The 50131-nt window shown below is 59.7% G+C and carries 46 protein-coding genes; 30 read left to right on the plus strand and 16 right to left on the minus strand.

All coding sequences use genetic code 11. The features are described 5' to 3' along the window. Positions 1-1082 (minus strand): inverse autotransporter beta domain-containing protein (locus VMH34_05185; protein ID HTT08166.1); only part of this gene is annotated, 1082 nt, incomplete at its 3' end. Between the two features lie 324 nt (positions 1083-1406). Then, entirely contained in the window at positions 1407-2714 is a 1308-nt protein-coding gene (locus VMH34_05190; protein HTT08167.1) for an AMP-binding protein, read from the minus strand. Positions 2715-2935: 221 nt separating this feature from the next. Here VMH34_05190 and VMH34_05195 point away from each other — a divergent pair, with 221 nt between their 5' ends. Further along, positions 2936-3331, plus strand: coding sequence for a hypothetical protein (locus VMH34_05195; protein ID HTT08168.1), 396 nt, complete (start codon positions 2936-2938; stop codon positions 3329-3331). 406 nt (positions 3332-3737) lie between these two features. Further along, positions 3738-4154, plus strand: a complete 417-nt coding sequence (locus VMH34_05200; GenBank protein HTT08169.1) for a hypothetical protein — start codon at positions 3738-3740, stop codon at positions 4152-4154. Between the two features lie 7 nt (positions 4155-4161). Here the strand turns inward: VMH34_05200 and VMH34_05205 are convergent, their stop codons facing one another. Next, on the minus strand, positions 4162-4671 hold the full coding sequence (locus VMH34_05205; protein ID HTT08170.1) for an RNA pyrophosphohydrolase: 510 nt from the start codon (positions 4669-4671) through the stop codon (positions 4162-4164). An 85-nt stretch (positions 4672-4756) separates the two neighbouring features. Between VMH34_05205 and VMH34_05210 the strand changes: the two genes are divergently transcribed. The 5 genes from VMH34_05210 to VMH34_05230 all read left to right on the plus strand — a co-directional run bounded on the left by VMH34_05210 (position 4757) and on the right by VMH34_05230 (position 10203). After that, the gene (locus tag VMH34_05210) at positions 4757-5410 is read left to right on the plus strand and encodes an HAD family hydrolase (GenBank protein ID HTT08171.1); all 654 of its coding nucleotides are present in this window, start codon (positions 4757-4759) and stop codon (positions 5408-5410) included. A gap of 146 nt (positions 5411-5556) precedes the next feature. Continuing rightward, positions 5557-6306, plus strand: coding sequence for a glucose 1-dehydrogenase (locus VMH34_05215; protein ID HTT08172.1), 750 nt, complete (start codon positions 5557-5559; stop codon positions 6304-6306). A 57-nt stretch (positions 6307-6363) separates the two neighbouring features. Then, complete coding sequence (locus VMH34_05220) at positions 6364-7101, plus strand: acetoacetate decarboxylase (protein HTT08173.1); 738 nt, start codon at positions 6364-6366, stop codon at positions 7099-7101. A 29-nt stretch (positions 7102-7130) separates the two neighbouring features. After that, positions 7131-7913 (plus strand): 3-hydroxybutyrate dehydrogenase, encoded by a 783-nt coding sequence (locus VMH34_05225; protein ID HTT08174.1) that lies wholly within the window; start codon positions 7131-7133, stop codon positions 7911-7913. A gap of 31 nt (positions 7914-7944) precedes the next feature. Further along, positions 7945-10203, plus strand: a complete 2259-nt coding sequence (locus VMH34_05230; protein HTT08175.1) for an FAD-dependent oxidoreductase — start codon at positions 7945-7947, stop codon at positions 10201-10203. A gap of 18 nt (positions 10204-10221) precedes the next feature. On the opposite strand, the gene VMH34_05235 is transcribed toward VMH34_05230, so the two are convergent. Both VMH34_05235 and VMH34_05240 read right to left on the minus strand, forming a co-directional pair. Then, entirely contained in the window at positions 10222-11202 is a 981-nt protein-coding gene (locus VMH34_05235; protein ID HTT08176.1) for a malate dehydrogenase, read from the minus strand. A gap of 5 nt (positions 11203-11207) precedes the next feature. Then, entirely contained in the window at positions 11208-12509 is a 1302-nt protein-coding gene (locus tag VMH34_05240) for a citrate synthase (protein HTT08177.1), read from the minus strand. A 250-nt stretch (positions 12510-12759) separates the two neighbouring features. On the opposite strand from VMH34_05240, the gene VMH34_05245 reads away from it, so the two are divergent. The 3 genes from VMH34_05245 to lpdA all read left to right on the plus strand — a co-directional run bounded on the left by VMH34_05245 (position 12760) and on the right by lpdA (position 18283). Continuing rightward, positions 12760-15603, plus strand: a complete 2844-nt coding sequence (locus VMH34_05245; protein HTT08178.1) for a 2-oxoglutarate dehydrogenase E1 component — start codon at positions 12760-12762, stop codon at positions 15601-15603. 67 nt (positions 15604-15670) lie between these two features. Then, a complete protein-coding gene (gene odhB, locus VMH34_05250) occupies positions 15671-16852 on the plus strand; it encodes a 2-oxoglutarate dehydrogenase complex dihydrolipoyllysine-residue succinyltransferase (GenBank protein ID HTT08179.1) in 1182 nt (393 codons plus the stop codon). A gap of 9 nt (positions 16853-16861) precedes the next feature. Next, entirely contained in the window at positions 16862-18283 is a 1422-nt protein-coding gene (lpdA, locus tag VMH34_05255) for a dihydrolipoyl dehydrogenase (GenBank protein ID HTT08180.1), read from the plus strand. Between the two features lie 27 nt (positions 18284-18310). On the opposite strand, the gene VMH34_05260 is transcribed toward lpdA, so the two are convergent. After that, on the minus strand, positions 18311-18712 hold the full coding sequence (locus VMH34_05260) for a phasin family protein (protein ID HTT08181.1): 402 nt from the start codon (positions 18710-18712) through the stop codon (positions 18311-18313). A 265-nt stretch (positions 18713-18977) separates the two neighbouring features. On the opposite strand from VMH34_05260, the gene VMH34_05265 reads away from it, so the two are divergent. Then, the gene (locus VMH34_05265; GenBank protein ID HTT08182.1) at positions 18978-19283 is read left to right on the plus strand and encodes a hypothetical protein; all 306 of its coding nucleotides are present in this window, start codon (positions 18978-18980) and stop codon (positions 19281-19283) included. Positions 19284-19321: 38 nt separating this feature from the next. Here VMH34_05265 and VMH34_05270 read toward each other — a convergent pair whose 3' ends face one another. Next, a complete protein-coding gene (locus VMH34_05270; GenBank protein HTT08183.1) occupies positions 19322-20971 on the minus strand; it encodes a diguanylate cyclase in 1650 nt (549 codons plus the stop codon). Positions 20972-21250: 279 nt separating this feature from the next. On the opposite strand from VMH34_05270, the gene VMH34_05275 reads away from it, so the two are divergent. The 4 genes from VMH34_05275 (at position 21251) to VMH34_05290 (ending at position 24086) form a co-directional block, all read left to right on the plus strand. Further along, positions 21251-22429 carry an acetyl-CoA C-acetyltransferase gene (locus VMH34_05275; GenBank protein HTT08184.1) on the plus strand — a complete coding sequence of 393 codons (1179 nt, stop codon included), beginning with the start codon at positions 21251-21253 and terminating at the stop codon, positions 22427-22429. A 3-nt stretch (positions 22430-22432) separates the two neighbouring features. Then, a complete protein-coding gene (phbB, locus tag VMH34_05280; protein ID HTT08185.1) occupies positions 22433-23176 on the plus strand; it encodes an acetoacetyl-CoA reductase in 744 nt (247 codons plus the stop codon). A 16-nt stretch (positions 23177-23192) separates the two neighbouring features. Next, complete coding sequence (gene phaR / locus VMH34_05285) at positions 23193-23708, plus strand: polyhydroxyalkanoate synthesis repressor PhaR (protein HTT08186.1); 516 nt, start codon at positions 23193-23195, stop codon at positions 23706-23708. A 72-nt stretch (positions 23709-23780) separates the two neighbouring features. Beyond that, positions 23781-24086, plus strand: a complete 306-nt coding sequence (locus VMH34_05290) for a hypothetical protein (protein ID HTT08187.1) — start codon at positions 23781-23783, stop codon at positions 24084-24086. 54 nt (positions 24087-24140) lie between these two features. Here VMH34_05290 and VMH34_05295 read toward each other — a convergent pair whose 3' ends face one another. Then, entirely contained in the window at positions 24141-25988 is a 1848-nt protein-coding gene (locus tag VMH34_05295; GenBank protein HTT08188.1) for a phosphoenolpyruvate carboxykinase (GTP), read from the minus strand. A gap of 315 nt (positions 25989-26303) precedes the next feature. On the opposite strand from VMH34_05295, the gene VMH34_05300 reads away from it, so the two are divergent. Then, a complete protein-coding gene (locus VMH34_05300; protein ID HTT08189.1) occupies positions 26304-26666 on the plus strand; it encodes a phasin family protein in 363 nt (120 codons plus the stop codon). Positions 26667-26789: 123 nt separating this feature from the next. Next, positions 26790-27044, plus strand: coding sequence for a hypothetical protein (locus tag VMH34_05305; protein HTT08190.1), 255 nt, complete (start codon positions 26790-26792; stop codon positions 27042-27044). Positions 27045-27052: 8 nt separating this feature from the next. Here VMH34_05305 and phaC read toward each other — a convergent pair whose 3' ends face one another. Both phaC and phaE read right to left on the minus strand, forming a co-directional pair. Beyond that, complete coding sequence (phaC, locus tag VMH34_05310) at positions 27053-28132, minus strand: class III poly(R)-hydroxyalkanoic acid synthase subunit PhaC (GenBank protein HTT08191.1); 1080 nt, start codon at positions 28130-28132, stop codon at positions 27053-27055. 9 nt (positions 28133-28141) lie between these two features. Next, entirely contained in the window at positions 28142-29329 is a 1188-nt protein-coding gene (phaE, locus tag VMH34_05315) for a class III poly(R)-hydroxyalkanoic acid synthase subunit PhaE (GenBank protein ID HTT08192.1), read from the minus strand. Positions 29330-29503: 174 nt separating this feature from the next. Here phaE and VMH34_05320 point away from each other — a divergent pair, with 174 nt between their 5' ends. Further along, positions 29504-30490, plus strand: a complete 987-nt coding sequence (locus tag VMH34_05320) for a 3'(2'),5'-bisphosphate nucleotidase (protein HTT08193.1) — start codon at positions 29504-29506, stop codon at positions 30488-30490. A gap of 6 nt (positions 30491-30496) precedes the next feature. Here the strand turns inward: VMH34_05320 and VMH34_05325 are convergent, their stop codons facing one another. Both VMH34_05325 and VMH34_05330 read right to left on the minus strand, forming a co-directional pair. Beyond that, complete coding sequence (locus VMH34_05325) at positions 30497-31303, minus strand: ABC transporter permease (protein HTT08194.1); 807 nt, start codon at positions 31301-31303, stop codon at positions 30497-30499. Further along, positions 31296-32072, minus strand: coding sequence for an ABC transporter ATP-binding protein (locus VMH34_05330; protein ID HTT08195.1), 777 nt, complete (start codon positions 32070-32072; stop codon positions 31296-31298). The genes VMH34_05325 and VMH34_05330 overlap by 8 nt, the downstream gene beginning before the upstream one ends. Before the next feature lie 91 nt (positions 32073-32163). Here VMH34_05330 and VMH34_05335 point away from each other — a divergent pair, with 91 nt between their 5' ends. Beyond that, positions 32164-32688, plus strand: a complete 525-nt coding sequence (locus tag VMH34_05335; protein HTT08196.1) for a hypothetical protein — start codon at positions 32164-32166, stop codon at positions 32686-32688. A 12-nt stretch (positions 32689-32700) separates the two neighbouring features. Here the strand turns inward: VMH34_05335 and ffh are convergent, their stop codons facing one another. After that, positions 32701-34059 carry a signal recognition particle protein gene (gene ffh / locus VMH34_05340; protein HTT08197.1) on the minus strand — a complete coding sequence of 453 codons (1359 nt, stop codon included), beginning with the start codon at positions 34057-34059 and terminating at the stop codon, positions 32701-32703. A gap of 90 nt (positions 34060-34149) precedes the next feature. Here ffh and ccsA point away from each other — a divergent pair, with 90 nt between their 5' ends. From ccsA to VMH34_05360, 4 genes are read left to right on the plus strand one after another with little or no spacing between them, the layout of a single operon-like run. Continuing rightward, positions 34150-34929 carry a cytochrome c biogenesis protein CcsA gene (gene ccsA / locus VMH34_05345; protein ID HTT08198.1) on the plus strand — a complete coding sequence of 260 codons (780 nt, stop codon included), beginning with the start codon at positions 34150-34152 and terminating at the stop codon, positions 34927-34929. Positions 34930-34982: 53 nt separating this feature from the next. Beyond that, the gene (locus VMH34_05350; GenBank protein ID HTT08199.1) at positions 34983-36302 is read left to right on the plus strand and encodes an HlyC/CorC family transporter; all 1320 of its coding nucleotides are present in this window, start codon (positions 34983-34985) and stop codon (positions 36300-36302) included. 18 nt (positions 36303-36320) lie between these two features. Beyond that, positions 36321-36998, plus strand: a complete 678-nt coding sequence (locus tag VMH34_05355; GenBank protein ID HTT08200.1) for a response regulator transcription factor — start codon at positions 36321-36323, stop codon at positions 36996-36998. Continuing rightward, a complete protein-coding gene (locus tag VMH34_05360) occupies positions 36985-38355 on the plus strand; it encodes an ATP-binding protein (GenBank protein HTT08201.1) in 1371 nt (456 codons plus the stop codon). The genes VMH34_05355 and VMH34_05360 overlap by 14 nt, the downstream gene beginning before the upstream one ends. Before the next feature lie 23 nt (positions 38356-38378). Here VMH34_05360 and VMH34_05365 read toward each other — a convergent pair whose 3' ends face one another. Together VMH34_05365 and radA are read right to left on the minus strand one after the other, a co-directional pair. Further along, positions 38379-38684: a hypothetical protein gene (locus tag VMH34_05365; GenBank protein ID HTT08202.1), complete on the minus strand. Its 306-nt coding sequence runs from the start codon at positions 38682-38684 to the stop codon at positions 38379-38381. 132 nt (positions 38685-38816) lie between these two features. Further along, on the minus strand, positions 38817-40175 hold the full coding sequence (gene radA / locus VMH34_05370; GenBank protein ID HTT08203.1) for a DNA repair protein RadA: 1359 nt from the start codon (positions 40173-40175) through the stop codon (positions 38817-38819). Between the two features lie 80 nt (positions 40176-40255). On the opposite strand from radA, the gene VMH34_05375 reads away from it, so the two are divergent. The 3 genes from VMH34_05375 to VMH34_05385 all read left to right on the plus strand — a co-directional run bounded on the left by VMH34_05375 (position 40256) and on the right by VMH34_05385 (position 42574). Further along, on the plus strand, positions 40256-41302 hold the full coding sequence (locus VMH34_05375; protein ID HTT08204.1) for a GGDEF domain-containing protein: 1047 nt from the start codon (positions 40256-40258) through the stop codon (positions 41300-41302). Between the two features lie 19 nt (positions 41303-41321). Beyond that, positions 41322-42065 (plus strand): SDR family oxidoreductase, encoded by a 744-nt coding sequence (locus tag VMH34_05380; GenBank protein ID HTT08205.1) that lies wholly within the window; start codon positions 41322-41324, stop codon positions 42063-42065. Between the two features lie 152 nt (positions 42066-42217). Further along, the gene (locus VMH34_05385) at positions 42218-42574 is read left to right on the plus strand and encodes an isoprenylcysteine carboxylmethyltransferase family protein (GenBank protein ID HTT08206.1); all 357 of its coding nucleotides are present in this window, start codon (positions 42218-42220) and stop codon (positions 42572-42574) included. Positions 42575-42596: 22 nt separating this feature from the next. Here VMH34_05385 and VMH34_05390 read toward each other — a convergent pair whose 3' ends face one another. Then, positions 42597-44084 (minus strand): leucyl aminopeptidase family protein, encoded by a 1488-nt coding sequence (locus VMH34_05390; GenBank protein ID HTT08207.1) that lies wholly within the window; start codon positions 44082-44084, stop codon positions 42597-42599. Positions 44085-44154: 70 nt separating this feature from the next. Here VMH34_05390 and aceE point away from each other — a divergent pair, with 70 nt between their 5' ends. The 4 genes from aceE to VMH34_05410 all read left to right on the plus strand — a co-directional run. Continuing rightward, complete coding sequence (gene aceE / locus VMH34_05395) at positions 44155-46809, plus strand: pyruvate dehydrogenase (acetyl-transferring), homodimeric type (GenBank protein ID HTT08208.1); 2655 nt, start codon at positions 44155-44157, stop codon at positions 46807-46809. 10 nt (positions 46810-46819) lie between these two features. Further along, positions 46820-48121, plus strand: a complete 1302-nt coding sequence (locus VMH34_05400; protein ID HTT08209.1) for a 2-oxo acid dehydrogenase subunit E2 — start codon at positions 46820-46822, stop codon at positions 48119-48121. A 19-nt stretch (positions 48122-48140) separates the two neighbouring features. Further along, positions 48141-48929 (plus strand): alpha/beta fold hydrolase, encoded by a 789-nt coding sequence (locus VMH34_05405; GenBank protein HTT08210.1) that lies wholly within the window; start codon positions 48141-48143, stop codon positions 48927-48929. 70 nt (positions 48930-48999) lie between these two features. Next, a partial coding sequence (locus VMH34_05410) for an argininosuccinate synthase (GenBank protein HTT08211.1) occupies positions 49000-50131 on the plus strand: 1132 nt, incomplete at its 3' end.

Genomic DNA, 50131 nt, shown 5'->3' on the forward strand with positions numbered 1-50131 from the left:
ACGTACACGAAGGTGCTGGGCATGGCGCAGCCGCCCGCCAGACAGCTGGTGATGGTGTTGTAGGGGTGCTCGAAGCTGCCATCCCCGCCCGCCGCGGCGGTGTTGTCGATGTGGAAGACGGAGGTGGAGACGGTGACCTTGTGCCCCATGTCGTCGTTGCCGGATTCGACGCCGTGGAAGCTGCCGTGCAGGCCATCGACGCTCCCCAGCCGGTCGGTGGCCTTGATGTCGATGTCGCGCTCGACAAACTGGATCATGCGCTCGGGCACGGTGCGCTTGCGGTTGACGTTGGGGTAGCCAAACGAGTAGCGCAGCTGCAGCATGGTCTCGCCGCCAAACAGGTCGTCGGACTGCGCACTGACGCCCACGGAGATGTCCTGCATGAGCCGCATTTCGATGCGTCCCTTGACGCCGTCGGCTGCCTTCGGGGTCACGCTGCCGTCGAAGTGGTAGCCACCGAGGTAAACACGGGTCTCGGCAAAGTCGATCCAGGGGATGCGCACGCCGACCTCGCCATCGAAGCCCTGCAGGGCTTCTTCATAAATGCCGTTGGCAAACAGGGTATGGGCCTGGAACAGGCCGCCGTCCAGCGCCGTGTCCAGCCGCTTTTCGTCGGTGATGGGGGCGTAGTAGTTGAAGCGGGCGTCGTACATGTCGCCCAGCGCTTCCACGCCGAAGGTAAACTGGTTGAAGCGGTTGTCGTTGAGCGTGTCGCGGGTGTCAAAGGCGGCGTAGCCGCCCAGGATCCAGTCCCGCTGCGGCGTCAGCCAGCGATAGCCCAAGCCGAAATTGAATTCGGTGTCCTTGCCGTCGGTCTGGGTGATGGTGCCGCGCAGGTCGCCGTAGAGGAGTGATTGGTTGTCCTGCCAGATGGGTTGCAGTAAAGCGCCGCCGTAGAGCAGCCGGCCTTGCGTCGAGGGCATCAAATAGACTTCGATGTTGCGGTTCCACTCGGTGGCCGGCACCGCCATCGGCGTGAGCGCCGCGGTGATGGCCAAGGCCAGGGCTGCGCGCTTGAAGTGCGGGGGATTCCGAAGAGGACATGGAAATATACCGCTCAGCATGATCTGATGCGATTTCATTGCCATCCCCCGTATGAATTATTGATTTTTTGTAGCATCAACAATACAACTTTCCCGCTTTTTGAGTATAGGTGGCTTGGGGTTCAGGATCAATCAGTAACAGCTCAAATTTAAGTGGCCAGAAGGGAAATAAATTCCTCGATCTTTCCACCCGCCCCCGCGGGATTTCATTGCAAAAATACGTCAGGGTCAGCCGGGACGGCTGGCCCAGGATTCGAGGATGATTTCGCGCAAGCGCGCCTCCCGTGCCGCGGTCAGGGGAACATCGACCCGCAGGCTTGCCTCAATCTCATGCAGCGAGTGCTGGATGAATCGAGGGCTTGATTATGCGGCGATATGCGATACAAACTTCTCAAACTTTCCACCCGGCCCGCGCGGTATCTCGTCTTTAAAATACGTCAGACTCAGCCGGAAGGGGTAACCCAACTCCTCCAGAATAATTTCACGCAAGAGTGTTTCCTGTGATGCAGTCAAGGGGACATCAACCACCAATCGCGCTTCGATGTCCTGTGGAGTGTGCTGTACGAGCTGATGCTGCCGCACCATCATGATTTCAGGATACCGATCAAAGCTTACATTGGCCCATCGCCTCTGGCCGGTGGGCAGGATCAGCAGATTACGAGTGCGTCCGGGAATGCTTGTTATGGTCGGCAGGCCCCGCCCGCATCGGCAGGGAGGACCCGCTTCGACATAGTCGCCCAGTTCGTATCGGATCAACGGCGTGGCGAAATTATGCAGAGAGGTCGCCACCATCCGGCCAATCTCTCCCGGAGCACAACTTCCGCCTTTTTCATCAAGGATTTCCACCAATACGGACTCCGCCATGACATGATAATGCCCATCGTTCTGCGGACACTGCAGGGCCAGATAACCAAGCTCAGTGCAGCTGTACATATCGTGAAGCGGCACTCCCCACACCTGTCGGCATGACTCGCGCAAATCCGGAGCGACTGTTTCACCCAGGGTTCTTACACCGCGCAGATTGGGCAGCCGTTCGCTCGTGGCGGCGAAATACTCCGCAAGCGCCTTGAGTATCGTCGGATAAGTCAGCAAATAGTCGGGGTTGAATCTGATCAGCCAGCGCGCCTGGGTCTCGATATCCGAGGACTTCAAAACACCGGCGGCGCCGGTGACCGCCACCTCGCAGACGGGCGTACCCCAATTGTTGATGATCGCGCCGTCCGGTGGTGCCCCCAAGCCCGGGTCAATGCTCTCGCGGATTACGGCGAGCCTGCCGCTGAAATCGCGTTGATGCCAGACATGGTCACGTAATGTCAGCGCCTCCCATAGAAGCTGGTCAATTTCAGTGCGCCTCACGGTGACCGGTTCGCCGGTGGTGCCGGAAGTCTGTACAGTCGTGATACATCCGAACCTGGCGGGCACTTTGCTGCTGTGCAGGGTGTCGCCGGCGTGCTGGATTTCGCGGCGCGTAAGCAGCGACAACCGCCGCCACATGGTCCAGTCCAGCGTCAGGTCCGTCATATAGCCAGCCACTGTCAGCCGTTCCCGATAAAACGGCGAGGTATGCCAGGCGTGTTGAAACAATAGCTGCATCTGATTCAATTGATATTCCAGCAACTGTTCCGCCGGCCACCATTGAGACTCTTCCAATTGTTGGAGTTGCTTAAGCAATAGTTCGCCGCGCGCGGTGGGCAAACGTGGACGGGGAGCAGGTGTCTCAGCCATCAGAATGAAGTAAGGTGTGATAATTACTCGTGCACGCAGTATATGAATGATGCAATATCAGGTAAATCCACGGTGTGTGGGGCGGCCTTGGAAACGACCACGCTCACTTTGCCGCCGCCATGTTAACCGTTATGCTTACGGCATCTAGGGTTTGGGAGGACGGCATCATGACCAGACATCTGGCTGTTCTGATCACCGCAGTAATGTTGGGGCTTTCTGGGGAGACTTTCGCCCTGGGGCTCGGCAAAATAGAAGTGCTGTCCAAGTTGAATCAGCCCTTTGAGGCCAGGATCCCCTTGATTGGCGTGCAGGAAGGTGACGCGGACAACTTGAAAGTCTCGCTGGCCGGTCAGGAACGCTTCAAACAGGCCGGCGTGGAGTACACCCCCTATTTGACCGGCCTGCGCTTCGAGGTCATGACCAAGGCGGGGGCGGCTTATGTGCGCGTTCACAACCATGACTTGCTGCAGGAACCGTATTTGAGCTTTCTTCTGGAGGTGCGTTCGGCCTCGGGCAATGTGGTGCAGCAATATAATGCGCTTTTCGATCCGCCGAAGCCCTAGTTAAAGTGTCTATACAAACAGAAGGTGCGCCGCTTACGCGTTGCTGTTTATGCACCGTGCCATCAGGCCCGCGAATTCTCCAGTCAATGTCCTCCCCACATCCTTGGAAACGCAATGGAATTGTTGTAACTTATTATTTTATATAGCTATATTTTATGGTAATAATTTGACCGTTTTGTTACCGAGGCCGGTATTCATTGCCATGATATGTCCTTCGCGACGCTTTACACACAAAGTTATAAACAGCTTTTGTGGGTAAATTCTTTAATAAAAATCGTGCCATCGCGATATAGAGTAATGCCGATAGGCAGTTACTGAAATATTCAAAGAATTTTTGGAACAAAATTGGAATGTCTGCGCCGACTCAACAGTTGTGCAAGGCTCTCACTGAATATGGACACCGCAAATGAAAAGTAAAAAATTCCATCTCCCCGCCCTCCTGATGGCCGGCATGTTGGGTGACAATGTGCTCGCCGCCCAGGAGGCGGGGACAAATGATATCAGCGATCAGGCGCGGGAGATGATGATGAGCGGCGCTCAGAAATACGATCAGTGTCTGCAAGAACAGGCGCAGGCGATGTTCAACGAATACGAGGACGTGCGCCAGTTGGCTGATCAAGCCATGGTCAAATGCCGCCCGACGCTGGCTGAATTGGAGCAGAATCTGAAAGATCAAAAGCTCGACCCCGGCCTGACCGCCGGCTACGTCCGGCATGCCCGCGATTCAGCCGTGCGCCACCTGCTGCCGCGCCTGATGGCCGCCAAGGCGCAGGCCGGTAACGCGGCGGGTGCGGCAGCTACTGGCCCGAAGTCCCGGAATTAGACTCGGATTATATTTTCGACTTGAGCACCAACGGTGCCAGTTCACGCAGGGCCTGCCGATAGACCCCGCGCTTGAATGCCACGACTTCGCGCAGCGGCCGCCAGTAATACACCCAGCGCCAGGCGTCGAATTCAGGCGGATCGGCGCAATCCAGCCGCACCCGGCTTTCATCGCTGGTCAGCCGCAGCACGTACCACACCTGCTTCTGGCCGATGCACAACGGCAGACGTCCGCGCCGGATCAGCCGTTTGGGAAGGCGGTAGGACAGCCAGTCGCGCGTGCAACCAATGACGTCCACATCGACGGCCTCCAGCCCCACCTCCTCGCGCAGCTCGCGATACATCGCCTCTTCCGGTGTTTCATCGGGCCTGATGCCACCCTGCGGAAACTGCCAGGCATTCATGCCGGAACGCCGCGCCCACAATACGCGCCCGCGACAGTTGGTGAGGATGATGCCGACGTTCAGGCGGAAACCCTCGCCGTCGATGACATCAGCACGTTCGGTAACCGGGCCCATGGGGGAATTTTTTCATAAACACGGGCGCCCCGGCAACCTGGTTTCAGGTAGACTGCGCGCCTTGCAACGGATGGGAATGATCACCTTGGCGCTCGCCATTTTTGACTTGGACAACACCCTCATCGCCGGTGACAGCGACGTATTGTGGGGCCAGTTTCTGGGCGAACATGGCCACGTGGATTACACCTCCCACGAACGCGAGAATCAGCGCCATTTCGCCGCCTACAAGGCGGGGGGGCTGGACATCATGGCCTTTCTGCGTTTCCAGTTGCGCATCCTGAGCGAGCATGACGTTGAAACGCTGCACCGCTGGCGCGACGCCTTTGTGAAGGAGAAAATCGAACCGGTCCTGTTGCCGAAAGCGCGGGCATTGATCGAAAAACACCGCGATCAGGATGATGTCCCCGTCATCATTACCGCCACCAACCGCTTCATCACGGCGCCCATTGCCGGCCTGTTCGGCGTCGAACATCTGATTGCCAGTGAACCGGAATTCAAGGATGGCTGCTACACCGGCGGCGTCAGCGGTGTGCCCTCGTACGCTGCAGGCAAGGTGACGCGAATGCGGGACTGGATGCAGGCACATGGCTGTGATTTGAATGGTGGCTGGTTTTACAGCGATTCGCACAACGACCTGCCGCTGCTGCGCGAAGTGCCTCATCCGGTGGCGGTCGATCCCGACCCTCAGTTGACCGCCGAGGCCCGCAAGCGGGGCTGGCCCATCATCAGCCTGCGTTGACACGATAATGAGCGGTGCCACAAACGCCGCCTTCCAGTCAATTTCGTAATAAAACCTTCTGCGAGAAGCGGTACATTAGATTTTCACGATCCGGAACTATTGGACGGCGCGGCGTCTCTATCTGATTACCGACAGGAGTTCACAGCATGGGCAGGCTCGCGGGCAAAATTGCAGTCATCACTGGGGGCAATAGCGGCATGGGTTTGGAGACCGCGAGGCGTTTTGTGGCGGAAGGCGCCAATGTGGTCATCACCGGCCGCAGACGGAAGGAACTGGATGAGGCGGTGAAATCCATGGGCAAAAATGTCACCGGCATCCAGGGGGACGTATCCAATCTCAAGGATTTGGATCGTCTTTATGCCGGGGTGAAAGAAACACACGGACACATCGACATCCTGTTTGCGAACGCCGGCCTGGGACAGGTCGTGCCCCTTGATCTGGTCAGTGAGAAAGTCTTCGACCTGCATTTTGATGTCAATGTCAAAGGCCTGTTCTTCACCGTACAGAAGGCGTTGCCGCTGATGCGCGACGGTGGCTCCATCATTCTCAACGCCTCAATCGCGGCCCGCAAAGGCATGGGTGGAATGAGCGTGTACAGCGCGACCAAGGCGGCGGTGCGCTCATTTGCCCGCACGTGGACGATGGACCTGAAGGACAGGAAGATCCGCGTCAATACGCTGAGCCCGGGGCCCATTGATACGCCGATTTTTGGAAAGATGGGATTGACGGAAGAGCAGACCAGGGAATTTGGAGAACATGTTCTGGAGCAGGTCCCCATGGGGCGCATGGGCACTTCGGATGAAGTCGCCAGGGCGGTGGTATTTCTCGCGTCCGACGACAGCAGCTACATCACGGGGATAGATCTTTGCGTCGATGGCGGCATGGCGCAGATTTAAGCTGCAGTCAGGGTTCGTGATGGCCGTCGGGTTCATAACAGCCGAGAGGGGCCTGACATGAAGGAAGATGACGTACGCCGCCGCGCCTTTGCCATGCCGTTGACCAGTCCCGCCTATCCTCCCGGGCCCTACCGCTTTGTCAATCGTGAATACCTGATCATCACCTACCGCACCGATCCCGCGATTCTGGAGCAGGTGGTTCCGGCGCCGCTGAAAGTGCATGAACCGCTGGTGAAATTCGAGTTCATGAAAATGCCGGATTCGGCGGGCTTCGGCGATTACTGCGAATCGGGCCAGGTGATCCCGGTAAGCTTCAAGGGCGAAGTAGGCGGATACCAGCATGGCATGTATCTCGACGACCATGCCCCGATTGCGGGTGGACGCGAACTATGGGGATTTCCCAAAAAACTGGGGGAGCCGGTTTTGCGCGTGGTCAAAGACACATTGATAGGCACACTGGACATCAACGGCATGCGCGTGGCGGCGGGAACGATGGGGTATAAGTATCTGGCGCTGGATAAAGATCAGGCGTTCAACGCCCTGGCAGCGCCGACCTTCCTGTTGAAAATCATTCCCCATGTGGACGGATCCCCGCGCATCTGCGAACTTGTGCGTTATACGCTGCAGGACCTCGTAATCAAAGGCGCCTGGAGCGGGCCGGGTGCCCTCGCCCTGACGCCGCATGCGCTGGCGCCGGTGGCGGAATTACCGGTCCTGGAGGTCGTTTCCGCCGTTCATATCCTCACCGACCTCACCCTGCCGCTGGGCAAGGTCGTCCATGACTATTTGAAGTAGCGGCACGGGCCGCACGTTGGAGGTATACCATGCGACTGAAAGACAAAGTGGCCGTGATAACGGGAGCGGCCAGCGGTATCGGCAGGGACATCGCGCAGACCTTCGCGCGCGAGGGTGCCAGGGTTGTCATCGCCGACCTCAACCTGGACAGCGCCGGCACCGCCGCCTCTGAATTGCAAAAGAGCGGAGCGACGGCGCTCGCCGTCGCCATGGACGTGGGCGACGAACAGCAGGTCAACAGCGGCATTGCCCAAGTCGCGGACAAATTCGGCGGCGTGGACATCCTGGTGAGCAATGCCGGCATCCAGCACATCGACCCGGTGGTCGATCTGTCGTTCGACAACTGGCGCAGGTTGATTGCGATCCATCTCGACGGCGCGTTCCTGACCACGCGCGCCTGCCTGAAGCACATGTACCGTTCGCGTCGCGGTGGTACCGTCATTTACATGGGTTCGGTGCACTCCAAGGAGGCTTCGCCGCTCAAGGCGCCTTACGTGGCCGCAAAACACGGGCTGATCGGATTGTGCAAGGTCGTGGCCAAGGAAGGCGCTGCGCACGGCGTGCGCGCCAATGTCATCTGCCCGGGATTCGTGCGCACCCCCCTGGTCGACAAGCAGATCCCCGAACAGGCGAAGGAACTTGGGATTTCGGAGCAGGACGTCGTCAAGAATGTCATGCTGAAGGAAACCGTCGATGGGGAATTCACCACCGTCGATGACGTGGCCCAGGTGGCGCTTTTTCTCGCGGCCTTTCCGACCAACGCGCTGACCGGGCAGTCCATCGTCGTCAGTCACGGGTGGTTCATGCAGTAGTGCCTCACACCTGCAGCCGCCCGGGGGGATTATGGACAAAGACGTGAACTATCTTCTGCTCGGCGGCGGTTTGGCGGCGGCAACCGCGGCCGAAACACTTAGATGTGACGGCGCAAGAGGCTCCATCGTCATGCTCGCCTCTGAAGACACGCTGCCCTACCACCGCCCCCCGCTGTCCAAGGAGTATTTGCTCAAAGACGAGGAGGTCGGACATTTGTTGGTCCATCCGGCCGGCTTCTATGAGGACAACGACATCGATGTTCGTCTTGGTGCCCGTGCGGTACGCGTTGATATACAGAACAAAATTGTGACAACGAACCGTGCCGAGTCTTTTCACTACAAAAAACTTCTGATAGCCACCGGCTCCCGGGTGCGTCGTCTCCCGGCCAGCGGCGGAAACCTCCGGGGGGTTTATTACCTGCGTACTCTCGCGGACGCGGCGGCACTGCGAACGGCCATCGCATCCGCGAAGAAGGCCGTTGTCATCGGTTCCAGCTTCATCGGCATGGAGCTGGCGGCGGTGTTTGCGGCTCGCGGTCTGCATACGACGGTGATCGCCAGGGATGAACTGCTTTACGACCCGCTGGAATCTCCGGAAATATCGTCATTTTTTGCCGATTATTACCGGGCGCGAGGTGTGGAAATCATCTCCGGACAAACAGTCACTGCATTGCGTGGAGACACGTCAGTCAATGAAATAGTGACGGATACGGACATCGTGGTTCCCTGCGACATTGTGGCCATCGGCGCGGGGGTCGCACCCGACGTAGGCTGCCTGGAAGGCAGCGGACTCGCACTGGATGACGGCGTGCTCGTCAATCAATATCTGCAAAGCAGCGACATGGACGTTTTTGCGGCGGGCGATGTGGCGCGTTTCTATGATCCGGTGATCCGGCGTCACCGCCGGATCGAGCATTGGGACAACGCGGTCAAACAGGGCCGGATCGCGGCCCGGAACATGCTGGACAAACGTCAATCCTATCGCGATGTCTCCATTTTCTTTTCTGATGTATTCGACATCTCCTTCAATTTCATCGGCGATCCCCAGGGTCACGATCAACGCATTGTCCGCACGACCGCGCCAGGTGAATCCTTCGCGGTCCTGTACACGAAGGACGACAACCTGAAAGCCGGGTTTTTCCTCAAGCAACCGCCCGTGGAAGAACAGGCGGCGGCATCCATGATCCTGAACCGGACATCGCTGACCCGTGTGGGGGCCAGTCTGGCGGACATTTCCCGGCCGCTGGCCCGCTGGGCCTCGCAAACGGTTCTGATCCTTCAGGGCGGGGGCGCGTTGGGCGCATTCGAATGCGGCGTCGTAAAGGCGCTTGAAGAACAGCAGATATTCCCGGACGTGGCGGCCGGCGTTTCAATCGGTGCGTTCAACGCCGCCATCATCGCCAGCCACCCGCGGCACGCGACTTCCGCATTGGAGGCGTTTTGGGGGGACCTGAGCATGTATGTGCCCCCCCTGCCCGATGAAACAATGCGTCGAACCCTGTCGTCATGGACTTCATTGACTTTGGGAAACCCCAGATTTTTCCGCCCGCGATGGCTGTGGCCGGCCGTGCTGACCCAGAAGCCGCCCCTTCAATGGACCAGCTACTATGATCCATCGCCGGTGAAGGATCTGCTCTGCAAGTACGTCGATTTCCAGAAGCTCAAGGACAGCCCCGTCCGGCTGCTCATCAACACGGTCAATGTCGAGACCGCGGAACTGGAGACCTTCGACAGTTACATCGAGGCGTTGACCGCCGATCATCTTCTCGCCAGCGGCAGCCTGCCGCCGGGTTTCCCCTGGACCACCATCAACGGCCGGCATTACTGGGATGGCGGGATGATCAGCAACTCGCCGCTTGATCAAGTCGTCGAACGTTGCGGCCTGACGGACAAAAAAGTGTACATCGTCAATCTTTACCCAGGCAGAAAACGCCTGCCGACGGATCTGAGCGAAGTGACGGCGCGCCGTGATGAAATAATTTACGCGGAAAGGATCCGTCAGGATATCCGCGTGCGTGAAACCATCGAGAACTACAAACAACTGGTGCAGAACCTCATCGACCGGCTCGCGCCTGACGCCGCAACTCAAATCAGACAGCACCCCCTGTATATCGAAACGGTGGGCCAAACAGGACCCATTTCGATCACACGCATCGTGCATGAAGGCGAACCAGGGGAAGGACCGTCGAAGGATTACGAATTTTCGGCGGAGACCATCGACGAACACATCGCGGCCGGTTATGCCGCCGCCCGCAAGGCGCTGGGAGTTTCTCCGCGCGCGCATTCCTGACAAAAACCACCGCCCGGTTTAACCGAGCAGTTTCTGCACGGCGTCGCGCTCCTCCTCCAGTTCCTTCCGGGTCGCCGCCATTCTGGCGCGGCTGAAGTCGTCGGTCGACAGACCCTGCACGATGCTCCAGTCGCCGTTCCGGCAGGTCACCGGGAAGGAATACATCAGGCCTTGGGGGATGCCGTAGCTGCCGTCGCTGGCCACCACCATGCTGGTCCAGTCGTCCGCCGGCGTGCCGAGCGCCCAGTCATGCATGTGGGCGATGGCGGCGTTGGCCGCCGAGGCGGCGCTGGAGGCGCCGCGGGCGCCAATGACCTCGGCGCCGCGCTTGGCGACCTTCGGAATATAGATCTTTTCATACCAGGCCTGATCGATCACGGGCATGACGGGCTTGCCGTCCACCAACGCATGATGCAAATCGGGATACTGGGTGGTGGAATGATTGCCCCAGATCGCGAGCTTTTTGATCGCGGTCACCGCCACACCCAGTTTGGCGGCCAGTTGGGCGATGGCGCGGTTGTGATCGAGCCGGGTCATGGCCGTGAAATTGCGGGCATTGAGATCCGGCGCGTGCTTGATCGCCGTCCAGGCATTGGTATTGGCGGGGTTGCCGACAACAATCACCTTGACTTTGCGGCTGGCGCGATCGTTCAACGCCCCGCCCTGCACCTTGAAGATGCCGCCATTGGCGGCCAGCAGGTCGCTGCGCTCCATGCCCGCCCCGCGCGGCTTGGCGCCGACCAGCAGGGCGTAATCCGCGTCCTTGAAGGCGGCGTTGGGGTCATCGCTTAGCTGCACCCCGCGCAACAACGGAAATGCGCAGTCGTCCAGTTCCATGGCCACGCCTTCGAGCGCCTTCATGGCCGGCGTGATTTCCAGTGCCTGCAGAATGACCGGTTGATCACGGCCCAGCATCTCGCCGGCGGCGATGCGGAACATCAGCGAGTAGGAAATCTGTCCGGCGGCGCCGGTGACTGCCACGCGTACGGGGGGCTTCATAATAGTCAGCCGCGCCCGTTGAGAGGCACGTATTCGCGCGTCTCTGCGCCCATGTAGAGCTGGCGTGGGCGGCCGATCTTGAAGTCCGGATCGGTCATGAGTTCCAGCCACTGCGCGATCCAGCCCACCGAGCGCCCCAGTGCGAAGATGACCGTGAACATTCCCAGTGGTATGCCCAGTGCCTTCAAGATGATGCCGGAATAAAAGTCCACGTTGGGATAGAGTTTGCGCTCGATGAAATATTCATCCTTGAGTGCAATGTCCTCCAGCTTGAGCGCAGTGTCGAACAGCGCCCGATCGACCTTGTCGGGCAGCCGTTCCAGCAGGTCGTAGCAAACCTTGCGGATGACGCGCGAACGCGGATCGAAGTTTTTGTAGACGCGATGGCCGAAGCCCATGAGGCGGAAGGTGTCGTTCTTGTCCTTGGCGCGGGCGATGTATTTCGGAATGTTGTCCGGGGTCTTGATTTCGTTGAGCATGTGGATCACGGCCTCGTTGGCGCCGCCGTGGGCTCGTCCCCACAACGACACCATGCCGGCCGCGACGCAGGCGAAGGGATTGGCCTCGGCGCTGCCGGACAGGCGCACGGTCGAGGTGCTGGCGTTCTGCTCATGGTCGGCATGTAGAATCAGCAGCACATCCAGGGCGCGTACCGCCACGGGGTCGGGCGTATAGGTGCTCATGGGATGCGAAAACATCATGTTGAGGAAGTTTTCGACATAGCCGAGCGAGTTGTTGGGATAGACGAACGGATGGCCGATGGAGAACTTGTGACACTGCGCCGCCAGCGTCGGCATCTTGGCGATCACGCGCTTGGCGGTCAGATCGCGGTCCGCCGGGTCGTTCAAATCCAGCGCCTCATGGTAATAAGAGGACAACGCGGCCATCACGCCCACCATGATTGACATCGGGTGCGCATCATAGAGGTAGCCCGCATACATGTGGTTGACGCGTTCGTGGACATTGCTGCGGAATTTGACCTGGGCCTCGAATTCCTCGTATTGCCGTCGCGTGGGCAACTCCCCGTACAGCAACAGGTAGCACACTTCGAGATAAGTGCTGTGTTCGGCAAGCTGTTCGATCGGGTAACCGCGATGGAGCAGGATGCCCTTCTCCCCATCCAGGTAGGTGATTTTGCTGCGGCAACTGGCGGTGGTTAAAAAGCCGGGATCAAGAGTAAACATGCCCAGGCCGCTGTAAAGCATCTTGGTATCTATGACCAGCGGGCCATAGGTCCCTTGATACACCGGGCATTCGATGGATTTGCCGGTCGCGTTGTCCTTGATTGTTACCGTATGCTTGCTCATCACCATCTTCCCCCATGATTTTTGAATCAATAGTTACAGCAGCCCCCTTCCCCCGTTTGGGGGCCGCCAAGAATAACGCTGGATTGCGCGCCGCAGCAAGCTCATAATTCCGCCTGCCGGAACAAAAAATATGGCGGAAGGGACAAATTCTGGGTATGGACTGGACTTTTTACTTAAAGCGGCTTACATAAGAGTTGGATAATCAAGCCTCTTTAACAAAAATTAGTGAGCGCCTGAAGCACACGTCACCATGAAAACCACCCTGCCCTCCTTTCTGTACAGCGGCAATGCGGCATACATCGAGGCGCTCTACGAGACCTATCTGGACAATCCCGCCGCCCTGGATGCGGATTGGCGGGGTTATTTTGATCGTCTGCAAACCGAAATAGCGCGCAGCAACGGCGACGCCCGGCATGATCAAATCCAGGACCGCTTGCGCCAGGCCGCGGTTCATCGCCATTCCGCGCCCCCCGCCGGTGCGGGGGTATCTGACGCGCATGCCAGAAAACAAGTGGCCGTACTGCAACTCATCAATGCCTACCGTTTCCGCGGCCATAGCCAGGCCGACCTCGACCCCCTGCATCAATACGAACGCCCGCAAGTTGCCGATCTGGACCCCGCATTCCACGGTCTCGGCACGGATGACATGGACACGGTATTCAACACCGGCTCCTTCCAGGGTGACGGGACGGAAATGAAGCTGAAGGACCTGGTGGCGGCATTGAAAAAGACCTACTGCGGCTCCATCGGCGCTGAGTACATGCACATCAATGACACTCCACAGAAGCGCTGGATACAGCAGCGCCTGGAGGCCAACGCAGCGGCGACTGCTTTCTCCACCGAGAAAAAACGACAAATTCTCGAGCGGCTCATCGCCGCCCAGGCGCTGGAGGAATACCTGCATACCAAATATGTCGGCCAGAAACGTTTCTCCCTGGAAGGGGGTGAAACATTGATCCCGCTGCTCGATGAGCTGATCCAGGGCGGCGGCAGCGCCGGCATCAAGGAGATCGTCATCGGCATGGCCCACCGCGGACGCCTCAACGTGCTCGTCAATATCGTCGGCAAGATGCCCTCCGAGCTGATGCAGGAATTCGAGGGCAAAAAAAAAGCCGGCGGCGGTTCCGGAGACGTGAAGTACCACATGGGTTATTCCTCGGATATCGATTCGCCAGGCGGGCCTGTGCATCTGACCCTGTCCTTCAATCCTTCGCACCTGGAGATCATCTCGCCGGTGGTGGAGGGCTCGGTGCGGGCGCGCCAGGATCGCCGCCGTGACAGTGCGCGCAGCCAGGTGCTGCCCATCCTGATTCACGGTGACGCGGCATTTGCCGGCCAGGGCGTGGTCATGGAAACCTTCAACTTCTCGCAAACGCGCGGCTATTCCACCGGCGGCACCGTGCATATCATCGTCAACAACCAGATCGGCTTCACCACCTCCGATCCGCTCGATTCACGCTCCACGCTGTATTGCACCGACGTGGCCAAGACCGTGCAGGCGCCGATCTTCCACGTCAACGCCGACAATCCGGAGGCCGTGCTGCGCCTCGCACAACTGGCGCTCGATTACCGCATGACGTTCAAGAAGGACGTCGTCATCGACCTCGTCTGCTTCCGCAAGCACGGCCACAACGAGTCCGACGAACCGATGGCCACCCAGCCGATCATGTACCAGCGCATCCGTCAGCACCCCGGACTGGTCAGGCTGTATTCCGATCGCCTGCAAAAGGAAGCGGTAATCGGCGCCGACGATCCGGCGCGCATCCGGCAACAGTACGTACAGATGCTCGAAGAAAATCAACCCGTATCCCGTTCGCCGATCTGCAATCTGGACAAGTCATTCACGGTAAACTTCGATCCGTACAAATCCGGCCACTGGTGGACGCTGGTCGACACCACCCTGCCACTGCCAAAGGCGCAGCATCTGGCCGGACGGTTCACCACCTGTCCCGAAAATTTCAAGCTGCACAAAAGCGTGACCAAGATCATGGAGGCCCGCCGTGAAATGGCGGCGGGCAATCAGCCCATGGATTGGGGATTCGCCGAGACCCTGGCCTACGCCAGCCTGGTCGATGAGGATTACCCCGTGCGACTCTCCGGTCAGGACAGCGGCCGCGGCACCTTTTTCCACCGCCATGCCGTGCTGCATCATCAAGAGACCGGGGAAACCTTCCTGCCACTGCGGAACATCCGCGAGGGCCAGGCGCAGTTTCTGGTCATCAATTCCACGCTCTCGGAGATGGCGGTGTTGGGCTTCGAATACGGGTTCAGCAGTTCGGAGCCGGGCGCACTGGTCATTTGGGAGGCGCAATTCGGCGACTTCGCCAACTGCGCGCAGGTGGTCATCGACCAGTTCATCGCCTCCTGCGAGGCCAAATGGGGCCGGTTGTGCGGCTTGACGCTGTTCCTGCCGCACGGCTACGACGGCCAGGGGCCGGAGCATTCCTCGGCGCGCCTGGAGCGCTTCCTGCAATTGTGCGCCGAGGACAACATGCAGGTGTGCGTACCGAGCACACCGGCGCAGATGTTCCACTTGCTGCGGCGGCAAATGCTGCGCCCCTACCGGCGCCCGCTGGTGGTCATGACGCCCAAGAGCCTGTTGCGCCACAAACTCTCGGTATCGACCCTGGCGGACATCACCGACCGCAGTTACCAGATGGTGTTGAAGGAGATCGATCCCATCCAGCCGTCAAAGGTGGATCGCATTTTGGTTTGCAGCGGCAAGGTATATTTTGATTTGCTGGAGGCGCGCCGCGCCAACGGCATCGATGACATTGCGATCCTGCGCATCGAACAGCTCTATCCCTTCCCGCGCAATGATCTGCGCGCCGCCATCGAGAGCTATCCGAACGCGCGCGAAGTGGTGTGGGTGCAGGAGGAACCGCACAACCAGGGTGCCTGCGCCTTCCTGCTCGAAAGCCTGAACCTGTTCAGTTGCCTGCACGCACCGCAGAACATGATCATTGTGGCGCGTCCGCACTCCGCAGCGCCGGCCGTGGGCTCGCTCGCCCTGCATCAGGAACAGCAAAAAACCATCGTCAGTGACGCGCTCCGCCTGCAAGACCGCACCGCGCAGAAGAAAAAAACGGCCTGAGCATTAGTTATACTATCGGGGCGGCGCAAAGCCGTATGTCGCGCCGTTCGCAAGGAAAGGGGGCAAAATGTTCATCGAAGTGAAGGTGCCCGTGCTCGCGGAATCGATCGCCGACGCCACCCTGCTTGAGTGGCGCAAAAAAGCGGGGGAACCCGTCAGCAGGGGCGAGAACCTGATCGATCTTGAAACCGACAAGGTCACGCTGGAAGTAGTGGCACCCGAAAGCGGCGTATTGAAGGAAATCAAAAAAAACACGGGCGACACCGTGGTCAGCAACGAGGTGCTCGCCATCCTCGACACCAATGCCACCGGCGCGGTCGCGGCTGCATCCGCGGCAGCCGCCCCCGCGCCGAAGGCGGTACTACAAAAGGCGGCGGCGCCCCCCGCCGCCAAGCTCAGCCCCGCGGCGCGCAAGCTGGTGGACGAAAAGTCCCTCAGTCCGGCCGCCATACCGGCGAGCGGCAAGGAAGGCCGCATCACCAAGACCGATGTCATCGAACATCTGTCCCGCGCCGCGCCGGCCGCCGCGGCAGCGCCCGTCGCCGCCGACCGAGCGGAACAACGCGTGGCCATGACGCGGCTGCGCAAGCGCGCCGCCGAACGGCTGTTGCAGGCGCAGCACGACAACGCGCTGCTCACGACCTTCAACGAGGTCAACATGCAGCCGGTCATGGAATTGCGCAACCGCTACAAGGATGCCTTTGAAAAGACCCATGGCGTCAAGCTCGGCTTCATGTCCTTCTTCGCCCGCGCCGTCGTCGAGGCGCTCAAGAAATTCCCCATCATCAATGCCTCGGTCGACGGCGATGATGTCCTCTATCACAATTACTTCGATCTGGGCATCGCGGTCAGCGCGCCGCGCGGGCTGGTGGTGCCGGTGATCCGCGATGCGGATCGGATCTCGTTTGCCGACTTTGAGAAACGCCTGCGCGATCTGTCCGAGAAGGCGCGCAACGGTCAACTCGCCATCGAGGACTTGACCGGCGGCACCTTCACCATCACCAACGGCGGCGTGTTCGGCTCGCTCCTGTCTACGCCGATCGTGAATCCGCCGCAGAGCGCCATCCTCGGCATGCACAAGATTCATGAACGACCGGTGGCGGAAAACGGGCAAGTCGTCGTCCGGCCCATGATGTATCTGGCCGTGTCCTACGATCATCGCATCATCGACGGCCGCGAGGCGGTGCAATTCCTGGTGGCCATCAAGGAGCACCTGGAATATCCGGCGCTGGCGCTGCTGGAAATATAGGGAAATCCCGTGGCTGACTACGACGTCATCGTCATCGGCGCCGGTCCCGGCGGCTACGTGGCCGCCATCCGCTGCGCGCAACTGGGCCTGAAGACCGCCTGCGTCGAAGGCTGGCTCGGCGCCGGCGGCAAGCCGGCTTTGGGCGGCACCTGCCTCAACGTCGGCTGCATCCCCTCCAAGGCGTTGCTGGATTCTTCGCACCATTTTGAGCACATCAGCAAACACGCCAAGGACCACGGCATCAGCGTGCAGGGCGCGGCGATGGACGTCGGCATTATGCAGAAGCGCAAGGACAAGATCGTCCAGTCGTTGACCATGGGCATCGCCGGATTGTTCAAGAAGAACAAAATCGACTGGCTGCAAGGCCAGGGCAAATTGCTGGGCGCCAATGAAGTCGAGGTGAATCCCACAGCGGAGGGCGGCAAGAAACAAACCGCCAAAGCCAAGCACATCATCATCGCCACCGGCTCGGTGCCGGCGCGCATCCCGCCCGTCCCCATCGATCAGAAAAACATCGTCGATTCCACCGGCGCGCTGGCATTCGATGCCGTGCCCAAGACACTGGGCGTGATCGGCGCGGGCGTCATCGGTCTGGAATTGGGCAGCGTCTGGCGGCGTCTGGGCGCGCAAGTCATGGTACTGGAGGCGCTGGATGATTTTCTGCCGGCGGCGGACAAGACCATCGCCGATGAAGCCTTCAAGTCCCTGACCAAACAGGGACTGGACATGCGTCTTGGCGCCAAGGTCACCGGCTCAAAAGTCAAGGACGGTGCGGTCACCGTGAGTTATGAACTGAAAGGCGCGAAACAGGAAGTAACGGTTGAGAAATTAATCGTTGCGGTGGGACGCAAACCCAATACCGATGGGCTAAATGCCGCCGGTATCGGCATCAAGCTCGATGCGCGCGGCTTTATCGAAGTGGACGCCGATTGCCGCACCAACCTGCCGAACGTATATGCCATAGGTGACGTCGTGCGCGGACCCATGCTGGCGCACAAGGCCTCCGAGGAAGGCGTGGCAGCGGCCGAACACATCGCCGGCCAGCATCCGCATGTGAATCTCGACATCGTCCCGTGGGTCATCTATACCTGGCCCGAGATCGCCTGGGTCGGCAAGACTGAACAACAACTGAAGGCCGAGGGGCGCGAAATCAAGACTGGCAGTTACCCGATGATGGCCAGCGGCCGCGCCAAGGCGATGAATGAAACCGGTGGGATGGTCAAGATGATCGCCGACGCCCGCACCGATGAACTGCTCGGCGTGCACATCTTCGCCGCCAATGCCTCGGAGCTGATCGCCGAAGCGGTGCTGGCGATGAACTACGGCGGCAGCAGCGAGGACATCGCGCTCACCATCCATTCGCATCCGACGCTGGCTGAGGCCATGCACGAGGCCGCGCTCGCCGTCTCCGGCCGCGCCATCCATTTCTAAATACGGCGGGAATACCGCCGCCAGCGTTCAGGCTGCTGCAGGCGGTTTGGGGATTTTTGTCACCTTCCGGTGTTTTTTGGCCTCATCACCCTGGGTGGCGGCCGTAGAGGCGAGTTGCCCATTGAGCTGAGTGACCAGATCGCTGGTGGCCGACTTGAAGATGTCGAACACCTTCGCCGTCTGCTCATACAGTTTGGGGGAGTACTCCGTGATCAGGTCGGATTCGAGCGCCGCGCATTCGGCGGGATCACGGTGTCCATTGAATATCTGCATCTGCCTCGTGCCATATTCTATCCACAAGGCCATCAGGTCATTCTGGGTTTGCGCCAGCTTGTTGCAGATGTCAAGTTGAATATCGCCGAGTCTTGCCGCCGCCTGCCAGGCATTGGTGAGCATGTCTGCCGGATTTCCGGATTTGTATTCGCCCATGTTATCTCCTTTATGATCGGGTCCTTGCAAGCGCAGACCCGCAGGAAGTCATGATGAGCTGTGCCAGAATTCTTCACCAGCTTCTGAAAATTATTTCTGCTTCTGGGAAAGTATAGGCCGCGATCCCGGAGTCAACCACCTTGCCATGCAGCAATTACCGCTGTGCCTTGCAGCATAATGCTGCGCGTCTTAGCATTAACCAATTGATACATGAGCCAATGACTTTCACTTCCGATGAACCCGGGGCATCCCCGTGGAGGTGACCTTGAACCGTAAATACTGCCTGTTGATTCTCTGCTGCATGGCGGTGTTCCCGCCTGTTTTGTCTGCTGCGGCTGGCGGCACCCATCGGTCTGCCCAGGGGACCGACCGTTCTGCGTCAACGGCGATCGAAGCGCCGCCCGCGTCGCCGGATGAGGGTGCAATATACCGCTGCTGCACCTCCTCCGGGATGTTCCCCCGCTATGTGAATCCTGATGACCGGCCGAGGGCGGCAGCCAGGGAAGGCGGCTTTTGTCTGGCGGTCATGCCCACGGGCCAGCATATCCCCGGCATCGTCTGCCACGGCTGAAAGAATGATGAAAAACCATTACACTTGACATCACTTCATCAGGCGCCGGCGTTCTGGCGGGGGGGTTCGTAGGCCACGACGCGGTTGCGACCGCTGTCTTTGGCTTTGTAGAGAGCGATATCAGCAGCCTGCAGCAATTGCCTGCTCGTTTTGCCGTGCATGGGAAATGTCGCAACGCCGATGGATATCGTGCCTCGCAGAACCAATCGTTCATGCTGCACCTGTGAGGATTCAACGGTGGAACGCAATTGCTCCATGCGCTGCATGGCATGAAACAGGGAGGTTGCGGGAAGCACTACCACGAATTCCTCTCCGCCATATCTGCAGACGACGTCCTCTGTGCGCGTGAAGTCGCGCAACAAAGTAGCCAGCGACCGCAGCATGATGTCTCCAGCGGCGTGGCCATGCGTGTCATTCAAGCGCTTGAAGTGATCGATGTCCAGCATGGCCAGGCTCAACGGACTTTGTTCGCGCCCCGCCCTCGATAATTCACGATCGAGTGTTTCCTCAAGATAGCGGCGGTTGAACAATCCGGTCAGGGGATCCCGGATGACCTCCTCGCGCAATTTGGTTTGCAACGCCTCGTTTTCGGCGAGTTGCGCCCGCAAGCGTTCGTTATATTCCTGAATAATCCATTTTTGTTTATTCAAACGACGGTTGAATGACCACAGCATCAGAATCGCTGCGCCGGCGGCGAGAACCATTGCCAGAGTGGCGCCAAGTACCCGTTGCAGCTTCTCGATTGATGGCGTCGCGGTGGGATCATAAAGAAACCCCTCCAGCGAATAATCACGATTCAATTGACCAAGCTGGACGTAGGTATCGGCGATGTTTTTCCATCGGCCCGGGTTCATATGCCCGATCTCGATGAGATCGGGCAGCAATAATTCCTTCATGGCCTGATATTCAAATCGCAAATGTTCCGGCGTGCTGGTCGTTCCATATTGCCGGATGATGTTGATGGTCTCATCCGGATGGGACATGGCATATTCCCATCCTTTTATGCTGGCCTGCCGGAATGCCGCGACGCGATCCGGATGCGCGCTTATTTCCTGTTCCGAAGTGAAAAGATTGTCGCCATAGAAATCTATCCCGTAATGCAACGGACGGAAAAGCCGTATCGGAAACTGGTGTTCGCGAAAAAAGAAGGGCTGATCGGTAATATAGCCGGACAGGGCGTCCAACCTGCCGTCCATCAATGCTTCTTTGTCATCGGTCTGATCCAGAAATCTGAACTTATCCAGCGACCCGGCCTCGTTCAGCAACATGGGCTTGATGGACGGCGTACTGGCGCTGTCCATGATGGTCCGGTTGACGAGCATTTGCGGCGTGACGATATCCGAGTCTTGCGCAACGATTAACACGTCTGGGGAATGCTGAAAAATAACCCCCAGAATGACCACTGGTTTGCCGTGGTAACGGTCGAGGAGCAAACCGGCGGAACCCGTGCCATATTGAGCCCGGTCGGAGATGACTTCATTGACAAAATCAACGCCGGGGCCGCCTTCGCGGATTTCAACGTCCAATCCAGCGTCGCGATAATAGCCCTTGTCTCTTGCGACGTAATAGCCGGCAAATTGATAGGAGTGAAACCACTTGAGTTGCAGCGCGACACGCTCAACGGCCCATGCCGGCATGGGTTGCGCAGCAAAAAAGATCGTGAAACAACAAAACAGGATCGAGCGCATGGCCCTCATAGTGAGAACTTTAACTTATCCACCGCCACCAGACGCGAATTTGCGCTCGCTGCCCGATGACAGCGGGCAACCAAAAATCATAAGCAGGCAGATCACACAACGATCAGGACGATTGACCCCGGTACTATTGAGTCACAACATGCCCCTATAGCACAGACAGGTACTTTTTGTTACCATTTCTTGTGCAGTGCAGCGAACAATAATGCTGCAACCCTTTATCGTGTAATGTAATGTGATGTATACCAATTTTGACCCTGAGTGGAAAAGAGCATGCAAAACGTAGTCATTGTCGCGGCAGGACGCACCGCTATCGGCAATTTTTTCGGCGCGTTCGCGGATATGCCGGCCGCACAGCTCGGCGCCAAGGTCATCGCCGCCCTGCTCAAGCAAACCAACCTCAAACCCGAACAAATCGATGAAGTCATTCTGGGCCAGGTATTGACCGCCGGGGTTGGAATGAACCCCGCGCGGCAGGCGGCGATCTATGCCGGCCTTCCGCACACCATCCCATCATTGAACATCAACAAGGTCTGCGGTTCCGGTCTCAAGGCCGTGGCGCTGGCCGCACAGGCCATCCGCGCGGGCGACGCCGAGATCATCATCGCCGGCGGTCAGGAGAACATGACCCTTGCCCCGCACCTGCTGCCCAAATCGCGCGTCGGCACCAAGATGGGCGACTGGCCGCTGAAAGACCACATGATCAACGAAGGCCTGACCGACGTCTTCAACAACTACCACATGGGCATAACCGCCGAGAACATCGCCAAGCAATATGGGTTCACCCGCGAGGCTCAGGACAAGTTTGCCGCCGCTTCGCAACAAAAGGCCGAGGCGGCGCAGAAGGCCGGCAGGTTCAACGACGAGATCATCCCCGTTGAAATCCCGCAAAAGAAGGGTGAACCGCTCATCATCAACAAGGATGAATTTCCGCGTCACGGCACCACCGTCGAGACGCTCGGCAAATTGCGACCAGCCTTCGACAAGGACGGCACGGTCACGGCGGGCAACGCCTCCGGCATAAACGATGGCGCCGCCGCGGTCATCGTCATGAGCGAAAAAAAGGCCGGGGAACTGAACCTGAAGCCGCTGGCCAAGATCGTGGCTTATGCCACTGCCGGCGTCGATCCGAAAATCATGGGCACCGGTCCCATCCCGGCCACCAGGCGCTGCCTGCAAAAGGCCGGCTGGTCGGTGACCGATCTCGATCTGGTGGAAGCCAACGAGGCCTTCGCCGCCCAGGCCATGTCCGTGGACAAGGAGTTGGGGTGGGACACAAACAAGGTCAACGTCAACGGCGGCGCCATCGCCTTGGGTCATCCCATCGGGGCGTCGGGTTGCCGTGTGCTGGTCACCCTGCTGCATGAAATGAAACGCCGCGATGCCAGAAAGGGCCTCGCCACGCTGTGCATCGGCGGCGGCCAGGGCGTGGCGCTGGCAGTGGAAAGATAGACCTTGAAGACGTCACTGCAAGGCAAGGTCGCCGTCGTCACCGGAGGCACAGGCGGCATCGGCACGGCGATTTGCAAGCAGCTTGCGGATTCCGGCGCCAAGATCGCCATCAACTATCGCAACGAGGACAAGCTCAAAAAAATGCAGGCGGCGTGCGAGGGCTATACCTTTCATCCCTTCAAGGCCGACGTCACTGATTTTGAAAGTTGCAAAAAATTCATCGGGGCCGTGGAGAAAAACATCGGCCCGGTTGATATCCTGGTCAACTGCGCCGGCATCACAATGGACACGACCTTGCGCAAGATGACCAAGGAACAATGGGATGGTGTACTGACCACCAATCTCGACAGCGTTTTCAACATGAGCCGCCATGTCGTGCAAGGCATGACGGATAGGGGTTTCGGCCGCATCATCAACATCTCCTCGATCAACGGCCAGAAGGGCCAGCTCGGCCAGACCAACTACTCGGCAGCCAAGGCCGGCATGCACGGCTTTACCATGGCGCTTGCGCAGGAAGTGGCGCGCAGGGGCGTGACGGTCAACACCGTTTCTCCAGGTTATATCGCCACTGAGATGGTGATGGCGGTGCCGGAGGACATTCGCAAACAAATCATCGCACAGATCCCGGTCGGCCGGCTGGGCAAGCCGGAAGAGATCGCCTGCGTGGTGGATTTTCTATGTGCGCCGGAAGCGGCTTTTATCACCGGTGCCAACATTTCCGCCAATGGCGGACAACACATGATGTAACTGGTGGGGGGCAACCATGGCTGAAAAACGCATTATCAAAAAATATCCCAACCGCCGTCTGTACGATACGACGGAAAGCAAATACATCACGCTGGAGGACGTGCGCCATCTGATCATGCAGGGCGTGCCATTCTGCGTGGTTGACAAACAGACGGAGGAAGACATCACGCGCAGCATCCTCCTGCAAATCATCATTGAGCAGGAGGAAGTGGGGGCATCACCCCTTTTTTCCACCGACGCCTTGCAGCAGTTGATTGGCTTCTATGGCAAGTCGCTGCAAAATATGGCGGCCCAGTATATCCAGCAGAGCCTCTCATTATTCACCAACCAGCAGCAACGCCTGGGCGAACAAATGACCCGCGCCGTCAGCAATAACCCGATGACTGCGTGGAGTAAAATGACCGAACAAAACCTCGAACTCTGGCAGCGCATGCAAAACGAATTTCTAAAGGCGGCCGGCATGCCAGTGAGTTCCGGCTCCAGCACCACCGGTACCGCCACCACCCCCACAGAAACTCCTCCCAAAGACTGAAGCGTTTCAACAAAACGGACCGCGGGAGACCTGATTGGCGCCGTCAGGTGGACCCCTGCCCAGTCCTGTGCGATGACCACCGAACTTGTCTGCTGGAAATGCGGCCACATTCTGGGTGGCGCCGGCATATCCATCACCCGGCGTGATCACTGTCCCAAGTGCAATTCGGATCTGCATGTCTGCAAATTCTGTCAGTTCTACGATCTCCGCGCCGCCAGGGCGTGCCGAGAGCCCATCGCCGAGCCGGTGACGGACAAGGAACGCGCCAACTTCTGCGATTATTTCAAAGCCAAGCCCGGCGCCTTCCTCCCGCCAGACCAAACCAAAATTGAAAGCGCCCGCGCCCAACTGGACGCACTTTTCGGCCTCAAAAAATAAAGGCCCCGCCCGCGTTGCGCGGCCGGGGCCTTTAAGTTGTTATTGCAATTTCGCTCAGGCGGCTTTGTTGAGTTCCCAGGTGTCCGGTGAACGGTTGAGCCGCGATAACAGCAACTCGCGTTCCAGTTCCAGTTCGCGGGGCAAACGATCGCCGAACCTGGCGAAAAACTCCTTCTGCTCTTCAGCCTCTGCACGGGCCTTCTCACGATCGATATTCATGATCGAATAGTATTTCTCACGCGGGAAATCGAGCCCGTCCCAATTGAGCGCCGCGTGCGGCGGCAGCCAGCCGATCGGACTTTCCACGCCATGGGCGCGTCCCCTGCAGCGGTCCACGATCCACTTCAGCGCCCGCATGTTCTCGCCAAAACCCGGCCATACGAACTTGCCGTTCTCGTCCTTGCGGAACCAGTTGACACGGAAGATCAGCGGCGGCGTGGATACGCTCTGGCGGCCGATCTTGAGCCAGTGCGACCAGTAATCGGCCATGTTGTAACCGCAAAACGGCAGCATGGCCATCGGATCGCGGCGCATGGCGGCCTGGCCGACGGCGGCAGCGGTGGCCTCCGAACCCATGGTGGCGGCAAGATACACGCCGTGCTCCCAGGAATAACTCTGGAACACCAGCGGGAAATTTTTGCTGACCCGGCCGCCGAAGACAAAGGCGCTGATCGGCACGCCGGCGGGATTCTCCCAGTTGGGATCGATGGATGGGCACTGTCCGGCGGGCGCGGTGAACCGCGCGTTGGGATGCGCAGCGGGGCCATCGCTCGCCGGCGTCCAATCCTTGCCTTTCCAGTCGATGAGATGCGCCGGCGATTGATCGGTCATGCCCTCCCACCACACGTCGCCGTCATCGGTCAGTGCGCAGTTGGTAAAGATACAATTCTGTTTCAACGTCAGCATGGCGTTGGGGTTGGAATGCATCGAGGTGCCCGGCGCCACGCCGAAGTAGCCGGCCTCGGGATTGATGGCGTAGAACTTGCCATCCTTGCCCGGCTTGATCCAGGCGATGTCGTCGCCGATGGTGGTGACCTTCCAGCCCTTGAACCCGTCGACCGGCGGGATCAGCATGGCGAAGTTGGTCTTGCCGCAGGCGCTTGGGAACGCCGCCGCGACGTAGGTTTTTTCACCCTGTGGCGATTCGACGCCAAGGATCAGCATGTGCTCGGCCAGCCATCCCTGTTCCCGCCCCATGACCGAGGCGATGCGCAGCGCGAAGCACTTCTTGCCCAGCAACGCATTGCCGCCGTAGCCGGAACCATACGACCATATTTCCTGGGTTTCCGGGAAATGGGTGATGTATTTGGTGTCGTTGCACGGCCAGACGACATCCTTCTGGCCGGGTGCCAGCGGCGCGCCGACCGAGTGCACGCAGGGGACAAACTTTCCATGCTCGCCCAGCGCATCCAGTGCCTGCTGACCCATGCGGGTCATGATGCGCTGGTTGACGGCGACATAAGGTGAATCGCTGATTTCAACACCGATGTGTGAAATCCCCGAACCGATGGGGCCCATGCTGAATGGCACCACATACATGGTGCGGCCGCGCATGCAGCCGTCGAAAAGTTTATCGAGTATGCCGCGCATTTCCGCGGGATCCATCCAGTTGTTGGTGGGACCGGCGTCTTCTTTTCTGGCGCTGCAGATGAAGGTGCGATCTTCAACGCGTGCCACGTCGCTGGGACTGGAACGCGCAAGGAAACTACCGGGGCGTTTGGCGGGGTTGAGTTTGATAAAGGTGCCGGCCCTTACCAGTTCCTCGCAGAAGCGGTCATATTCCGCCTGCGTTCCATCACACCAATAAATTTTTTCCGGCTTGCAGCGGGCGGCAACATTATCCACCCACTTCAATAGTGCCTTGTTTTTGGTCCTCTTGCTGCCATCGTGCTGGACGGTCATTGACGCGCTCCTAAAATTACTCGTTTAGTTAAAGTCTAAGTATGCGGAGGCTGCGCCCTCCCGCGCCAAATTTCAACATGCCACTCTAACTGAAACACTCCTGTTATATCAAGGGGTTACAATATTGATGCTGCTATGCACTGTAAGTCCGCCTGCCGCTTGAAAATTTGCTTGATCTGTCATAGGTGATGGTCAGTCGCGATTTGCGTGCAAGAGGTATTGACAAGGGGTAAAAATCCCGATATTGTGCGACGCAGCAAATGGTGCGGCGCATCATTGTCAAGAATACTGAATGCCACCAATGAGGATGAAAATATGCAAAACGCCTTCGTAGAACAGTGGGAAGATTTCGGCAAGACCGCCTTGGAAGCAACCAAGGAACTCGAATCGATCAGCACCGGCCTGATCAGCAAGCTGACTGATATCCAGATGCAGATGCTGTCTCTTGCGCTGGAAGCAAACGTCAAGAACATCAATCTGGTCAGTGGCACACGCGACTACAAAGATTTGTTCGCGGCACAGGCCAAGCTGGCTTCCGAGTACAACGAGAAATTGTTCAGCAACGCCAAGAAGACCAGCGAAATCCTTAACGAGGCGCGCGCAGGATTGACTGAGTGGATGTCGACAGTAATGAAGACCACCGCCAAGAAATCCACCAACGGCCGCAAAGCCGCATAAGCATTTACGATTCTGACCTCCCTTCCCTTCATCCGACCCTCCCCGGGGCGGCTCTGAAGGGATTTTTTATGGCTGCGTTTAAGTTGTACTATGCGTGCTATCACTGTCCCGAAGAGGCCGGCCATGAAAATAAAACTCGACATCAATGCCACGCCGAAGGAGCTTCGCGCCTTTTTCGGCATGCCGGATTTTGAGCCCCTGCAAAAGGAGTGGCTCGTCTATCTGCGGGAGAAAATGAAGCAGGGCATGGAAAACTTTGATCCGGCCGCCCTGCTGTCCAATCCGGCCGGCTCCTTCAAGATGTTCGAAGAGATGCAGAAGGCTTTCTGGCAACAATACGCCATGAGGGCCGGAGAAAAAACCGGGGAAGGTGCCTGAACCTGGTCCTACGTGCGCTGATTCACCCAATCGCACGCCGCCGGCGGGATCATTTTCTGCGCCTTGCCACTCACGTAAATGCCGATATGCCCGCCCGGAAATTCCAGTGCGGTGTAGTCCTTGGTGCCGATATAACGTTCCAGCGCCTTGGATGAGGCCGGCGGCACCAGGTGATCATCGGCGGCAAATATATTGAGCACCGGCATGGTAACGTTCTGCAAATCCACCCGGTTGTTGCCGATCATGACCTCGCCCTTGATCAACCCGTTTTTCTGATAAAAATCCTTCATGAACTGGCGGTAAGCCTCGCCGACCTGATCGGGGCTGTCGAAAATCCATTTTTCCATGCGCATGAAATTCTTGGCGGCGACGGGATCATCCAGCGTGTTGATCATATCCATGTATTTCTGACCGAAAAGCCGGAAAGGTTTCAGGGCCAAAAAAGTCCAGTTGAGCATCTCACCGGGAACGTTGCCCATGGTTTCGACGAGTTGATCTATATTCACCTTCCTCACCCAGTGGCTGAGCATGTCATCGGGCGTGTGGAAATCAACCGGCGTCACCGTGGTGATCAAATTACGCACTTTCTGCGGATGGGTGGAGGCGAAACACAAACTGAATGTGCCACCCTGGCAGATGCCGAGGACATTGATGCTGTCGACGCCATGCCGCTTGCGCAAGATATCCACACAACGGCCCATGTAGCCGTTGATATAATCGTCCAGTGTCAGATACAGATCACCGCCGTCCGGATATCCCCAATCAATCAAGTAAACGTCAAGGCCGCCGGCCATCAGGCCTCGTATCATTGAACGGTTGTGCTGAAGATCCGCCATGTAAGGCCGGTTGACCAGCGCATAAACCACCAGCAACGGCACGGGATTGAGTTTTTCCACAAAAGGCTTGAAGCGGTAGAGCACCAGCTTGTCTTCACGGTACACCGCCTCCTTCTCCGTGGCGCCCACGTCGATTTCGCCCAGTTCGCTCAGCGTTTTCATGCCCAGCGAAAGTTTGTTGCCTAATTCCTGCACTTCCTTGATGGCATCGTCTGGTGTGATCTGGAATGGAAACACGGGATGGGGCTCCATATGGAAAATTTACCGACCGGCTTTGGCCGGACGTTGTGATTCGGAGGTGGAATTTTCAGCAGCCATGGTCTTGGTGTCGTCGGCGATGGCCGCCATGGTCGAAACCACCTTTTCCCGGCCTGTTTTTTTCTGCGTCACGGTCTTCGCGGATTCTTCCGCCCGCTCACCGGCAATATCACCCATTTCTTGGGAACGGCGGTTCGCCGGACCACCACGGCCGTTACGATCCCTTTGCAGCGATTTGATGGAACGCCGCAATTCATTCTGGTGCTTGATGATACTGTTCATTTCGCGGCGGGTCGGCATGTTCATGGCGCCAAGATTTTCATCCAGAATGATGCGGGCCTGGTGTTTTACGTCCATGAGGGCATTGACCATTTTTCCATAGACGTCTTGAAACTCGGACGACATGACAAAATTGGCATAAGACTCTTCGCCGGAATCCACCCACAGGTCGTACATCGCGCGCAGGGTCTTGATCGATTCACCCTTCTCGCCCATCTCCACGAGTTTTTTATAGAGACGATCCAGGGTATCCATGCCGAGATGATGATGGGCGCTCAAGTATTCCTGGAACATCTTTTGATAGTTGAGCATGGCGCGGGCGAATCTTTGCAGTTGCTCCTGACTCTCGCGGGTGTAGCCGACACCCGGCACGGAAAGAAAGCGATCGACGCTCTTGTGCATCTGCTCGCCCATTTTTTCCAGCGCCTCGGATCGAACGTTCTGCAAAACATCGCCGGGCATCACGGCGCTGCCCGACATCATGCGGAACCACGTATCCAGGGGCAGTTCGAACATCGCGGAAAAACCACGAAGATAACTTGGAAGTTCCGCAGTCTGCGCCTTGGCAAAGGTGTCCTTGATCGCATCAAAATGGGATTTGAGCTGTTCCTTCCATCCGTCGCCGTCCTTCGCGCCGGCGGGTAGCGCCGTGAGGAATTTCATCAATTCCTGCGCCAGCATCATGAAGGTCTTGCCTTGTTCCACCGCGCGCTCATAGATTTGCCGATGTTCCGGCATGTTCCTGGCCACGGCGCTCCACCAATGGTCCAGCGCCTCCGCCCAATTCCCCCTGGACATCCCACCGGTATCAGACAGTCCCTGGGTGTACATGCGGCTCCAGTTCTCCCAAAACTGCGTCTGGGCCTTGAACCAGTCGGTATTTTCTGTCGATGATGAGGTATCGTTGGCCATGGTTGTTTCGCTTATCGTGAGGTACTTAACTTTATGGTAGGCGGCTTGGTTTATTTATGCTATCACGCCGATTATTGCACTGCAACAAAATCACTTTTAACGGCTCTGCACACGCGTGATGGATATAATCCCCGCACCTACAGCACCCCACCCTGTGCGCATGCCTCCCGTCTTATGACCCCCTTCTTGAATGCCGCGCTCGACGCGGTGGCCATGGCCTGTGTGATCAGCCGGCAGTTGCAATCCAAGCGCAGCGCGGTGGCTGGAATCACCAAGGCCGATCAGAGCCCGGTCACGGTCGCGGATTTTGCCTCCCAAGCCATCATTGCGCGCAGCCTGCAATCACATCTCGGCGCGCTGCGTCTGATCGGCGAAGAAGAGGGCGCCATGTTGCGCGGCGAGGGTGGTGCCTTGCTATGTAATGATGTGACGACCGCGCTGCAAACGCTGTGGCCGGGAACTACGCCGGAGGAGGTAATCGCCGCCGTGGACATCGGCCGGTATGCCACCCTCCCGGGCGGCTACTGGACACTGGATCCCATTGACGGCACCAAGGGTTTCCTGCGCGGTGGGCAGTACGCGATTTCGCTGGCTTATCTGGAGAAGCATCAAGTGCAAATTGCCGTCATGGGGTGCCCCAATCTTGCCGCCGATCCACATGCGCCTCCCGATCGGGCGGATGCCCATGGCGTGATTGTTTATGCCACTGCCGGCGGCGGCAGTTGGTGCGTGCCCGCGAACATTGCCAGTGCGACGCCGATGAGGCTGCAATGTGTCAGCGACATGCCGCAAATTCTGCGGTTATGCGAGTCGGTGGAATCAGCGCACAGCCGCCACGATCTGTCCGCGCGCGTGCTGGCAAATCTAGGCTGCGAAACCTCGACCGTGCGGCTGGACAGTCAGGCGAAATATGCCGTGGTGGCGCGCGGCCAGGCCGACGTATACCTGCGCGTCCCCGGCAAACGCGGCTATGTGGAAAAAATCTGGGACCATGCCGCGGGCAGCCTGATCGCCACCGAGGCCGGCGCCGTGGTCACGGACGCCGACGGACGTCCCCTGGACTGGAGCACGGGCGGCGATCTGGCGCACAACCGCGGCATACTCTGCGCCTCGCCGCACTGGCACGCCCGCGTATTGAACAGCCTGCGGCAACTGCAATAAAAACCGTCATTCGCCGGCCTGCAGCAACAGCCCCTTCTCCCGCGCACTCTGGAAGGTGTGGAATAAGACCCAGCACCCCAGCGCCAGATAAAGTAACGCCATCAACACACTGCCCGCGAACAAGTGCAGATCGAAGCGGTGTTCAATCAACACCGCCCGCATGCCTTCGAACACATAGCTGCTGGGTACGGCCCACGCCAACGGACGGATAATCTCCGGCAGGGTCGAGATGGGATAATAAATGCCGCTGATCGGCGCCAACGCGAAGATCGAGGCCCAGGCCAGGCTTTCAACGCCGAGTCCATAGCGCAGCAATGCCGCGCAAATCAGGAGCCCCACCGCCCAGCCGAACATCAGCAGCACGCTGAAAAATGCAATCAACGGAACCCCCATGTCGAATATGGAGTAGTGATAGAGCGGAATGGCCAGCAAGGCGGCGGTGCCGACGCCAATCACGGCGCGCAACACACTGATGACCAGCAATGCGCAGATAAACTCATAGGGACGCAACGGGCTGGAAAACAAATGCCCGAAATTCCGCGCATATAATTCCTCCATGAATACCACGGATACACCCAGCTGCGCGCGGAACAATACGTCCCACAGCAGCACCGCCGCGATCAGCACGCCGCCGGCCTGCGCCACCCACGAACTGTGGGTGCTGAAAAAGCGCGTCACCAGGCCCCAGATGATCATCTGCACCGTCGGCCAGTACACCTGGTCGATGATACGCGGCCAGGAGCCACGCAGCAGGTAGAGATAACGCAGCACGATGGCGTACACGCGTCCCCAGTTGAAGCCATTTTTAAACATGCGTGACCTCACCGTTTCCCGCCACCACGCGGCTGTCGCCGTTCTCATCGCGGGCAATGTCGAGAAACACCTGTTCCAGGGAGGCGCGGCCGTAGCGGGCAATGAGTTGCGCGGGTTCCCCCTGATCCACCAGACGCCCGGTGCGCATGATCATGACCCGGTCACAAATACGCTCGACCTCGCTCATGTTGTGCGAGCTCAAGAGCACGGTCGCCTGCGTGCGCTGCTGGTAGGCGAGAAGCAAGCCGCGCACGCGGTCGGCATTGTCTGGATCCAGAGACGCCGTCGGTTCGTCCAGCAATATCAAGTCGGGATCGTTCAACAACGCCTTGGCCAGCGTCACACGTGTTTTCTGTCCGGCGGATAGCGTGCGATATTTGCGATCCATGATGCCGCCTATCGCCAGTTCTTCGGCCAGTTGCCGCAGGCGCTGCGGTCGGTTCTTGACGTCGTACAGGCGCGCGTACACCGTAAGGTTTTCGCGCACGCTCAGGCTCTGCGGCAATTCCACGTAGGGCGAGGAGAAATTCATGCGTTCAAGGCACCGGTAACGGTGCTGGCTCATATCCAGGCCGAAGATCGTGATGCGCCCCGCCGTCGGCGTAACCAGACCGAGCAGCATGGCCAGGGTTGTGGTCTTGCCGGCGCCATTGGCCCCCAACAGGCCATAAATCCCACCCCGTCGCAATTGAAAGCTGACGTCATCCACCGCCCGTATCGGGCCGTAATACTTGCTCAAATGCTCCACATTCAGCACAAATTCATTCATGGGAAGTCATCATCTTCTGTAAGACTTGATATACGGGACAAGCGCAACACCCTATAATTTTGATGCCAGACAGCGCTGGAGAAAAATAACCATGAATATCCGCCCGCTCATTACACTCGTTTTTTCATTGCTCGCAGGAATGGGATCGTACGGAGCCAGTGCCTATGACACCAACGGCGCGGACGAGTTCTCCCATCTGACACTGCGTGGCATTCAAACCATCGCCCTGGACTTCAATGGTTTTTATGGCGACGTGCAGAGGTGCGGAGTCAGTGAAGACAGCTTGCGATCGGAGATAGAGCGGCGGCTGGTCCAAGCCGGCCTCAAACTCATCCCGCGCGATCAAATCGCCCAAACGCCGCAAGCCGCCCTGTTACTGGTGGATCTGCATGTCGATTATGCCAGTTACTACTATTACTCCTATTCCGTGGCCTTGAAGCTCAAGCAGAAGATCCCGCTCGCCGATCCGCAATCCTACACCTCGGAGACGGTATGGACGCGGGGGAACAATGGCATCGCTGAATTCAGCCGTCTGTGCAAAATCTATGACGAGACCCGGGCGCTGGTCGATGTCTTTGTCGCCGAGCATGCCGCACAAAACGCGGCGCCACGCTGATCTACTGCAAAGTTAAAACGGCATGCCAGGCGGACGCTGGCCGCGTAGACCGCGCAGCAGTCCCATCAGTCCGCCTTTCTTCGAAACGCGCTTCATCATCTTCTGCATCTGGTCGAACTGCTTCAGCAACCGGTTGACGTCCTGGACCTGCGTGCCGGAACCGTCGGCGATGCGCTTCTTGCGCGAGGCCTTGATCACGTCCGGGTAGGCGCGCTCCTGCCGCGTCATCGAGTCGATGATGGCCGTCATTTTTTTAATTTCCTTGTCGCCGGCGCCCGCCGAGATCGCCTTCGGCAGTTCGGCGACGCCCGGGAGTTTGCTCATCAACGCGCCGATGCCGCCCATGTTGTTCATCTGCTGCAACTGATCGCGCAGGTCGGTTAAATCGAATGATTTTCCCTTCTTGATCTTGTCGGCCAGTTCCAGCGCCTTGTCCTTGTCGACCTTTTTCTCCACGTCCTCGATGAGACCCAGCACGTCACCCATGCCCAGGATGCGGGCCGCCAGCCGATCCGGGTGGAACGGCTCCAGCGCCGTGGTCTTCTCGCCCACGCCAAGGAACTTGATCGGCTTGCCGGTCACCTGCCGCACCGACAAGGCGACGCCGCCGCGCGCATCGCCATCGGCCTTGGTGACGATTACTCCAGTCAAAGGAATGGTTTGATCGAAGACGCGCGCCGTGTTGACCGCGTCCTGCCCCATCATGCCGTCCACCACGAACAGCGTCTCGACCGGATGGAGCGCGGAGTGAAGTTGTTTGATTTCCGCCATCATGTCCGCGTCGATGTGCAGGCGGCCGGCGGTATCGACCAGCAACACGTCGCGATAATGCGTGCGGGCGTGCTGCAGCGCGTCGGTGACAATCTGCACCGGTCGCTGCCCGGTATCGCTGGGGAAGAAATCGACGCCCACTTCGGCGGCCAGGATGCGCAACTGCTCGATGGCGGCCGGCCGGTAGACGTCGGCGCTCACCACCAGGACGGATTTGCGGTCCTCCTTCAGCCGGCGCGCGAGTTTGGCCACGGTGGTGGTCTTGCCGGAACCCTGCAGGCCCGCCATCAGCACCACCGCGGGCGGTGTCGCGCGCAGGTTGAGTGCATCGTTGGCCTGGCCCATGATGGCCGTCAATTCATCGCGCACGATGCGGATGAGCGCCTGGCCCGGCGTCAACGTGGAAAAAACCTCCTCGCCCACGGCGCGATTGCGCACATGTTCGATGAACTCGCGCACCACGGGGAGGGCCACGTCCGCTTCCAGCAGCGCCATGCGCACTTCGCGCAGCGTCTGATCGATATTTTCCGCTGTTAAACGCCCCTGCCCGCGCAGGTTCTTGATAATCTGGCTTAAGCGCTGCGTCAGACTGTCAAACATGCGTTTTCCCTCATCATCATTTGTGCCGGCATGGGCCCAGGCGGGCGGTAAACTTCAACCTACCGGCGCATTATGCCATCATGTTGAACGATGAGCCCCGCCCTGCCCAGCGTCGCCGCTTTGGTGCTGTATTTGATCGCCGCATCCCGTCAGGCCCGCGTCATGGCCCTGCCCTACGGATGGGCCGGCGCCGCAGTGGTTTTGCACGGACTGGGGCTATGGCGCGGAATACACACCGATGCAGGCATTAATCTGGGGATTTTCAACAGCGCCTCCCTGGTGATGTTCATCATTGCAGTGATCTTGATCGCCATGTCCATTTACCGGCCAGTGGGCGGCCTGGCGCTCATCGTGTTCCCCGCCGCCGCGCTGACCATACTGCTGGACGTGATCTTCACCAGCCAGCGCCTGCTGCCCCCCGACACCCCGCCGGGGGTCAGCGTGCATATCGTACTTTCACTGCTCGCCTACAGCGTGCTGGCCATCGCCGCGCTGGAGGCCGTGCTGCTGGCCGTCGCCGATCATTTATTGCGGCAGCACCGCCCTCATCAGGTATTGCTCGCGCTGCCGCCGCTCGCCACCATGGAGTCGCTGCTTTTCCAACTGCTGGCCGGCGGGCTGTTTCTACTCAGCCTGGGGTTGATCAGCGGCTTCATGTTCGTCGAAAACCTCATGGCCCAGCATCTGGTGCACAAAACCGTGCTGTCGCTGCTGGCCTGGTGCGTCTTCGCCCTGCTGCTGTGGGGACGTTATCAGCGCGGCTGGCGCGGGCGCATCGCGGTCAACTACACGCTGGGCGGCTTCGCGCTGCTGGCACTGGCGTTTTTCGGCTCCGAATTCGTGTTGCAGTTGATTCTCCACCGCGTTTGAACATCCACCATTTTTCGCCAATGGGTTAACGGCTCGACCGTATCGAGGTCACCATGGAATACATCCCACTGCAGTCCCTGCTGATTATTCTGGCCACCCTGCTGCTGTTGTCCGCCTGCTTCGCCGGTTCGGAAACGGCAATGATGGCGCTCAACCGCTACCGGCTGCGTCACCTGACCACCCAGAAAAACAGCGGCGCGATCAAGGCGCAGCAACTGCTGGAACGTCCGGATCGTTTGATCGGACTGCTGCTGGTCGGCAACACCTTTACCAATTTCGCCGTTTCCCAGGTTGCGACCTTCATCGGACTTTCGCTTTTCCATGGCTCGAAGCATCAGACCGAGGGCGTCGCGGCCCTGGGATTCGCGGTGGGCACGATACTGCTGATCGTGAGCGAGGTCATGCCGAAGACCATCGCCGCGCTCTATCCGGAACGCGTCGCACTGCCCGCCGCACACGTGTTGCAGCCGCTGCTGAACGTCACCTACCCGCTGATCTGGCTGTTCAACGTCATCGCCAATGCACTGCTCCGGCTGCTGGGGATCCGCACGGAAAAAGGCGAGGAGATGGCTTTGAGCCGCGAGGAACTCCGCACCGTGGTGAAGGAGGCCGGGGCCATCATTCCCCGGCAGCACCAGAACATGCTGTTCGCCATTCTCGATCTGGAAAAGGGCAAGGTCGAGGACATCATGGTGCCGCGCAATGAAATCAGCGGTATCGATCTCGACGCCAGTCCCGGCGATCTCGTCGACCAGCTCGCCGGCAGCCACCATGTGCGCATACCGGTCTATCGCGGCAGCATCGATCACATCGTCGGTGTGCTGCATGTGCGCCGCCTGCCGCGCCTGCTGGCCGATGATCGTCGGGTGACGGTCGAGGAAATCGAATCCGCCATGGATGAGCCCTACTATGTGCCGGTCGGTACGCCGCTGCACAAGCAATTACTGAATTTCCAGCACCATCGCGAGCGCGTGGGACTGGTGGTCGACGAATACGGCGATCTGCAGGGACTCGTGACCCTTGAGGACTTGCTGGAGGAGATCGTCGGCGAATTCACCACCGACGCCTTGAGCTTTTCCAGGGATATTTTCCCGCAGGAAGACGGCAGCTACCTGGTGGACGGCTCGACCAGCCTGCGCGAGATCAACCGCGTGCTGAAATGGAAACTGCCGACGCACGGCGCCCGCACCTTGAATGGCCTCATCCTGGAAATGCTGGAAAGCATTCCCGAACCGGGCACCGGTCTGCGCATCGCCGGTTACACCATCGAGATCGTGCAGACCAGCGAGCAGGCGGTGAAGACCGCGCGTCTGCGCGCCAAGCCGGCGAGCGCGGCCACCCGCGCGCCTGCGGGTGGTGACGGGGCGGCTTAGGCTGCAGTCATCTCCCCAATGCGCATACTGGTCATCGAAGACGACCCGCAAACCGCCGCTTACCTGCGCAAGGGCCTCAAAGAAGGCGGCTATGCCGTCGACCACGCCGCCGACGGCGTCGAAGGCGAGCATCTGGCGGCCGCCGAACCTTACGCCCTGCTCATCGTTGATCGCAATCTGCCCAGGCGCGACGGCCTGAGCGTCATCCGCAACCTGCGCGCCCGGGGCGTCACCACGCCCATTCTGATCCTCAGCCAATTGTCGCAGACCGATCACCGTGTCGAAGGCCTGCGCGCCGGCGCCGATGACTATCTGCCCAAACCCTACGCCTTCGCCGAGCTGATGGCGCGTGTGGAGGCGCTGATCCGGCGCGCCAGCCCGGCGCCCGCCACCACGGTGTTGACACTGGGCGATCTACGCATGGATCTGGTCGCGCGCAGCGTTTCCCGCCAGGGCAGGATCATCGATCTCCAGCCGCGCGAATTTCAATTGCTCGAATACCTGCTGCGCCATGCCGGTCAGGTGGTTACGCGCACCATGCTGCTTGAAGGCGTCTGGGGTTATCACTTCGATCCGCAGACCAACGTCATCGATGTGCACATCAGCAGGCTGCGGCAGAAAATCGACACTGGCTTCGATTCGTCGCTGCTGCGCACCGTGCGCGGCGCCGGTTACTGCCTGCGTGTTGAAGTTTAATCTTATCCGCACGCCGACCTTCCGGCTGACGCTGCTGTTTGCGGCGGTGTTCGGCGTAATCACCGTTGTCTTGTTCGGCTTCCTCTACCGCCTCACCATCGGTTCAATCGCCCGGGAGACCGATGAAGTCATCATCGAACAGATTCAGGGATTGCGGGACGTATACACCCGTCTCGGCCCGCAGGGACTGATCGACGTGATCAACGAGCGCACCCAGGATCCGACCGAACGCGATGCGATCTATCTGCTGGCGGACGCAAAGGGTACGCCGCTGGCGGGCAACCTGTCGAAATGGCCGGCCGAACACCTGCGTCCCGCGAGGTGGATTGAATTCGGCGTCGACGCGACGGAATACGGGAAAACCATCTCTCATCAGGCCCGCGCGCACAGTTTTACGCTGGATAACGATCTCTATCTCCTGGTCGGCCAGGACATCGATCAACAACGCGATTTTCGCGATCGCATGACGATGGCGTTGGGCTGGGGACTTGCGTTGATGCTGGGTCTGGGATTGATCGGCGGCGCGTTGGTCAGCCGCAATTTCCTGAGCAGCATTGAACGCATCGTACAGGTGAGCCAGCGCATCACTGACGGTGACCTGAGCCGCCGTGTGCCGGTCGGCGGCTCGGGTGATGCACTGGATCGACTGGCGGCCCATTTGAACGATATGTTGGAACGCCTGGAGAATCTGATGCATGGCATGCGCGCCATCAGCGACGGACTGGCCCACAACCTGCGCAGCCCGGTGACCCATCTGCGCAATCAGATCGAATGGGCGCTGAACGCGGCCCGGGACACCGATGACTATCGCGCCAGTCTGGAACAGGCGCTGACAGAGGCCGATCGCCTGAACAGCCTCTTCGAAACACTGCTCGACATCGCCAGAGCGGAATCCGGCGCCATCAACCTGCCGTTTGAGGACATCAACCTCGACGCATTGCTGCGGGAACTCATTGAACTTTACGAGCCGCTGGCAGAGACACGGCAGCAGCACATCGCGTTCCACGGCAATCCAGCCGTCAGCATCCGTGGCAATCGCCAGTTACTCGCGCATTGCTTCGCCAATCTCATCGACAATGCCATCAAGTACAGTCCGCGGGCAGGGCAGATTGGCATTCATCTGGGCGCGGACGGCCGTCCCAGCGCGCGGATCAGCGACCGCGGCCCTGGAATACCGAAGGCCGGGCGCGATATGGCGTTGCAGCGTTTTTCCCGCCTCTCCGGCAGCGAATCGGTGCCCGGCAGCGGGCTGGGCCTGAGTCTGGTGGCGGCGGTGGCGAAACTCCATCGCGCGCGGCTCGATCTGGATGACAATGCGCCGGGACTGCGCGTGACCCTGACCTTCCCGCCCGGCTGAAAACCTGATTCAATAAATGCCGATCAGTTGACCGCTTTGACGCCCAGTGCCTTCAGCGCCGCATGCAGGTGTTTGCTGCCTTCCTTGTAATTGCCATCGCTGCACAACCTGGTGCCCTCATCCTTGTGTTTGCTGGCCGTGGCCAGTTTGGAGGCCTTGGGATGCGAAGCGATCGCGGCGTCGACCTGCTCTTCCAACGACTTGCAGGTTTCCGCCGTGGGCACCTGCTTTTTCGTCGCGGCAATGACGCTGCTCGCACTGGCCACAGTAATCGCCGCGGCAAACCCCATGACGGCATAGCGATAAGCGGTGGGAAAGCGGACGTTCATGATTTTATCTCCAGATGCACATGGCTTGCGGATTTTCGGTTCAGTCGACAAAACCGGATGGAGGCACAATAACAATATGATAATGATCCGGGTTTTAACAACACATTAACTTTTGTTAATGTTTGATGATGCTTACCACTGCGCGAGTGCCTCGGTGAGCGTGGTTACCGCCTGGATTTTCACCCCCTCGATTTTTTCCTTCGGCGCGTTGGCCTTGGGCACGATGGCCTGCGTGTAACCATGCTTGGCCGCTTCGCGCAATCGTTCCGGCCCGCCCGGCACCGGCCGGATCTCGCCGGCCAATCCCACCTCGCCGAACACCACCAGTTCCTGCGGCAGCGGCTTGCCGCGCAGGCTGGAGAGCACCGCCAGCAGCACCGCGAGATCGGCGCCGGTCTCCGACACGCGCACGCCGCCGACCACGTTCACGAACACGTCTTGATCGTAGGTGACGATGCCGGCGTGGCGGTGGGCGATGGCGAGCAGCATCGCCAGACGGTTGCCGTCCAGTCCCACGGTCACGCGGCGCGGGTTGGACAGTTTCGATTCATCGACCAGCGCCTGCACCTCGACCAGCAACGGCCGCGTCCCCTCGCGCGTCACCATCACCACGCTGCCTGGTACGTCCTTCTCGTGCCGTGACAGAAAGATCGCCGAGGGATTGGTCACCTCGCGCAGCCCCTTGTCGGTCATCGCGAACACGCCGAGTTCGTTCACCGCGCCGTAGCGGTTCTTCACCGCGCGCACCACGCGGTAGCGGCTGCCGCCGTCGCCCTCGAAATAAAGCACCGTGTCGACCATGTGCTCCAGCACGCGCGGGCCGGCCAGCGCACCCTCCTTGGTGACGTGGCCGACGAGATACATCGAAACCCCGCTGGTCTTGGCATACCGCACGAGTTGCGCCGCGCTCTCGCGCACCTGGCTCACGCTGCCCGGCGCCGAGGTCAGCAGCTCCGTGTACATCGTCTGGATGGAATCGACCACCATCAAGCGCGGCGACTCGCGCTTCGCCAGCTCCAGCGCGCGCTCGATATTCGTCTCCGTCAGCAGGCGGATGGATTTCGCGTCGATGCCGAGCCGGCGCGCGCGCATCGCAATCTGGCGCGAGGATTCCTCGCCGCTGACGTAGAGCGTGGGAAGCTCGGAACCGACCGCGGCGAGCATCTGCAACAACAGCGTGGATTTGCCGATGCCCGGATCGCCGCCGATGAGTACCACCGATCCGGCGACCACGCCGCCACCCAGCACGCGATCGAGCTCGGCAATATTTGTCGGCAGCCGTGGCTCGTCCCCGGCCGCCACTTCGTTCAGGTTGTGGATGGTGGCCGCTTCGCCGCTGACGCCGGCGAAGCGCGGATTCGACTTGGAGGGCCTGGCCTCGACCATCGTCTCGACAAAGGTGTTCCAGGCTCCGCAGTCAGAGCACTGCCCCGCCCATTTGGGCGATATGGCCCCGCATTCCTGGCACTGGTATTGCGTCTTTGCGCGCATAGTTGCGTATTCTGCCAGACCCGCCCAGAATAAATCGAATTCAGCCCTCCCGGATTTTCAAGGATAGTCAACTGACCAAAATGGATGATTTGATCTTAAAATCCGTCATCGAAATCACCCGTCAGCGCGACACGGATTCCCTTGAATTGAGCCTGGTGACCACGCTGGCCCAGTTCGTTCCCGCGAGCGCCATCACATTGTATGAATCGTTCGGAGAAGGCCCGACCGATGCCGTGGATGAGGTTGTACGTCTTTCCATAACGCCGAATGGCCGCTACGGCCGGGATTACAATTGGAGCACGGGGAAAAAGACGATCACACCGGATGACCAACTCCGGAATTGCCTGCAATCATCCTCCATCGTCGTGGTTGAAACCAGCGCCGGAACGACGCTGCTGCATTACCCCATCTTTTCTGAACATAAAGTCAGGGGCGCGCTCGCACTGGAATGCAGGGAAGATCCCTTTTCATGGCGCCCCATCATCGAGGCCCTGATCACGGTCTATGGCAACTACCTGACCGTTCTGAATGAGAGCGAACGCGACAAGCTGACCGGCCTGCTCAACAGACGCACCTTCGATCGCAAGCTCGACAAGCTATTGAAAGCCCAGCGGGACAATCAGGTCACCAATAAATATACCTCCGCCGGATCCGAACACAGGCATGTCGACACGAAATCCAACGCCTGGCTGGCCATGGTGGACATCGATCATTTCAAACGCATCAACGACACCTACGGACATCTGTTCGGGGACGAGGTTTTATTGACCCTGTCGCAGAAGATCCGGCGCTTTTTCCGAAAATCGGATCTCATGTTCCGGTTCGGCGGGGAGGAATTCGTGATTGTTCTGGAACCCATTCCCGCAGAGTCGGCCAAACGAACGCTTGATCGATTCTCGCAGGCCATTGCCAGTCATAATTTCCCGCAGATTGGCAAAATCACCGTCAGTGTCGGTTATGCCGGAATCTCGGAAACCGATTTTCCACAAGTCGTTCTGGAACGGGCGGACAAGGCGCTTTATTTTGCAAAAGACAACGGCAGGAATTGCGTTTTCAATTACGAAGAATTAGTGGCGAATGGACAGCTGAAAGAACGGCCATCGGCTCAATCCGTCACTCTTTTTTAACAAAAAACGGACAAAACCAATGAGCCCTTCTCTCCAAGGCAAGCGCGCGCTGATCACCGGCGGCAGCCGCGGCATCGGCGCAGCCATCGTCAAACGTCTCGCGCGGGAAGGCGCCGACGTTACGTTCACCTATGTCAGCAAGCCGGATCAGGCCAACGAAACCGTAAAGGCAGCCAAGGCGCTGGGCGTACGTGCGCTGGCCATTCAGGCCGACAGCGCCGATCCAAAAGCCGTCGCCGCCGCGGTGGAGAAAGCCGCGCGCGAATTCGGCGGCCTCGACATCCTGGTCAACAACGCCGGCATTGCCCTGATGGAATCGCTCGATGATTTCAGTCTGGAGGATTTCGATCGCACCTTCGCGATCAACGTGCGCGCGGTATTCGTCGCCACCCAGGCGGCGGCCAAACATATGAAGGAAGGTGGACGAATCATCAACATCGGCAGTTGCAACGCCGATCGCATGCCGTTTCCGGGCGGTTCGGTGTATGCCATGAGCAAGGCCGCGCTGCAAGGACTGGTCAAGGGGCTGGCGCGCGATCTCGGTCCGCGCGGCATCACCGTCAACAACATCCAGCCCGGGCCGGTCGACACCGACATGAACCCCGCCAACGGCGAATTCGCCGAGTCACTCAAAAAGTTGATGGCGCTGCCGCGCTATGCTGGTGCCGATGAGATCGCGGCGATGGTCGCCTACCTTGCCGGCCCCGAAGCCGGCTTCGTGACCGGCGCCAGCCTGACCATCGACGGCGGTTTCACCGCCTGAGAGAATTATCAGTAGCCCAACTTCAGTCGCATGGAAAATACGTGCAACCCCAAGCTGATAATCCCGGCGTTCTGGTATTTCCTCCGTTGCTGTATGGGGTCGCACTGCTCGTTGTAATAACACTTCATTGGCTTTGCCCGTTGCATATTCCCGTGCACAACGCGGTGTTCTGGTTGGGCATCGTGTCGCTAGTTACTGGAGTCGGCATCGCCGTGTGGGGTAAAAAAGCCATGGATCGTGCGGGTACCAACGTGAACCCTAGGCAGCCCACCACCGCTATCGTCACTGGAGGCCCATTTCGTTACTCCCGCAATCCGCTTTATCTCGCAATCACGATGATTCTTCTCGGCATCTCCTTTGCCATCGACACGTGGTGGGGAGTCATCGTCATCGTTCCCGTCCTGCTCATCCTGCACAACGGTGTCGTTCTGCGCGAAGAACGCTATCTCGAGCAGAAGTTCGGCGAGAGTTATCTCCAGTACAAGCGCACCGTCCGCCGTTATCTCTGAAAGAGAATCCCGCCGGTGTTGCTTATGTTCCCGCGAGGTGCTGATCGAGTAGTAGATTCAAAGTCAGGCGCACGCCGAAACCGTTGAAGTGTGTCGGCACATGCGCCAGTCCTTCGCGATTGCTGGCGCTGGATAAATCCAGGTGCAGCCACGGGATGCCCTCGCCGACGAAGCGCGACAGGAAGCGCGCGGCGAGGATGTGATCCACCGGCCCTTCCTCGGCACATTGCTTGGTGTCGGCGATCTGGCTCTCCAGCATTTTTTCGTAATCCGGCGGCAGCGGAAACGGCCAGATGCGCTCGCCACTCTCCTGCCCCGCTTTGATCAGTGTCTGCCACCACTCCGGCCGGTTGGTGAAGGCGCCGCTGTAACCCTTGCCGATAGCCTGCACGCAGGTGCCGGTCAGCGTGGCATAGTCGATGATCAGGCGCGGCTTGGTTTGCGAACACAGCGCCAGCGTGTCGGACAACACCATGCGCCCCTCGGCGTCGGTGTGGATCACTTCGATGGTCGTGCCGTTGGACGCTGTGACGACATCAGTGGGCTTGTAGCCCTTGGGGCCAACATGATTCATGGCCAGCGCCAGCCACGCCTCCACCGGATACGGCGCCTTCAACCGCGCCAGAGCCAGCAACGTGCCCAACGCCACGGCGCTGCCCTGCATGTCGCCCTGCATGCCGAGCATGAATTTTGCCGGCTTCACGTTGATGCCGCCGGTGTCGAAGCAAATGCCTTTGCCGACCAGCGCAATCGGCGCCATTGTGGTCTTGCGTGAAGGTTTGTAGCGCAAACGAAGTATGCCGGCATCCGGCACCGGACTGCCCTGCGCCACGGCCAGAAACGCACCGGCCTTTTTCTTGCGCAGAGTGTCGACATCATAAAATTCCATGGCGAGGTGGTGTTCTTTGGCCAGAGCAGCGACGCGCTGGCGGTACGTCGTCGGCGTCAGTTCGGTCGGCGGCAGCGTGGCGAGATAGCGCGCCAGCGAACTCCCCTCCAGTTCCGCGTAGGTGCGGCGGAAGCGATGCGCGGGCGCGCAGCCATATAAATGAATAGTGGTGAGTTTGCGCCGCTTGTCCGGCTTGCTGCGCATGTCCGGCATGGGCGCCGCAGCCGCGAGCGTTGCCGAGATCAGCGCCTCCGCCATCTGCTCCGCCGGTTTCACCTTGAAGCCGACGATGGCAAGACCAATCTCTTCAGGTTGGAATTCCTTGTGTCCCGCCAGCAGTTGCCGGGCCAGGGTCAGGCGTTCGAAAGTCGTGGCCTTCTCATCCAGCGCGGCACAGGTCACATGACTGCCGATGGCATTGGGCAGGGTCGTGGACCAGGCTGCGTTTTTTTTGATGCCGCCGGGCCGGCGGCTGGCGCGCTCATGCAACACCACACCGGCCGGAAACTTCGCCCAGACCTTCATGTCCGCGCCGGCGGGCACGACCACCACCCAGTCGATGATGGCATCGACCTCGGCGGCCTTCGGCAACGCGGATTTTTGCGTCAAACGGATGTCCATGCGGCACTCCTGCTATAAATTTGTTCGTTCAACTATACTTGAGTTAACGGCATAACAATAATCCTCCACCATGAGCCAGCCGATGGCCGACGACGATCCGCAGGAAACACAGGAGTGGCTGGAAGCGCTTGAGGCGGTGATCGAGCGCGAAGGCGTGGAGCGCGCGCATTTCCTGCTGGAAAAATTGATCGACAAGGCGCGCCGCTCGGGCGCCTACCTGCCCTACTCCGCCAACACCGCCTACATCAACACCATACCGCCGCAGAAGGAGGAATACACGCCCGGCGATCCCGCCATCGAATGGCGCATACGCTCGCTGGTGCGCTGGAACGCGCTGGCGATGGTGGTCAAGGCCAACCGCAAATCGAGCGAGCTCGGCGGGCACATCGCCAGTTTCGCCTCCGCCGCCACGCTGTATGACGTGGGCTTCAATCATTTCTTTCATGCGCCGACCGGGAACCACGGTGGCGATCTGATCTTCGTGCAGGGCCACAGCGCGCCGGGCATTTATTCGCGCGCGTATCTGTACGGCCTGCTCGATGAGGAGCACTTGAGCAATTTCCGGCAGGAGGTCAATGGCAGGGGACTGTCGTCCTATCCGCATCCCTGGCTGATGCCGGACTTCTGGCAGTTCCCGACCGTGTCGATGGGTCTCGGGCCGCTCATGGCCATTTATCAGGCCCGCTTCATGCGCTATCTGGAGCATCGCGGGCTGGCCAACACCGCCGGACGCAAGGTATGGTGCTTCTGCGGCGATGGTGAGATGGACGAGCCGGAATCGATGGGCGCCATTGGACTTGCCGCGCGCGAGAATCTCGACAACCTCATCTTCGTCATCAATTGCAACTTGCAGCGGCTCGACGGGCCGGTGCGCGGCAACACCAAGATCATCCAGGAATTCGAGGCCGCCTTCCGCGGCGCCGGCTGGAACGTCATCAAGGTGATCTGGGGCGCGTACTGGGACCCGCTGCTGGCGCGCGACCATAAGGGCCTGCTGCTGAAGCGCATGGAGGAATGCGTGGACGGCGAATACCAAGCCTACAAGGCCAACGACGGCGCCTACGTGCGCGAACGCTTCTTCGGCAAGTATCCCGAACTCAAGGCCATGGTCGCCAACATGACCGATGCCGACATCTGGCGGTTGAACCGCGGCGGGCACGATCCGCACAAGGTCTATGCGGCTTACGCGCAGGCGGTGAAGCACACCGGCCAGCCGACCGTGATCCTCGCCAAGACGGTCAAGGGCTACGGCATGGGCGAGGCCGGCGAAGGACTGAACTTCACCCATCAACAGAAAAAGATGGGCGAGGAGTCGCTGAAGCAGTTCCGCGATCGCTTCTCCATCCCCATCTCCGACGAACAGATCGCCGAGACGCCGTTTTACCGGCCGCCGGAGGACAGCCCGGAGATACGCTATCTCAAGGAACACCGCCAGGCGCTGGGCGGCTTTCTCATGAACCGCCGCCCCGCGCCGCAGCCGCTGCCCGTGCCGCCGCTGTCCGTCTTCGAATCCATGCTCAAGGGCACCGAAGGCCGCGCCATATCCACGACCATGGCCTTCGTGCGCTGTCTCACGCTGTTGTTGAAGGATCCAAACCTCGGCAAATTGATCGTGCCCATCGTGCCGGATGAGGCGCGCACCTTCGGCATGGACGGCCTGTTTCGGCAGCTTGGCATCTATTCCTCGGTCGGCCAGTTGTACGAGCCGGTCGATCACGATCAGGTGATGTACTACCGCGAGGACATCAAGGGACAGATTCTGGAGGAAGGCATCTGCGAGGCCGGCGCGTTTGCCTCCTGGATCGCCGCCGCCACGGCCTATCGCCATCACGGCGTGCAGACCATACCGTTCTATATCTTTTACTCCATGTTCGGCTTCCAGCGCATCGGCGATCTGGCGTGGGCGGCGGGCGACATGCGCGCGCGCGGCTTCCTGCTCGGTGGCACCGCGGGCCGCACGACGCTGGCCGGCGAAGGCCTGCAACACCAGGATGGCCACAGCCATCTTGCCGCCGCCACCATCCCCGATTGCGTGGCCTACGACCCTGCCTACGCCTATGAGCTGGCGGTGATCCTGCACGATGGATTGCAGCGCATGTACGTGCGCCACGAAAATATCTTCTATTACCTGACCGTGATGAACGAGAACTACGCGCACGGCGCCATCAAGCCGGAATGGGAGGACGGCATACGGCGCGGCATGTACCTGCTGCAACCGGCGGCGGGCAAGGCGCAGGTGCAACTGCTGGGCAGCGGCACGATCTTGAACGAGGTCGTGGCGGCGGCGAAATTGCTGGCCGAGGATCACGGCATCGCCGCCGATGTCTGGAGCGTCACCAGTTTCAACGAACTGCGCCGTGAAGGCCTGGACTGCCAGCGCGCCAACATGCTGCATCCCGAAGCCAGGCCGCGCGTGAGTCATGTCGAGTCGCAGTTGCGCGGACGCGCCGGGCCGGTGGTCGCCGCCACCGATTACATGCGCGCGTATGCGGATCAAATCCGCGAATTCGTGCCGGCGCGTTACCGCGTGCTCGGCACCGACGGCTTCGGCCGCAGCGACACGCGCGAGCAACTGCGGCGGTTCTTCGAGGTCAACCGTTATTACGTCACCGTGGCGGCACTCTCCGCGCTGGCCGAGGAAGGCGCCGTGCCGCGCGCGAAGGTGAGCGAGGCCATCAAGCGTTACGGCATCGACCCCGACAAGCCCAATCCCGTCACGGTTTAGTCCAGCGCCCATGGCTGACGAAATCTTCCTGCTGCCCGACATCGGCAATTTCGACAACGTCAGCATCATCGAGGTGCACGCCAGGCCCGGAGACACGTTGAAGGCCGAGGCGCCGCTGCTCACGCTGGAGAGCGACAAGGCCACCATGGACATCCCCGCGCCTTATGACTGCCGCGTGAAGGAACTGAAGGTCGCCACCGGCGCCAAGGTTTCGCAAGGCGCGCCGCTCGCCCTGCTTGAACGAATCGGTGCGGCGCCATCCAAGCCCGCCGCTGCCGCCGCCAAGTCTCCGGTGGCGCCAGCGAAGGCCCCACCAGTTTCAACATCCACGCCAGCGCCCGCAGCGCCCCCTTCACCCTCATCTCCACCCGCGCTGCCGCGCGGCGCGCAGACGGTGGAAAGCCAGTCCGCGCACGCGCACGCCAGCCCCTCGGTGCGACGCTTCGCGCGTGAGCTGGGCGTGGATTTGGGGTTGGTCTACGGGCGCGGGCCCAAGGGCCGCATCCTGAAAGACGATGTCAAGGCCTTCACCAAGGCCATGCTGAGCGGCAGCAAGCTGCGCAGCAGCGGCGGTTTCGAACTGCCCAGTCAGCCGCCGATCGATTTCTCCAAGTTCGGCCCGGTGGAAACCAAGCCCCTGGGGCGGCTCAAGCGGCTGGGAGGCCAGGCCCTGCACCGCAGCTGGATCACGGTGCCGCACGTGACCCAGTTCGACGAGGCCGACATCACCGAGCTTGAGGAATTCCGCCACTCCAAGCTCAAAGACGCCGAGAAGAAGGGCGTCAAGCTGACGCTGATCAGCTTTCTGCTCAAGGCCGCGGTAGCAGCGCTGGAGAAGTATCCTGACTTCTGCACCTCGCTGTCACCGGACGGCGAGTCGCTGATCTACAAAAAATACTTCCACATCGGCGTCGCGGTGAACACCGATCAGGGACTGGTGGTGCCGGTGATCCGCGACGTCGATCAAAAGGGACTGTTCGAGATCGCGCGTGAGGTGCAGGCCGCCAGCGACAAGGCCCGCGCCGGCAAATTCACGCCCGCGGACATACAGGGCGGCTGCTTCACCATCTCCAGCCTGGGCGGCGTCGGCGGCGGATATTTCACGCCGATCATCAATCTGCCGGAGGTGGCCATACTGGGCGTTTCGCGCGCCGCCAAACGGCCGGTGTTCCGTGATCACGCCTTTGTGCCGCGGCTGGTGCTGCCGTTTTCCCTGTCCTATGACCATCGCGTCATCGACGGCGTGGCCGGCGCGCAGTTCACCCAGTATTTGAGCACCATTCTTTCCGATATCCGCCAAATCCTTTTGTAGCTTTTGTATCCCTTACACCGTGACCGGGGCCGTTGCGCTGCGCTACACCGAGTCAGGCCATGGTAGCCCGTCGATCGTGATTCTGCACGGACTGTTCGGCGCGCGCCGCAACTGGCAGCGCATCGCCCGCAAGCTGGCGGAATCGCATCGCGTCATCAGCGTGGACTTGCGCAACCACGGCGAGTCGCCGCATACCGCGGCGATCAATTATCCGGCGATGGCGGCAGATGTCGAACATTTGCTGGATAATCTCAACGTACCATCGGCAACACTGCTCGGCCACAGCATGGGCGGCAAAACGGCCATGTATTTTGCCTTGCAATACCCGGAGCGGCTGCGCGCGCTCATCGTCGTCGACATTGCTCCGGTGACCTACCCGTTCCGCTACAACCGACTGGTGGCGGCTATGCGTGAAGTGGTTGCGCTCAACCTCAACAGCCGCGCCGAGGCCGATGCCCGGCTGACGTCGCACGGCGTCGAATCGCCGTTGCGCGACTTCCTGCTGCAGAATTTTATCCTTGAGGACGGGCGTTATCGATGGCGGTTCAATCTCGAGGCCATCGAACGGGACATGCTGCACATCATGGGGTTCCCCTCGCCAGGCCAGGTGCGGCCGGAGCACCCGCCCGCGCTTTTTATCTGCGGCGAGCATTCCGAATTTGTCACCCCCGCCCACCACGCCGATATCCGGCGGCTGTTTCCCGGCGCCGCTGTCATCACCCTGCCGCAAAGCAGCCACTGGCTGCACGTGGAGCAACCAGAACGCTTTCTCGCCATTGTCACGGATTTTTTACGGAACTTGCGGTAGGCTGGACGCCATCAAGCCATGCGTGCACAATGCGCCCCCATTATTCAGAACCGCATTCCCTGGAGCCGCCATGACGTCGCGTAAAATTAAAAAAGTCGTCCTCGCCTATTCGGGCGGCCTCGACACGTCCGTCATCCTCAAATGGCTGCAGGAAAATTACGGCTGCGAGGTCATCACCTTCACCGCCGACATCGGCCAGGGCGGGGAGCTGGAGCCGGCGCGGGCCAAGGCGCGCAAGTTCGGCGTCAAAAAGATCTACATCGACGACCTCAAGGAGGAGTTCGTGCGCGACTTCGTGTTCCCGATGTTCCGCGCCAACGCCATCTACGAGGGCGAATACCTGCTCGGCACCTCCATCGCCCGCCCGCTCATCGCCAAACGGTTGATCGAGATCGCCAATGAGACCGGCGCGGACGCCATCGCCCACGGCGCGACCGGCAAGGGCAACGATCAGGTACGTTTCGAGCTGGGTGCCTATGCACTCAAGCCCTCTATCCGCGTCATCGCGCCGTGGCGCGAGTGGGACCTGACCTCGCGCGAGAAGCTGCTGGCCTACGCCGAAAAACACGGCATTCCGGTGGAAATGAAGCGTGGCAGGAAATCGCCCTACTCCATGGACGCCAACCTGCTGCACATCTCCTACGAAGGCGGACCGCTGGAAGACCCGTGGCAGGAGGCCGAGGAATCCATGTGGCGCTGGACTGTCGCGCCGGAACGGGCGCCCGACAAGCCGACCTACATCGAACTCGGTTTCGAGCAAGGCGACCCCACGACGCTGAACGGCCGCAAGCTCTCGCCCGCCAATCTGCTGGCGCAACTCAACAAGCTGGGCGGCGCCAACGGCATCGGCCGTCTGGACCTGGTGGAGAACCGCTACGTCGGCATGAAGTCGCGTGGCTGCTATGAGACGCCGGGCGGCACGATCCTGCTCAAGGCCCATCGCGCCGTCGAGTCGCTGACGCTGGATCGCGAAGTCGCGCATTTGAAGGATGAGATCATGCCGCGCTACGCCGCGCTCATTTACAACGGCTACTGGTTCAGCCCGGAACGGCGCATGCTGCAGCAGATGATCGACCATTCGCAGCGGCACGTGAACGGCGTGGTGCGGCTCAAACTGTACAAGGGCTCGGTCACCGTGGCCGGACGCAAATCGGCGACGGACAGCCTGTTTGACGCCAACATCGCCACCTTCGAGGACGACG

Source organism: Gammaproteobacteria bacterium, from assembly GCA_035501935.1.
Classification (GTDB): Bacteria; Pseudomonadota; Gammaproteobacteria; order JAJPIJ01; family JAJPIJ01; genus JAJPIJ01.

Excerpts from the sequence above, each read along its gene's own strand:
- odhB (HTT08179.1), top strand. The coding sequence starts at position 15,671 with ATGTTCATCGAAGTGAAGGTGCCCGTGCTCGCGGAATCGATCGCCGAC.
- VMH34_05275 (HTT08184.1), top strand. The coding sequence starts at position 21,251 with ATGCAAAACGTAGTCATTGTCGCGGCAGGACGCACCGCTATCGGCAAT.
- VMH34_05365 (HTT08202.1), bottom strand. The coding sequence starts at position 38,684 with ATGAACGTCCGCTTTCCCACCGCTTATCGCTATGCCGTCATGGGGTTT.
- VMH34_05260 (HTT08181.1), bottom strand. The coding sequence starts at position 18,712 with ATGGGCGAATACAAATCCGGAAATCCGGCAGACATGCTCACCAATGCC.
- VMH34_05390 (HTT08207.1), bottom strand. The coding sequence starts at position 44,084 with ATGGACATCCGTTTGACGCAAAAATCCGCGTTGCCGAAGGCCGCCGAG.
- VMH34_05375 (HTT08204.1), top strand. The coding sequence starts at position 40,256 with ATGGATGATTTGATCTTAAAATCCGTCATCGAAATCACCCGTCAGCGC.
- phaC (HTT08191.1), bottom strand. The coding sequence starts at position 28,132 with ATGGAGCCCCATCCCGTGTTTCCATTCCAGATCACACCAGACGATGCC.
- VMH34_05230 (HTT08175.1), top strand. The coding sequence starts at position 7,945 with ATGGACAAAGACGTGAACTATCTTCTGCTCGGCGGCGGTTTGGCGGCG.
- phaR (HTT08186.1), top strand. The coding sequence starts at position 23,193 with ATGGCTGAAAAACGCATTATCAAAAAATATCCCAACCGCCGTCTGTAC.
- VMH34_05235 (HTT08176.1), bottom strand. The coding sequence starts at position 11,202 with ATGAAGCCCCCCGTACGCGTGGCAGTCACCGGCGCCGCCGGACAGATT.
- VMH34_05350 (HTT08199.1), top strand. The coding sequence starts at position 34,983 with ATGGAATACATCCCACTGCAGTCCCTGCTGATTATTCTGGCCACCCTG.
- VMH34_05335 (HTT08196.1), top strand. The coding sequence starts at position 32,164 with ATGAATATCCGCCCGCTCATTACACTCGTTTTTTCATTGCTCGCAGGA.
- VMH34_05220 (HTT08173.1), top strand. The coding sequence starts at position 6,364 with ATGAAGGAAGATGACGTACGCCGCCGCGCCTTTGCCATGCCGTTGACC.
- VMH34_05380 (HTT08205.1), top strand. The coding sequence starts at position 41,322 with ATGAGCCCTTCTCTCCAAGGCAAGCGCGCGCTGATCACCGGCGGCAGC.
- VMH34_05325 (HTT08194.1), bottom strand. The coding sequence starts at position 31,303 with ATGTTTAAAAATGGCTTCAACTGGGGACGCGTGTACGCCATCGTGCTG.
- VMH34_05300 (HTT08189.1), top strand. The coding sequence starts at position 26,304 with ATGCAAAACGCCTTCGTAGAACAGTGGGAAGATTTCGGCAAGACCGCC.
- VMH34_05305 (HTT08190.1), top strand. The coding sequence starts at position 26,790 with ATGAAAATAAAACTCGACATCAATGCCACGCCGAAGGAGCTTCGCGCC.
- VMH34_05320 (HTT08193.1), top strand. The coding sequence starts at position 29,504 with ATGACCCCCTTCTTGAATGCCGCGCTCGACGCGGTGGCCATGGCCTGT.
- VMH34_05215 (HTT08172.1), top strand. The coding sequence starts at position 5,557 with ATGGGCAGGCTCGCGGGCAAAATTGCAGTCATCACTGGGGGCAATAGC.
- ccsA (HTT08198.1), top strand. The coding sequence starts at position 34,150 with ATGAGCCCCGCCCTGCCCAGCGTCGCCGCTTTGGTGCTGTATTTGATC.
- VMH34_05225 (HTT08174.1), top strand. The coding sequence starts at position 7,131 with ATGCGACTGAAAGACAAAGTGGCCGTGATAACGGGAGCGGCCAGCGGT.
- VMH34_05205 (HTT08170.1), bottom strand. The coding sequence starts at position 4,671 with ATGGGCCCGGTTACCGAACGTGCTGATGTCATCGACGGCGAGGGTTTC.
- ffh (HTT08197.1), bottom strand. The coding sequence starts at position 34,059 with ATGTTTGACAGTCTGACGCAGCGCTTAAGCCAGATTATCAAGAACCTG.
- VMH34_05200 (HTT08169.1), top strand. The coding sequence starts at position 3,738 with ATGAAAAGTAAAAAATTCCATCTCCCCGCCCTCCTGATGGCCGGCATG.
- VMH34_05355 (HTT08200.1), top strand. The coding sequence starts at position 36,321 with ATGCGCATACTGGTCATCGAAGACGACCCGCAAACCGCCGCTTACCTG.
- radA (HTT08203.1), bottom strand. The coding sequence starts at position 40,175 with ATGCGCGCAAAGACGCAATACCAGTGCCAGGAATGCGGGGCCATATCG.
- VMH34_05290 (HTT08187.1), top strand. The coding sequence starts at position 23,781 with ATGACCACCGAACTTGTCTGCTGGAAATGCGGCCACATTCTGGGTGGC.
- VMH34_05270 (HTT08183.1), bottom strand. The coding sequence starts at position 20,971 with ATGCGCTCGATCCTGTTTTGTTGTTTCACGATCTTTTTTGCTGCGCAA.
- phaE (HTT08192.1), bottom strand. The coding sequence starts at position 29,329 with ATGGCCAACGATACCTCATCATCGACAGAAAATACCGACTGGTTCAAG.
- VMH34_05195 (HTT08168.1), top strand. The coding sequence starts at position 2,936 with ATGACCAGACATCTGGCTGTTCTGATCACCGCAGTAATGTTGGGGCTT.
- VMH34_05330 (HTT08195.1), bottom strand. The coding sequence starts at position 32,072 with ATGAATGAATTTGTGCTGAATGTGGAGCATTTGAGCAAGTATTACGGC.
- VMH34_05245 (HTT08178.1), top strand. The coding sequence starts at position 12,760 with ATGAAAACCACCCTGCCCTCCTTTCTGTACAGCGGCAATGCGGCATAC.
- VMH34_05400 (HTT08209.1), top strand. The coding sequence starts at position 46,820 with ATGGCTGACGAAATCTTCCTGCTGCCCGACATCGGCAATTTCGACAAC.
- aceE (HTT08208.1), top strand. The coding sequence starts at position 44,155 with ATGAGCCAGCCGATGGCCGACGACGATCCGCAGGAAACACAGGAGTGG.
- VMH34_05295 (HTT08188.1), bottom strand. The coding sequence starts at position 25,988 with ATGACCGTCCAGCACGATGGCAGCAAGAGGACCAAAAACAAGGCACTA.
- VMH34_05240 (HTT08177.1), bottom strand. The coding sequence starts at position 12,509 with ATGAGCAAGCATACGGTAACAATCAAGGACAACGCGACCGGCAAATCC.